Genomic DNA, 53,082 nt, shown 5'->3' with positions numbered 1-53,082 from the left:
GGGTTGCATGAACGCCACCGCCCTCCCCGCTTCCCTGACGGACGTGCGCACTGCGAAAGACGCACGCGCCGACACGCTGTTCCGGCTGACCCTGACCGGCGCCGGCCTGTTCGTCCTGTTCTCCCTGATCGCCGCTGCCGTCTCGATGTTGTGGGGCGGCCGTGAAGCCCTGCAGACCTTCGGCCTCGGCTTCTTCACCAGCACCAACTGGAACGTCGGCACGCGCGAGTTCGGTGCGCTGGTGCCGATCTTCGGCACGCTGGTCAGCGCCGGCATCGCCATGCTGATCGCCGTGCCGGTGAGCTTCGGCATCGCGGTGTTCCTGACCGAAGTCGCGCCGGCCTGGATGCGCGGTCCGGTCGGCATGGCCATTGAACTGCTGGCCGGCATCCCCTCGATCATCTACGGCATGTGGGGCCTGTTCGTGCTGGCGCCGCAGCTGAGCGAACACGTCTATCCGTGGATCAACGACAACCTCGGCCAGCTGCCGCTGGTCGGCGTGCTGCTGTCGGGCCCGCCGCTGGGCATTGGCATGATGACCGCCGGCCTGGTGCTGGCCATCATGGTGATCCCCTTCATCTCGTCGGTGATGCGCGAGGTCTTCCTGACCGTGCCGGGCCGCCTTAAGGAATCCGCGTACGCGCTGGGCTCGACCAGGTGGGAAGTGGTCTGGGACATCGTGCTGCCCTACACCCGCTCCGCGGTGATCGGCGGCGTGTTCCTCGGCCTGGGCCGCGCGCTCGGCGAAACGATGGCGGTGACCTTCGTTATCGGCAACGCCTACGCGATCAGCCTGGCGCTGCTGGAACCTGGCACCTCGATCGCCGCGACCATCGCCAATGAATTCGCCGAAGCCACCGACCCGCTGCACAAGGGCTCGCTGCTGCTGCTCGGCTTCACCCTGTTCGTGCTGACCTTCATCGTGCTGGCGATCGCCCGCCTGATGCTGCGCCAGCTCGCCAAGCGGGAGGGCAACTGATGTCCGCTTCGCTCTACACCTGGCGCAAGGTCAAGAATGTCGCCGCGCTCTCGCTGTCCATCGCCGCCGCCGCGTTCGGCCTGATGTGGCTGGTCTGGATCCTGTGGACCACGATCACCAAGGGCATGGGCAGCCTGAACCTGGACCTGTTCACCCAGATGACGCCGCCGCCTAACGAACCCGGCGGCCTGGCCAACGCGCTGTTCGGCAGCGTGGTGATCAGCCTGCTGGCGATCCTGCTGGGCACGCCGATCGGCATCGCCGCCGGCACCTACCTGGCCGAATACGCCAACAAGCACTGGCTGGGCGAAACCGTCCGTTTCGTCAACGACATCCTGCTGTCGGCGCCGTCCATCGTGCTGGGCCTCTTCATCTACACCGTGATGGTGGCGCAGATGGGCCACTACTCCGCCTGGGCTGGTGCGGTGGCGCTGGCATTCATCGCACTGCCGGTGATCGTGCGCACCACCGACGAGATGCTGCGGCTGGTGCCGCAGCAGATGCGCGAAGCCGCGCTGTCGCTCGGCGTGCCGCAGTGGAAGGTCACCACCCAGGTGCTGATGCGCTCGGCGTTGCCGGGCATCGTCACCGGCATCCTGCTCGCCCTGGCGCGCATCAGCGGCGAAACCGCTCCGCTGCTGTTTACCGCGTTCAACAACCAGTTCTGGAGCACGGACCTCAACCAGTCCATGGCCAACCTGCCCATGGTGATCTTCCAGTACGCGATGAGCCCCTACGACTCGTGGAACTCGCTGGCCTGGGCCGGCGCCTTCCTCGTCACCGGCATGGTGCTGGTGCTCAGCCTGATCGCGCGAACCATCCTTCTTCGAAACAAGGTGACCCATGAATGACGCCGCCCGCATTGCCGTGGTGACGCCGCAGCGCCACGACGACCTCGCCGCGCCGGCCAGCGTGAAGCTGGCGGCCAAGGGCCTGGACTTCTATTACGGCGACTTCCACGCGCTGAAGAACATCAACCTGGAGATCCCGGAAAAGCGCGTCACCGCGCTGATCGGTCCCTCCGGCTGCGGCAAGTCCACCCTGCTGCGCGTGTTCAACCGCATCTATTCGCTGTACCCCAAGCTGCATGCCAAGGGCGAGGTACTGCTGGATGGCGAGAACATCCTCGACACCAGGTACCCGATGAACCGTCTGCGCAGCAAGGTGGGCATGGTGTTCCAGAAGCCGGTGCCGTTCCCGATGACCATCTTCGAGAACGTCGCCTACGGCATCCGCCACCACGAACGCCTGAACAAGGCCGACATGGACGTGCGCGTCGAGCAGGCGCTGCGCCAGGCGGCGCTGTGGGACGAAGCCAAGGACAAGCTGAAGCAGAGCGCGCTGGGTTTGTCTGGCGGCCAGCAGCAGCGCCTGTGCATCGCGCGTGCGGTGGCGCTGCGCCCGGACGTGATCCTGCTGGACGAGCCGACCTCGGCGCTGGACCCCATCTCGACCAGCAAGATCGAGCAACTGATCGAGGAACTGAAGCACCAGTACACCATCGCCATCGTCACCCACAACATGCAGCAGGCGGCGCGCGTGTCGGACTACACCGCCTTCATGTACCTGGGCGAGCTGGTGGAGCACGACGCCACGTCGACGATCTTCTCCAACCCCGGCAAGCAGCAGACCGAAGACTACATCACCGGCAGGTTCGGCTGATGCCGGAACCCGTGATTCGTGATTGGGGATTGGTGATTCGCCAAAGCGAGCACCCCAGCATGAAACGGCACCGGTTCATCCCATCGCGAATCACCCATCACGAATCACCAATGACGGCGTCCCCATGAACACCCAACCCAACGACCATATCGTGAAGAGCTACGACGAAGAACAGCGCCGCATCGTGGCCGAGATCGTGCGCATGGGCGAAACCGCGGTCGCGCAGCTGGAAGCCGCGCTGGACGTGGTCGAGCGCCGCGACGACAAGGCCGCCCAGCGCATCATCGCCAACGACGAGGCCATCGATGCCATCGAGCACCAGGTCAGCCACGACGTGATGCACCTGGCGCTGCGTGGCCCGATGGCGCGCGACCTGCGCGAGATCCTCGCCGGCCTGCGCATCCCGGCCGACATCGAGCGCATCGGCGACTACGCGGCCAACGTGGCCAAGCGGTCCATCGCCCTCAACGTGTCGCCGCCGATGCCGCAGATCACCGGCCTGCGCGCGCTCGGCAAGCTGGCGGCCCGCCAGGTGCGCGACGTGCTGGCTGCCTACCAGAACGGCGACGCCGAACAGGCGGTGCAGGTCCGCGCGCGCGATGCCGAGCTGGACGCACACTACACCGCACTGTTCCGCGAGCTGCTGACCTACATGATGGAAGACCCGCGCAACATCACGCCGTGCACGCACCTGCTGTTCATGGCGAAGAACCTGGAGCGCATCGGCGACCACGCCACCAACATCGCCGAGAACGTCTGGTTCCTGGTGCACGGCGAGCAGCCGCTGCCCCCGCGCGACAAGCGCGACGAGACCAGCACCACCGGCGCGGTCTGAGCCGGGCCGGGCCGACCCGTTCCGCACCGCAACACCACCTGCGCCCCGCTCCCATGCGGGGCGCAGGCGTTTCAGGCCCTGCATACGGCCGGCTAACGGACTGCGTCTACACTGTCGCCACTTCCCGTGCGGCCCCCGTCGCACCTCATTGGAGAGCATGACGATGTCCAAGACGAACAAGCCCGCCGCTGTCGCCATCGCCCTGGTCGGCGGCCTTGCCCTGACCGGTTCCGCCTTCGCCATGGAACCGCTGGCGCAGGGCTACCTGCTGGCCGCGCAGGACGCCGCCAAGACGGCCGAAGGCAAATGCGGCGAAGGCAAGTGCGGCATGGCGAAGATCGACACCGACAAGGACGGCAAGGTCTCGCAGGCCGAGTTCACCGCCGCGCACCCGGACAAGGCGGCGAAGTTCGCCGAGATCGACACCAACAAGGATGGCTTCATCGACGCCGCCGAGCACAAGGCCCATGCCGGCACCAAGGGTGCCGAGGGCAAGTGCGGTGAAGGCAAGTGTGGCGAGGGCAAGTGCGGCGGCGACAAGAAGACCGGCGACAAGTAAGCCCTGATCGGTCGACGCGGATCCTGGCGCACCGCCGGGATCCGCGCACACCCCGCGCATGAGCCATCCCCTCTCCACCCACACTGCTGGCCTCGGCCTGCGTCGCGCACTGCTGGGCGAACTGCTGGATGCGCCGGCCGGCGCGTTCGATTTTCTCGAGTGCGCGCCGGACAACTGGATCGGCGTGGGTGGCCGCTACGGCGAAGCACTGCAGGTGCTGTCCGCCCGCCATCCGGTCACCTGCCACGGCCTGTCGCTCTCGCTGGGCGGCATGACGCCGCTGGACGACACCTTCCTAGCACGCACGCGGCGCTTCCTCGACCAGCATGGCGTGTCGCTGTACAGCGAACACCTGAGCTACTGCAGCGACGACGGCCATCTGTACGACCTGATGCCGATCCCGTTTACCGAGGAGGCGGTCCGCCACGTCGCCGCGCATATCCGCCAGGCGCAGGATGCGCTGGGCCGCCGCATCGCCGTGGAGAACGTCTCCTACTACGCCGCGCCCTACCAGGCGATGGCGGAAGCCGACTTCATCGCCGCGGTGCTGGGCGAAGCCGACTGCGACCTGCTGCTCGACGTCAACAACGTGTTCGTCAACGCCATCAACCATGGCTACGACGCGCGCGATTTCCTGGCGCGCATGCCGTCTGCGCGGATCGCGTCGTACCACATCGCCGGCCATTACGACGAAGCCGACGACCTGAAGGTCGACACGCACGGCGCGCCGGTGAAGGACGACGTATGGTCGCTGCTGGCGGCGGCCTATGCCACCCATGGCGTGCGCCCTACCCTGCTGGAACGCGATTTCAATTTCCCGCCACTGGCGGAGCTGTGCGCGGAACTGCAGCGCGTCCGCGACCTGCAGGCGATGCATGCGAACGGCACGACCGCCCAGGCCACGCATGGCTGACACGCTGCACGACCAGCAGTTCGCGCTGTCGCGCCACCTGCGGGATCCGTCGTCGCAACCCCCGCCGCCCGGCATCGAGGACCGGCGACTGGCGGTCTACCGCGATCTGTTCTTCAACAACATCGAAGGCCTTCTGGCCGGCAACTTCCCGGTGATCCGCAAGACGCTGGGCGACGATGCGTGGCGTGCGCTCGTGCGCCGCTTCTACGCCGACCACCGCAGCCAGACACCACTGTTCCCGGAGATCGCGCGCGAGTTCATCCGTTACCTGGAATCGCGCGAAGACGATGGGCTTCCTCCCTGGCTGCGCGAACTCGCACACTACGAGTGGGTCGAGCTGGCCCTGCAGATCGCCGACGACGCAGTCCCGGCGCATGTGCCCGATGGCGACCTCCTTGCGGGTGAGCCCGTCGTGTCGCCCTTCGCCTGGGCATTGGCCTACCAGTGGCCCGTGCATCGCATCGGTCCGGCGTTCCAGCCCGACGCGCCGCCGGTCGAGCCGACCCTGCTGCTCGTCCGGCGCGACGCCGGCCACCAGATCCGCTTCGCCGCCATCTCGCCGCTGGTGTACCGCCTGATCGAGCTGCTCGGCGAAGGTGGCCGCAGTGGTAGTGATACGTTGCGGAAGCTCGCGGTGGAAGCAGGCGTCGACGACGTGCCCGCCTTCGTCGAACAGGGCGCGACAATGCTGTCGCGCATGCGCGAGGAAGGCACGCTGCTGGGGACCGTGCCCAGCCGCTGCCCCCCTGTAGGAGCGACGTAAGTCGCGACCGGAAGCCATGTGCGACCTGGGACGTTGCGAACGAGCGCCGGAGAACACTGTCTGCTTTCACCCCCGACACCAATCCTCCAGCTTTTCTCGGGACGTCGGGTTTGCGGTCGCGACTTACGTCGCTCCTACAGAAGGCCTGGCCGGCGTTGTGCTTCCAGCCGAGGAAGCACCGGCTGCCTCTGCTACGCTTTCCCCCATGGAAAACACCGCCGAACCCGCCCGCATCACCCCCATGGCCCAGCGCTTCCGCGGCTACCTGCCCGTGGTGGTGGACGTGGAGACCGGCGGCTTCGACTGGAACCGGCATGCGCTGCTGGAACTGGCCGCGGTACCGCTGGACCTGGACGAGAACGGCCTGCTGGTCTGCGGCACCACGTCGAGCGTGCACCTGCATCCTGCGCCAGGCACCGAGATCGACCCGAAGTCGCTGGAAGTCACCGGGATCGACCTCGACCACCCGTTCCGGTTCGCCAAGCACGAGAAGGACGCGCTGGACCACGTGTTCGCGCCGGTGCGCTCCGCGGTGAAGAAGCACGGCTGCCAGCGCGCGATCCTGGTCGGCCACAACGCGCACTTCGACCTCAACTTCCTCAACGCCGCCGTCGCGCGCGTGGCGCACAAGCGCAACCCGTTCCACCCCTTCAGCGTGTTCGACACGGTGACGCTGGCCGGCGTCGCCTACGGACAGACCGTGCTCGCCCGCGCCGTGCAGGCGGCCGGCTTCGACTGGAATGCCGAGGACGCGCATTCCGCCGTGTACGACGCGGAGCAGACCGCGCGCCTGTTCTGCAAGATCGTGAACGCGTGGCCGAAGCCGCTGGGCTGATCGCGCGACGCTACGCCTCGCCGCTGGCCGCCGTCGTCACCGGCGCGCGCGAGGTCATCGCCGCACCGGCGGATGCCACGATGATCGACGCGATCGCCAGCCACTGCAGCATCGACAGGCGCTCGTGCAGGAACAGCAGGCCGCACAGCGCGGCGATGGCAGGTTCCAGGCTCATCAGCATGCCGAAGGTGCGGGTGGGCATCTTCGTCAGCGCCACCATCTCCAGACTGTAGGGAATCGCGGTGGACAGCAGCGCGACCGCCAACGCAACGGGCAGTAATGCAGGCGCCAGCAGCGCGGTGCCGGCGTGCGCGACGCCGAACGGCACCGCCACCGCGGCGGCGATGCAGCTGCCGATGGCGACCGTCTGCGGACCATGCACGTTGCCCGCCTTCTGGCCGAACACGATGTACATCGCCCAGCAGGCGCCGGCACCCAGCGCGTAGGCCGCACCGACGAGGTCCAGCGGCTGGCTGCCCTGCTCCGGTACCAGCAGCACCAGTCCGATCACGGCCAGCACGACCCAGCCCACGTCGCGCAGATGACGCGAACCCAGCAGCGCCACCGCCAGCGGTCCGGTGAATTCGAGCGCGACCGCAATGCCGAGCGGCACCGTTTCCAACGACTTGTAGAACAGCAGGTTCATCAGCCCGAGCGAGGCGCCGTAGAACAGCAGCAGCGGCCACTGCTCGCGGGTGACGCGCGCGCGCCACGGGCGGAACACGGCCACCAGGATCACGGTCGCCAGCGCAAGCCGCAGCGCGGTGGCGCCGGTGGCGCCCACGGCCGGGAACAGGCTCTTCGCCATCGACGCGCCGGCCTGGATGGACAGCATGGCGACGAGCAGCAACGCGATCGGCTGCCAGTGGATGGTGGGATGGGAGTTGGAGGACGACATGACGACACGACCTGCGGACACCGGGAGCGGAGCGCCGCGCTTGAAGAGGGATTCGATTGCGCACTATATTGCGCAGACCGAAGCTTACAGGATGCGCAATATAGTGCGCAACCCTCGCCCATGAGTGTGCTGGAACACGTCGCCGAGAATATCCGTCGCCTGCGGGCCGACGCGGGCCTCAGCCAGCAGGCGCTGTCGGTCGCCGCGGACGTGTCCCGCCGCATGCTCGTCGGGATCGAATCCGGCGACGCCAATGTCAGCCTCAACACCCTGGACCGCATCGCCGAAGCGCTGAAGGTGACGTTCGCCGACTTGGTGAAGCCGCCCAGCGCGCCCGGCCTGGACCGCATCGAAGCATTGGCCTGGAGCGGCCGCACGGCAGGATCGCAGGGCGTACTGCTCGCAACGGCGCCGGCCTCGCACGACGTGGAGCTGTGGGCGTGGACGCTGATGCCCGGCGACCGCTACACGTCGGCAGCCGATCCGGCCGGCTGGCACGAGATGTTCTTCGTCATCGAAGGCCGTCTGGTGATCGAACTGCCGGACCGCGAGCACGTCGTCGTGGCCGGCGACTTCTTCGTGTTCCCCAGCGACCGCGACTACGCCTATCGCAACGACGGCGACGCGCCGCTGCGCTTCATCCGCAACGTCGTGCACTGATCCCGGAGGATCACTCTGTCGGCGGTGCGATGCCGTGCTGCTTCAGGATCCGGCGCACGCGATCCAGCGGGATCGCCTCGACGGTCTCGCCATTGCCGCTGACCGTGGTCGCCATGAAGATCGAGTTGTAGATCGCCTCTTCCACCGCCTCCACGCTGGCCTGGAACACCGCGCTCATCTGTTCGTTGGCAAGTTCCGACGTCTCCAGCCGCGGCGCATCGAAGGCACGCCGCACCGAGTCCGCGGTGGAGAACGCGAGGATGTAGTCGCCGCTGCCGTTCGACGCCGAACTGCCGGTGCGGCCCAGCCCCATCATCGCGCGCGAGGCGACACGGCGCAGGTTGCGGTCGCTCAACGGCGCATCGGTGGCGATGACGATGATGATCGAGCCATCGCCGCGGTCGTCCGCCGACCCGCGCTGCGCACCGGCCTGCATGGCGACGGCCTTCTGGAAGGCGTAGCGGTCCAGTTCGCGACCGACCGGCGCACCCGAGACCTGCAGCACGCCGCCGAAATTGCTCTGCACCAGCACGCCGACGGTCCAGCCGCCCAGCGACGCGGGCAGCGTGCGGGAGGACGTGCCGATGCCGCCCTTCCAGCCGAACGCCACCGTGCCGGTGCCGGCGCCGACGCTGCCTTCCTGCACGGCGCCGCCAGTGGAGGTATCCAGCGCGCGGCGCACGGCGTCGGCGGTGACCGGGCGCGCACGGATATCGTTGAGTCCGCCATCGTTGGTCTCGCCGACCACCACGTTGAGCGAGCGCACCTGCTGCATGTCCGGCTTGGCCAGCATCCAGTCCGCCATCGCATCGGCGGCCTTCCACACGCACAGCGTGCAGGTCAGCAGGATCGGCGTTTCCAGTTCGCCCAGTTCGTTGACCTGGGTACTGCCGACGAACTTGCCGAAGCCGTTGCCGACATGCACCGCCGCCGGCACGCGCGAGCGATAAACGTTGCCGGCATGCGGCAGGATCGCGGTGACGCCGGTGCGGACGGTGTCGCCCTCCTTCAGCGTCACCTGGCCGACGCGCACGCCGGGGACGTCGGTGATGGCATTGTGCGTGCCGGGCGCGAAGATGCCCGGGGCGACGCCGAGGTCGCGCGCGCGGACGCGCGTTTCGTCCTTCGCGGTCGCGGAGAACGAACACGCCACCAGCGACAGCGCGACCAGGTGGCGAAAGATGCCGCCGCGTTCCTTGCTCATGTCTTCTCCTTGTTTACTGGCGCTGGCGGACGGCCTCGAACAGCGTGATGCCGGCTGCGACCGAGACGTTGAGGCTTTCGATGTCGCCGGGCATGGGGATCTTCACCAGCCCGTCGCAGTGCTCGCGGGTCAGGCGGCGCAGGCCATCGGCTTCGCCACCCAGTGCCAGCGCCACGTTGCCGCGCAGGTCGGTCGCGTACAGCGATGCGGTGGCTTCTCCGGCCAGGCCATAGATCCACACGCCCAACTGCTGCAGGTCGCGCAGGCAGCGCGACAGGTTGGTGACCTGCACCACCGGGATGCGGTCGGCGGCACCGGCCGAGGTCTTGCGCACGGTGGCGTTGACGCCCACCGACTTGTCCTTGGGGATGATCACCGCGGTGACGCCGGCCGCCGCCGCGCTGCGCAGGCAGGCGCCGAGGTTGTGCGGGTCCTGCACGCCGTCCAGCACCAGCAGCAACGCCTTGCCGTCGGCGGCTTCGACCAGGCCATGCAATTCGTTCTCGTCCCAGGTCGGCGCAGCGGCGTAGCGCGCGGCCACGCCCTGGTGGCGCAGCGCGCCGGCCACGCCGTCCAGCGCCTGGCCGGTGACGCGGCGCACGTCGATGCCCTTGCGGCGCGCATTCTCTTCGATCTCGGTCAGGCGCGCATTCTTGCTGCCGCCCTCGACCAGGATCTCGCGCACGTTGTCGGCGTCGTTCTCGACGGCCGAGGCGACCGCGTTGACGCCGACGATCCACTGGTTCTGCTTGCTCATGCGCTGTACGGCCGCGTAGGAAAGGCCGGCATTATCGCACCGACCGCCGGCTCAGCGCGGCGGCCACGCGGTCGTGTCGTGGTCCGGATGCTGGAACGAGACCACCCCGGCCAGGAACGCCGCAGCGGCCTCGTCTTCCTCGGTCCGCCGCTGCGGCAGTGCGGACAGGCCGTCCACATAGGGCAGCTTGCCCTCCACGCCGTACTGCACCCACGGCGCCAGCCCGGCCGGATCGTCGAAAGCCCCTGCCGCCAGCGCCACGCCATCGGGCGCCTCGTAGGTCAGCGGTGTGCCGCAGTCGGCGCAGAAGCCACGTTGCACGACGTTCGACGACCGGAAGCGCTTCGGTTCGCCTCGCGTCCATTCCAGCACCGCGCCGCGCGTGGACACCAGCGGGGCGTAGTAAGCGCCGAAGGCTTTCTGGCACATGCGGCAATGGCAGATCGATGCGTCCTTCAGCTCACCCGTGACGCGGAAGCGGACCGCGCCGCATTGGCAGCCGCCGCTGTGGATGTCGAGGGACATAGTCGCTCCGCATCAGGCAAGGGAAAACACGGCAATCCATGCCGTCATCCCGGCGCACGCCGGGATCCATCCTGATTCTGCACGTGCCTTGAATCATCCGGACAAAAGCAACATCAAGATGGGTCCCAGCGTGCGCTGGGACGACGGCGTGGTTGTTCAATACTTCTTCTTCGTCCGCTTGGCCGGCTGGCCGCGCGGCGGGGGCGGCGGCACCCCCGTATCGGTCTTGTCCTCGACCAGGCGAAAGTCGATCTTGCGCTCCTCCAGACTTGCCTTCAGCACGATGATGCGCACGCGGTCGCCCAGGCGGTACGACAGGCCGCGGCGCTCACCCGCCAGCGTCTTGCGTACCGGGTCGAAGTGGTAATAGTCGTGCGGCAACTGGGTCACGTGGACCAGGCCGTTGACCTTGGACTGGTCCAGCTCGACGAACAGGCCGAAGCTGGTCACGCCGCTGATGACGCCGTCGAACTGGCCACCGACATGCTTTTCCATCCACGCGGCGCGGAAGCGCTCGTCGACTTCGCGCTCGGCCTCGTCGGCGCGGCGCTCGCGTTCGGAGCACTGCAGCGCCAGCGCGGCCATGTCGCGCGGCGAGTACTGGAACGCATCCGGATTCTTCCTGCTCAACCCGTGCTTGATCGCACGGTGCACCAGCAGGTCGGGATAGCGCCGGATCGGCGAGGTGAAGTGCGCGTACGCCTCCAGTGCCAGACCGAAGTGGCCGACGTTCTCGGGCGCATACACGGCCAGGCTCTGGCTGCGCAACAGCACCGACTCCAGCAGCGCCGCATCGGGACGCTCGCGCACCTTCTTCAGCAGGTTGGTGAAGTCCTTGGGCTGCACCTTCCCCCACGACGGCATGGAGAGCTTGAACTCCTTCAGGAATTCCAGCAGGTCCATGTACTTGGTTTCCGGCGGCTTGTCGTGGATGCGGTACGGCGCCGGAATGTGCGCGGCGAGCAGGTACTTCGCTGCCTGGACATTCGCGGCGATCATGCACTCCTCGATCAGCTTGTGTGCGTCGTTGCGTACCAGCATGCCGGCCTGCGTGACCTCACCGCGGTTGTCGAGGACGAAGCGCACCTCGGAACTCTCGAACTCGATGGCGCCACGCTGGGTGCGCGCCTTGGCCAGCACGTGATAGAGCTGATACAGGCGCTCGACGTGCGGCAGCACGGGCGCGATCTGCGCACGGACCTCCTCGTCGTTTTCGCCGACCGCCTTCCACACCTGCGTGTAGGTCAGGCGCGCATGCGAATTCATCACCGCTTCGTAGAACTTCGATTGCGTCACTTCGCCGTCGCGGTTGACCTGCATGTCGCAGACGAAGGTCATGCGGTCGACGTTCGGATTCAGCGAGCAGATGCCGTTGGACAGCGTCTCCGGCAGCATCGGCACCACGTAGCCGGGGAAGTAGACCGAGGTCGCCCGCTTCTGCGCCTCGTCGTCCAGCGGCGTGCCGGGACGGACGTAATGCGACACGTCGGCGATCGCGACGACCAGGCGGAAACCGTCGCGCGTCGGCTCGCAGTAGACCGCATCGTCGAAGTCCTTCGCGTCCTCGCCGTCGATGGTCACCAGCGGCGTGGAGCGCAGGTCGACGCGGTCGCCGATCATCGCGGGCTCGACCACGAGCGGCACCGCGGTGGCTTCGTCCAGCACCTCCTGCGGGAACTCGTGCGGCAGGTTGTGGCCGTGGATGGCAGCCTCGACCACCAGCGACGGCGTGAGACTGTCGCCGAGCACGGCGATGACCTTGCCGATGGGCGGACGGCGCGCGTCGGGCGCCTGGGTCAGTTCGACCACGACGAGCTGACCGTCGCGCGCGCCGCCGGTGGCGTCCTGCGGTATCTGCACATTGCGCTGGATGCGCTTGTCGTCCGGTGCCACGTAGGCGATGCCGACCTCGAAGCCGAAGCGTCCGATCAGGCGGGTGACGCCGCGCTCCAGCACGCGCGCGATGCTGCCTTCGCGACGGCCGCGGCGGTCGATGCCGGTGACGTTGGCCAGCGCGCGGTCGCCGTGCATGACCTTGCGCATTTCATACGGCGGCAGGAACAGGTCGTCGCCACCGCCCGTGTCCGGCCGCAGGAAGCCGAAGCCGTCGGGATTGGCGATCACCGTGCCGGCGATCAATGCGGTGTGCTGGACCGGGGCGAACCCGCCGCGGCGGTTCTGCACCAGTTGCCCGTCGCGCACCATCGCGCCCAGCCGCTTGGACAGCGCGTCGAAGCGGTCGGGCGCCTCCAGCCCCAGCGGGCCTGCGATTTCCTCGGCCGTCTGCGGACCGTCCGCCGCCTCGAGGAACCCCAGGATGGCCTCGCGGCTGGCGATGGGCTGTTCGTAGCGCTGGGCCTCGCGCTGCGCGTGCGGATCGACGAATCCGCCGGCCGCGCGTGGCGTGTGTCCGGTGGCCGGTCGCCGGGAGGGCGCGTTGCCCGCCGACGGACGGGACGGCGTGCGCGCAGCGACGTCAGGCATCCACGGTGGCAGGCTCTTCTTGGCCGGCTTGCCGGACTTGCCGGCGGTGCGCGAGGCGGCGGTGCCGCCTGGCTTGCTTCCTTTCCCGGCGGGCGTCTTGCCGCCGCTTTTCGTTGGTTTCTTGGTCATGACGGGATGGTACACCTCGCCTGAACAACCTCATGCGAACGAACCGTTGACATTCCCCCGCCCGATCCTCAAAATGCGCGCCTCGCTTACCTGCCCAGGTGGCGGAATTGGTAGACGCACTAGTTTCAGGTACTAGCGGGTAAAACCGTGGAGGTTCGAGTCCTCTCCTGGGCACCACGCATAACGAAGACCCTCGCGAAAGCGGGGGTTTTTCGTTTCCGGCGTCGCACGGATGCCGGATCACGCGTCCTCACGCCGGCCCGCGCTAGGCTGGCGGCACAAGCACCACGATTTGTCGCCAGGGGGCGTGCATGGAGTTCCAGCAGATCCTGTTCCTCGCCATCCTGGCGATCACCTTGGGTCTGTTCGTCAGCGAGAAGCTGCGTGTCGACCTGGTCGCCCTGCTGGCCCTGCTGGCGCTGTCCCTGACCGGGATTCTCAACCCGAAGGAAGCGCTCTCGGGCTTCGCCAGCGAGCCGGCGATCATCGTAGCCGCGGTGTTCGTGCTGTCCGCCGGCCTGTCGGCGACCGGCATCACCGAACGCATCGGCGCGGGCATCGGCCGCGCGGCCGGTGGCAGCGAGTGGCGCACGATCGCCGTGGTGATGCCCGCGACCGCGGCGCTCGCGGCGTTCTCGCACCACGTCATGGTCACCGCGATGATGCTGCCGATCCTGATGCGCATCGCGCGCGAGCAGAAGCTGGCCGCCTCCCGCCTGCTGATGCCGATGTCGCTGGCCGCGTCGCTGGGTACCACGCTGACGCTGTTCAGCGCGCCGGCCTTCCTGCTGTCGAACGACCTGATCAAGCGTGCCGGCCTGCCGGCGCTCGACATCTTCGCCATCACGCCCATCGGCATCGCGCTGGTGCTGCTCGGCACCGTCTACATGCTGCTGGGGCGCTGGCTGGTGCCCAAGCGCGAGGGCGAGTCGCCGCAGGGAGACTACCTGAAGCTGGACCGCTACTACACCGAGCTGCTGGTGGAAGAGGATTCGCCGTGGATCGGCAAACCGCGCGGCGATTTCGCGAAAACCTTCGACGACCGGCTGCAGGTGGTGGACTGGCTGCGCCACGGCATGCGCCGCCGCAACCAGCGTTCGGACAGCGTGTTGGCCGCCGGTGACGTACTGCTGGTACGCGCGTCGCCCGACGAGATCGCCTCGATCCGCGACGAACCCGGCCTGGCGTTGCACGCGGTGGCCAAGTACGGCGAGAAACGCGAGGAAGGCAAGAGCGAGGCGCTGGGCGAGGAACAGCTGGTGCAGGCCGTCGTCGCGCCGCATTCCGAGTTCATCGGACGCAGCGTGGCCGACATCGATTTCCTGCGGAACCTCGGCGTGGTCGTCGTGGGCCTGTGGCGGCGCGAAGGCTGGTTGCACGGTGAACTGTCGGAGATGGTGCTGCAGGAAGGCGACCTGCTGGTGCTGTGGGGCCAGCAGCAGAACTTCGAGCCGTTGGCCGCCCATCACGGCTTCCTGATGCTGGTGCCGTTCGGCGGGCAGAAGAAGCCGCGCCGTCGCGCGCCGGTCGCGCTCGCGATCATGGTGGCGGCGGTAGCGGCCGCCGCGACCGAAACGCTGGCGCCGCATATCGCCTTCCTGGCCGGCGCGGTGGCGATGGTGCTGACCCGCTGCGTCGACATCGAACGGGCCTACCAGGAGATCGACGTCCGCATCTTCGTGATGATCGGCGGCGTGATTCCGCTGGGCATCGCGATGGAGAAGACCGGCACCGCGGCCGTGGTCGCCGACCTCCTGCTGAACCACGCAGCGCACTGGTCGCCGCTGGTGCTGCTGCTGGTGATGTTCGGCACCGCAGCCCTGCTGACGCAGATCCTGTCCGACGCCGCCACGACCGTGCTGCTCGCCCCGATTGCGCTGGCGCTGGCCAACGGCCTGGACCTGAACCCGGTGCCGTTCGTGGTCTGTACCGCGATGGGCGCGGTGGCCTCGTTCCTGACCCCGATCGGCCACCACGGCAACCTGCTGATCCTCAACCCGGGGCGCTACACCTTCGGCGACTTCCTGCGCGTGGGCATCCCGCTGACGGCGGCCATCGCCCTCACCACCGCCTGGCTGGCACGCTGGCTGTGGCTGGACGGTCCGCTGTGGCCGGGTATCGGCGGCTGAGACGGGGCGGCGGGTAGAATGGCCGGGTTTTCCGACCCGCAGACCGCACGCCCGCAATGACCGAAACGATCCGCCCGACCTTCCACGGTTTCGAACAGATCCCGCTGCGCGAATACGCCGAGCGCGCCTACCTCGACTATTCGATGTACGTGGTGCTGGACCGCGCCCTGCCCTTCATCGGCGACGGCCTGAAGCCGGTGCAGCGGCGCATCGTGTACTCGATGAGCGAGCTGGGCCTGAGCGCCGGTGCCAAGCCGAAGAAGTCCGCCCGCACCGTCGGCGACGTCATCGGCAAGTACCACCCGCACGGCGACAGCGCCTGCTACGAAGCGCTCGTGCTGATGGCGCAGCCGTTCTCGTACCGCTATCCGCTGATCGAGGGCCAGGGCAACTTCGGTTCACCGGACGACCCGAAGTCGTTCGCCGCGATGCGCTATACCGAGTCCAAGCTCACCCCCATCGCCGAAGTGCTGCTGGGCGAACTCGGCCAGGGCACGGTCGACTGGACGCCGAACTTCGATGGCACACTGGAGGAGCCGACCTGGCTGCCGGCACGCCTGCCGCACCTGCTGCTCAACGGCACCACCGGCATCGCCGTCGGCATGGCGACCGACGTGCCGCCGCACAACCTCAACGAGATCGTCAGCGCCTGCATCCGCCTGATCGACGATCCGGACGCGACCGTCGCCGACCTGTGCGAACACGTGCGCGGCCCCGACTATCCGACCAGGGCGGAGATCATCACCGCCGCCTCCGACCTGCGCGCGATGTACGAGAACGGCACCGGCAGCGTCCGCGCGCGCGCGGTCTGGCGCAAGGACAACGCCAACATCGTCATCGACGCCCTGCCCTACCAGGTATCGCCGTCGAAGGTGATCGAGCAGATCGCCGCGCAGATGCGCGCCAAGAAGCTGCCGTGGCTGGAGGACATCCGCGACGAGTCCGACCACGCCAATCCGGTGCGCGTCGTGTTGATCCCGCGCTCCAACCGCGTGGACGCCGAACAGCTGATGGGCCACCTGTTCGCCACCACCGACCTGGAAAAGAGCTACCGGGTCAACCTCAACATCATCGGGCTGGACGGGCGTCCGCAGGTCAAGAACCTGAAGATGTTCCTGACCGAGTGGCTGGCGTTCCGCAGCGACACCGTCACCCGCCGCCTCAAGCACCGGCTGGACAAGGTCGAGCGTCGCCTGCACCTGTTGGAAGGCTTGCTGGTCGCGTTCCTCAACCTGGATGAAGTCATCCGCATCATCCGCACCGAGGACGAGCCGAAGGCCGCGCTGATCGCGCGCTTCGGGTTGAGCGAGGAACAGGCGGACTACATCCTCGAGACCAAGCTGAAACAGCTCGCCCGCCTGGAGGAAATGAAGATCCGCGGCGAGCAGGACGAGCTGCGGGCCGAGCGCGAGAAGATCGCCGGCATCCTCGAGTCGAAGGCCAAGCTGAAGAAGCTGATCAAGGACGAACTGACCGCCGACGCGAAGAAGTTCGGCGACGCCCGCCTGTCGCCGCTGGTGCAACGCGACGCCGCGCAGGCACTGGACGAGACCGAACTGGTCGCCAGTGAGCCGATGACGGTGGTGCTGTCGGAGAAGGGCTGGATCCGCGCGGCGAAGGGCCATGACGTGGATGCGTCCACGCTGTCGTACCGCGATGGCGACGGCCTGCTCGGCGCGGTGCGCTCGCGCAGCACCCAGCAGGTCGCGTTCCTCGATTCGGAAGGCCGCAGCTATTCCACCGCCGTGCACACGCTGCCGTCCGCGCGCGGCAACGGCGAGCCGCTGACCGGACGCTTCTCGCCGGCCGCGGGCGCCTCGTTCCAGGCGCTGGCCACCGGCGACAACGACGCCCGCTTCGTGCTGGCGTCGTCGCATGGCTATGGCTTCGTCACCCGCTTCGAAAATCTGACCGGCCGGCAGAAGGCCGGCAAGGCGATGCTCAACCTGACCGTGGGCGCTAACGTGCTGCAGCCCGCGCAGGTGCCGAATACCGGGACCGACCGCATCGTCGCCGTCACCAGTGCCGGCCACCTGCTCGCCTTCCCGGTCAGCGAACTGCCGGAACTGGACAAGGGCAAAGGCAACAAGATCATCGAGATCCCGAAGGCCAAGCTGGGCACCGAGCGCGTGGTCGCGATCGCCGCGGTGTCGCCGGGCGCGACGCTGCTGGTCAAGAGCGGGCAGCGCACGATGAGCCTGTCGTTCAAGGACCTGGACGAATATGTGGGTGCGCGGGCGACGCGGGGTGGGTTGTTGCCCAGAGGTTGGCAGAAAGTCGATGGACTGGATGTCCAGTAGTTCATCAGCCGGGCGCGCTGCGGCGCGTTCGTCATCGCCACGGCCTGCTTTCCAGGGGGCGCGGCAGAAGGTCGATGGGCTGGATGTTCAGTAATTCACCTAACGGACGCGCTGCGGCGCGTTCGTCATCGCCACGGTCTGCTTTTCAGGGGGCGCGGCAGAAGGTGGACGGACTGGACGTCCAGTAGTTCGCCGCACGGGCGCGCTGCGGCGCACGCGTGACAGCATCGCCGTTGTAGGAGGGGCTTCAGCCCCGACGCTTCACGCCTCAAGGCGGTCGGGGCTGAAGCCCCTCCTGCAGCGGGCCGGCAAGTTCGCTTCCCTGTATCTACCGCGAGGGCTGCACGATGGACGCCGATTTCTGGTTGCAGAAGTGGCAGGAAGGCCAGATCGGCTTCCACCGCCACGACGTGATGCCGCTGTTGCAGAAGCACTGGCCGTCGCTGCAGCTGCCGGAGGGTTCGCGCGTGCTGGTGCCGCTGTGCGGCAAGTCGCTGGACATGCATTGGCTGGCGGCGCAGGGACACGACGTGCTGGGCGTGGAGCTGTCGCCGTTGGCGGTGACCCAGTTCTTCGAAGAGGCGGGGTTGGAACCGGTCCGGACGACCAGTCACTACGGCGAGCACTTCAGCGCCGGCCCCATCGAGATCATTCTCGGTGACGCATTCGGATTGGATCCCGCGCTGCTGGCGGACGTCGCCGGCGTTTACGACCGCGCGGCGCTGATCGCCTTGCCGCCGGAGCTGCGCCTGCGTTACCGCGATACGGTCTACGCCGCGCTGCCGGCCGGCTGCCAGGGGCTGCTGATCACCGTCGAGTATCCGCAGGAAGAGAAGGCCGGGCCGCCGTTCTCGGTGACGCAATCGGAAGTGGAAGCGCTGTTCGCGGCGCCGTGGCGGCACACGCTGCTGGAGCGGCGCGACATCCTCGACCAGGAGCCGCGCTTCCGCGAGGAAGGGCTGAGCGCGCTGGAGACGGCGGTCTACCGCCTCCGCCGTTCGTAGAGCGGAGCTCGCTCCGCTGCTTTTCATCCGAGCGGCATCGCTATCGCGCAAAGCCGAGCAAGCTCGGCTCTACGGGGAACGGTCACTCGGCGGCGGGTTCGCCGTCGAGCTTGGAGGTCAGGTACAGCTCGATGCCCAGGCGCTTGATCAGGCCCAGTTGCTGTTCCAGCCAGTGCGCGTGGTCTTCCTCGGTGTCCTTGAGCTGGGTCAGCAGGATCTCGCGGCTGACATAGTCGCCATGCTGCTCGCACAGCGCCACGCCCTTGGCCAGGTGCGCACGCACGGCGTACTCGACCTCGAGGTCGCGCTGCAGCATCTCTTCCACCGTCTTGCCGGGCACGAACGGTTCCGGACGCATGTCCGGGTCGCCCTCCAGGAACAGGATGCGGCGCAGCAGCGCGTCCGCGTGCTCGGTCTCTTCCTGCATCTCGTGGTCGAGGCGATGGAACAGGGCCTTCAGCCCCTGGTCCTCGTAGCGGCGCGAATGGATGAAGTACTGATCGCGCGCGGCCAGTTCGCCGCGCAGCAGGAAGTTGAGGTAATCGACGACGTCGGGGTGGCCTTTCATGGGGGCGGCTCCGGGGGCGAGGCGCGCATGATGCCCCATCCTTCCGGACGATGACCGAATCGGAATCAGTCTCGTTCGTCGCTGCGGCGCGGCAGTGCCGGTCGTGGCTTCCGTGGAATAATCCGGCCACCCCGCCCTGCCATTCCCCGCAAGGACTCCGCAATGCTGAAGTGGACCCGGCGCATCGCGCTGCTGTTGTTGGCCCTGGTGGTCGTGGCGTTGCTGGTGGCGTGGTGGTCGATGCGGAGCAGCCTGGCCCGCCTCGATGGCGAACAGGCGCTGCCCGGGCTGTCGGCACCCGTCTCCCTCCAGCGCGATGCCCTGGGCGTGGTGACCATCGACGCCGCCAGTGAAACCGACGCCATGCGCGCGCTCGGTTTCGTGCATGCGCAGGAGCGCTACTTCGAAATGGACCTGATGCGGCGCAGTTCCGCCGGCGAGCTGTCCGGCCTGTTCGGCCCGATTGCGGTGGACATGGACAAGGGACGCCGCATGCACCGCATGCGCGCACGCGTCGATGCATCGCTGGAGGGCTTCGCCGGCGACCGCATGCCGCAGCTGCAGGCCTATGCGGACGGCGTCAACGATGGCCTGGGGGCATTGAAGTCCCGCCCCTGGCCGTACCTGCTGCTGCGCCAGTCGCCGCGCAAGTGGGAAGTGGCCGACTCGGCGCTGGCCGGCTATGCCATGTACTTCGATCTGCAGGACGCGGACAACGTGCGCGAGCTCGGCCTGTGGAAGATCCGTCGCCAGGTGCCGCCCGCACTGTATGCGCTGCTGGCCCACGACGGCACCGAGTGGGATGCGCCGCTGCAGGGCGAGCCGCGCGGCAATGCGCCCCTGCCGACCGCCGACCAGGTCGACCTGCGTACGCTGCCGATGCCGGAAGCCGGCACGCACCAGCGCCTCGCCGACAAGGGCACGCCCGGCAGCAACAACTGGGCCGTGGCCGGCGCACTGACGGCCGACGGCCGCGCCATCGTCGCCGACGACATGCACCTGGGGCTGCGCGCGCCGAACATCTGGTTCCGCGTGCGCCTGCGCTATCCGGATCCGCGCGCGCCAGGCGGCAAGGTCGATGTCTCCGGCTTCAGCCTGCCCGGCCTGCCGGCGGTCATCGTGGGCAGCAACGGGCACGTGGCGTGGGGCTTCACCAACAGCTACGCGGACACCGCGGACTGGTACCCGGTGAAACCCTGCGGGGAGGACGATGCGGCGGAGACCTGCGACGCGGTCGAACACCATGCCGAAACGATCGAGGTTGCTGGTGGCGAGCCGGTGACGCTGGACGTGCCGGAAACGCGCTACGGGCCGATCCTCCATGCCGCGAAGGACAAGCAGCCGGCGCTGGCCTTGCGCTGGGTCGCGCACCAGCCAGGCGCGCTGAACTTCGGGCTGGCGGACTTTGCTGCGGCCGGCGACCTGTCGGCCGCGCTGTCGGTGGCGCAACGCACCGCGACGCCAGCGCAGAACCTGGTGATCGCCGACCACAACGGCCGCATCGCCTGGCGTATCCTCGGCCCGCTACCGTCGCGCGCGGCGTCGTGCCCGCATACGCTGGAACTCGCACCGGCAGCGCCCGCGAACGACGTGGCGCCGCAGCCGCCCGGCAGTTGCCGGCCCTGGGTCATTTCCAGCCAGCTCTCGCCGGTACTCACCTCGCAGACCAGCCACCGCCTGTGGACGGCGAACGCGCGCGTGCTGGATGGCGCTGCGCTCGACCGCGTGGGCGACGGCGGCTACGCGCTGGGTGCACGTGCAAAGCAGATCCGCGACGGCCTGCTGGCGAAGGAGCGATTCACCGAGCAGGACCTGCTGGCGATCCAGCTCGACGACCGCGCCTTGTTTCTCGAGCGCTGGTGGCAGCTGCTGCAGGACGAAGCGAAGCGGATGCCGGCGGATTCGTCGGTGAAGACGCTCGCCGATGCCGGCAGGACCTGGGAAGGCGTCGCCAGCGTCGATTCGGTGAGCTACCGGCTGGTGCGCGCCTGGCGCCTGGCGGTGCATGCGCGTATCGCCGACGGCCTGACCGCGCCCGCGCAGGCCGCGCTGGGCGACGACTTCGTCATGCCCGACCTGCCGCAGCTGGAAGGCGCGGTGTGGCCGCTGCTGGAACAGCGCCCGCCGCACCTGCTGTCGCGCCGCTACACGACGTGGGATGCGCTGCTGGAAGACGCCGCCAAGGAAGTGCGCGACGATCTCGCCGGACAAGGTCCGCTCGCACAACGTCGCTGGGGCGAGCGCAATACCGCGAAGATCTGCCACCCGCTGGCCAACGCCCTGCCTGCCTTCCTCAAGCCGACGCTGTGCATGCCGGGCGAACCGCTCGCCGGCGACGGCGCCATGCCGCGCGTGCAGGGTCCGGCGTTCGGTGCGTCGGAACGCATGGTGGTCTCACCGGGTCACGAAGCCGACGGCATCATCCACATGCCGGGTGGCCAGAGCGGCCACCCGATGTCGCCGTTCTGGGGCGCTGGTCACGATGACTGGGTGCATGGCCGGCCGACGCCGTTCCTGCCTGGCGATGCACGACACACGCTGACGCTGAGGCCCTGACGTATTCCCGTTTCCCCGTGCGGGGAAAAGCAAAATGCCTGCAGCGCCGCTTCATGCAAGCTGGACACCGCCCGGCCCAACGTAGCGCCCGACGCCGCCCTTCTCCCCATCGCCCGCGATGGGGAGAAGGTGCCGAAGGCGGATGAGGGGCGCTCTTGCCTCTCCCGCTTCGGCGCCGTCCGCACAAACTGGCTTCGCTCGCCCCTCATCCGGCCTGTCGGCCACCTTCTCCCCGCATGCGGGGAGAAGGGAGAGGGCTACAGCGCCGCGTTGTGTACGCCTGACACGGCGCGACCGGACGGATCGGCCATCTTCGCGAAACTCGCATCCCAGGCGATGGCCGCCGGCGACGAACAGGCGATCGACTTGCCACCCGGCACCGTCTCCGCGCAGGCCTGGCCCGGATAGTGCTGCTCGAACAGCGTGCGGTAGAGGTACGCCTCCTTCGTCTGTGGCGGGTTGACCGGGAAGCGCTTGTCGGCGGCCGCGAGTTCGCGGTCGCTGACCTGCGCTTCGGCATGCGCCTTCAGCCCGTCGATCCAGCCGTAGCCGACGCCATCGCTGAACTGCTCCTTCTGCCGCCACAGGATCGATTCCGGCAGGTAGCCGTCGAACGCCTCGCGCAACACGCCCTTCTCCATGCGCTGCGCACCGGCGCTGCCCTTGTCGATCATCTTGTGCAGGGCATCCATCTTCATCGCCACGTCGAGGAACTCGACATCGAGGAACGGCACACGCGGCTCCACGCCCCACGCCATCATCGACTTGTTCGCGCGCAGGCAGTCGTAGTTGTGCAGCGCATCCAGCTTGCGTACCAGTTCCTCATGGAACTCGCGCGCGTTGGGCGCCTTGTGGAAGTACAGGTAGCCGCCGAAGATCTCGTCGCTGCCTTCGCCGGACAGCACCATCTTCACGCCCATCGCCTTGATGCGGCGCGCCAGCAGGTACATCGGCGTGGACGCGCGGATGGTGGTGACGTCGTAGGTCTCGATGTGGCGGATCACCTCGGGAATGGCATCGAGCCCTTCCTGGAAGGTGTACGTGAAACCATGGTGCACCGTGCCCAATGCCTTGGCCGCGACTTCGGCCGCCGCCAGGTCGGGCGAGCCTTCCAGGCCGATGGCGAACGAATGCAGGCGCGGCCACCAGGCTTCGGTCGTGTCGTTGTCCTCGATGCGGTGACGCGCGTAGCGCGCCGCAACCGCCGCGACCAACGACGAATCCAGTCCACCGGACAGGAGTACGCCGTAAGGCACGTCGGTCATCAGCTGGCGGTGCACCGCGCGTTCGAACGCCTCGCGTAGTTCGTCCTTCGCCAGTTGCACGCCTTCCACCGCCGCATAGTCGCGCCACGCCGTGTCGTAGTACTTCCGTAGGGCGGGCCTTGGCCCGCCATCCTCAGCATCCGTCGAGAACTCGTAATAGTGCCCGGGCGGGAACTGGGCCACGTCCGCACAGATCGGCGCCAGCGCCTTCATCTCCGACGCCACGCAGAGGCGGCCCTCGCGATCATGGCCCCAGTACAACGGACACACGCCGATGGGATCGCGCGCGATCAGCGCACGTCCCTTCGCCTTGTCCCACAGCGCGAACGCGAAGATGCCGTTGAGGCGGTTGAGGAAGGAAGCAGGTTCATCCTCGCGATACAGCGCGTTGATGACCTCGCAGTCCGAGCCGGTCTGGAAGGCGTAGTCCTGCGCCAGTTCCGCCTTCAGCTCGCGGTGGTTGTAGATCTCGCCGTTGACAGCCAGCACCAGTTCGCCGTCGGCCGAACGCAGCGGCTGCGAGCCGCCGGCCGGATCGACGATGGCCAGGCGCTCGTGCACCAGGATGGCGCCGTCGTCGTGGTACACGCCGCTCCAGTCGGGACCACGATGGCGTTGCTTCTGCGAAAGTTCCAGCGACTGCCGTCGCAGCGCCTGGACGTCGTCACCGGGCTGCAGCCCGAAGATGCCGAAGATGGAACACATGGAAACACTCCTGGTGGGGTTCGATGGCGGGCGCCCGGAACGAAAAAACCCGCATCTCGCGATGCGGGTTTCTGGTATCCGGCAGGTCTTTCGTTGCCTAGTCGCAGAGCCGCATCGCCCGCGTCCGATTGTTCGGGCGCAGGTTATTGCGGTTGTTGTTGATGGCGTTGCGGCTGGGCATGGCGCGAACGTAACCGCTCAGGCCAGGGCTTGGCAAGTCCTGCAAAAGTTGCGTCTGCAACCACCCTCTCCATTCCAGGAGCGCCCATGGGCGCGATGCTCTTCAGGAAAGAATCGCAAAAGCGTCGCGCCCATGGGGCGCTCCTACAGCGCCGGGCGAACCGTCAGCATCAAACGCTCGATCAGCTTCTGATAAAGACCCGGCAATGCTTCCAGATCGGCCATGCGGATGTTCTCGTCCACCTTGTGGATGCTGGCGTTGACCGGCCCTACCTCGATGCACTCCGCACCCAACGGTGCGATGAAGCGCGCATCGGACGTACCGCCGGCCGTACTCTCCTCCGGCGGCAGGCCGGCGAACTCGCCCAGCACCGCGCGCGCGGTGGCGCGCAGGTGGCCTTCCGGCGTGTAGAACGGCTCGCCGCCACGCAGCCACTGGATGCTGTACTCCAGCCCATGCTTGCGGAAGATGCCTTCGATCTCCCGCTCCAGCCGTTCAGCCGTCCAGCTCGGATTGAAGCGCAGGTTGAACACCACCTGCAGTTCACCCGGGATGACGTTGCTGGCACCGGTGCCGGCGTTGATGTTGGAGATCTGCAGGCTGGTCGGCGGGAAGGTTTCGTAACCGTCGTCCCACTGACGCGCGGCCAGTTCGTCCAGCGCGGGCAATGCCTTGTGGATGGGATTGAGCGCCTTGTGCGGATAGGCCACGTGGCCCTGCACGCCGTGTACCTGCAAGGTGCCGGTCAGCGTGCCGCGGCGACCTACGCGCAACAAGTCGCCCAGCGCTTCCTTCGAGGACGGCTCGCCGGTGATGCACCAGTCGATCCGCTGGCCTCGCTCACGGAACAGCTCGGCGACTTTCTTGACGCCATCGTGCGCGGGCCCTTCCTCGTCGGAGGTCACCAGCAGCGCGACCGTGCCCGGATGGTCGGGATGCGCATCGACAAAACGTTCCAGCGCGATCGTGCACGCGGCCACGCTGCACTTCATGTCGGCGGTACCGCGCCCGTAAAGCACGCCATCGCGCACCGTCGGCACGAAGGGATCGCTGGTCCAGGCGGACAGCGGACCCGGCGGCACCACGTCGGTGTGGCCGAGCAACACCAGCACCGGCGATCCCGTTCCGTGCGTCGCCCACAGATTGTCGGTGTCGCCAAAGCGCAGGTGTTCGCACTGGAAACCCCACTGTGCCAGCCGCGTGGCCAGCACCTGCTGGCAGCCCGCGTCGTCCGGCGTCACCGAATGACGGCGGATCAGCTCGCTGGAAAGCTCGACGACATCGCTCACGACCCGGCTCCGAACTGCTTCTTGAAGCCATTGTCGCTGAAGCCCTGTGAAAAGCCCGCCACGCCTCCGATGACGACAGGACGGCGGATCAGCTGCGGATACTCCTTCAGCAGCAGCTTCCATTCCGCATCGGAACCGGGCGTCTTCCGGTTCTCGGGCAACTGCCGCCACGTCGTCGACGACTTGTTGATCAGCGCGTCCCAGCCACCCGCCTTCTCCGCCCAGTCCTTCATCGTCTCGGGCGATTGCCGGTGGTCGCGGTAGTCGATGAATTCATACGCGACACCGAAGCGGTCCAGCCACTTGGTCGCCTTCTTGCAGGTGTCGCAGTTCTTCAAGCCATACAGCGTGGTCGTCATGATGCTCCAGAGATTTGTAGGAGCGCGCCATGCGCGCGATGCTTTTCCGACGTGAGCCGGACATGCCGCAGGAGCATCGCGCGCATGGCGCGCTCCTACAAGACGTACGGACTCGACCCGCCGCTCAATCCGCCAGACCGCGCAGCAGCTCATTGACGCTGGTCTTGCTGCGCGTCTTCTCGTCGACCTGCTTGACGATCACCGCGCAGTACAGCGAATGCGACCCGTCGGCGGCCGGCAGCGAACCCGACACGACCACGCTTCCCGGCGGCACATAGCCGTAGGTGATTTCCTTCGTCGCGCGGTTGTAGATGCGCGTGGATTGGCCGATGAACACCCCCATGCCGATCACGCTGTGGTGGCCGATCACCACGCCCTCGACGACTTCCGAACGCGCGCCGATGAAGCAGTGGTCCTCGATGATCGTCGGGCTGGCCTGCAGCGGTTCCAGCACGCCACCGATGCCGGCGCCGCCGGACAGGTGGCAGTGCTTGCCGATCTGCGCGCACGAACCCACGGTCGCCCAGGTGTCGACCATCGTGCCCTCGCCCACGTAGGCGCCGATGTTGACGAAGCTCGGCATCAGTACGACATCCTTGCCGAAGTACGTGCCGCGGCGCGCGATCGCGCCCGGGACGACGCGCACGCCGAGCTTGCGGAAGTCGTTCTCGTCGAACGCACCGAAGCGTGCCTCGACCTTGTCCCAGAATGGCGCGGGATAGGCTTCGACAAGTTCCATCTCGTTGACGCGGAAGTACAGCAGCACCGCTTTCTTCAGCCATTCGTTGACCTTCCAGCCGCCCTTGCCGTCCGGCTCGGCCACGCGCAGCTTGCCGGCTTCAAGACCTTCGATGGCCAGTTCGACGGCGGCACGGGTGGACCCCTCGATCTCGGCCGGCGTCAGCTCGGCGCGGCGCTCGAAGGCGCTTTCGATGGTGGACTTCAGTTCTTCGGTCTTGCTGGCTTTGCGGGTCATCAAAGGGTCTGCCGGATGCGTGTCAGGGGGACGTCTCGAGGCCGGCGCGAAGCGCATCGCGCAACGCGTCCTGCAAGGACGTATCGGTGAGGGGCTGGTCGTGCTCGTCGGTAATCTGGAAGACGTCTTCCGCGCGCTCGCCGAAGGTCGCGATGCGGGCGTCGTGCACGCGCAGGCCTTGCCGGCGCAGCACCTGGGCCACGTCCGACAGCAGGCCGGGGCGGTCGGGCGCGACCAGGCCAAGGACGGTGCGGCGACCGTCGGGCGTGGTGCCGAATTCGATGCGCGGCGCGAACCTGAAATGCTTCAGCTGCCGCGGCATCGCGCGGCGCGACGTGCGCACGCTGTCGAGCGGACGCGACAGCGCGGCACCCAGGGTGCCTTCGATCTCGTCCGGGTCTCGCGTAGCGTAGGTGTCGGCCGGCAGCAACTCGAACGTATCGAAGACAGCGCCCTGTGGCCCCACCAGCACGCGCGCCTGGTGGATCGCGAAGCCCATGCGGTCGAGGGTGGCGAGGATGGCGGCGAACAGGCCATCGCGGTCGGGCGAATGGACGAACACCTCGATCGCATCGGCATCGTCGGCGATGCGGCGCGCGCGTACGCGCGTCTCGCCCGCATTCGCGCCTCGGATGGCATGCGCCTGCCAGGCGAGCTGTTCGGGCCGGAAACGCAGGAAGCTCTCTTCCGGCATGGTGGTGAACAGCGCATCCGCCTGGTCCGCCGACAAGCCCTGCACTTCCAGCATGGCGCGCACGCCGCCGCGCGCTTCGTCCAGCCGCTCGTCCACGGCCACCGGGTTTTCCAGACCCTCGCGCAGCACGCGGCGCGCAGCGAAGTACAGGTCCGCGAGCAGGCGGTCCTTCCACGCGTTCCACAACTTGGGGCTGGTGCCGGCGATGTCCGCGCAGGTCAGCAGGTACAGGTAGTCGAGGCGCTCACGATCCCCCACCAGCGTGGCGAACCGGTGGATGACGTCGGGGTCGGCGATGTCCTGCTTCTGCGCCGTCACCGACATGCGCAGGTGCTGCTCCACCAACCAGGCGACCAGCGCGGTGTCGCCGTCGCTGAGCGCATGCGCCGCGCAGAACTCGCGCGCATCCACCGCGCCCAGTTCCGAATGGTCGCCGCCGCGGCCCTTGGCGATATCGTGGAACAGGCCCGCCAGCAGCAGCAGTTCCGGCTTGCGCAGGCGCGGCCAGACTTCGTGCGCGATGGAGAAGCGCTCGTCGGCACGACCGGCGGCGAAGGCAGCGATATTCCGCAGCACCATCAGCGTGTGCTGGTCGACGGTATAGACATGGAACAGGTCGAACTGCATGCGCCCGGACACGCGGGCGAAGGCAGGTATCCACTGCCCCAGCACGCCGAGGCGGGCCATGCGGGTAAGCGTCTCCACCGCACGCGGGCCGCGCAGCAGTGCCATGAAGGCGTCGCGCTGGGCGCGCGTGGCATCGGGATAGGCGGCGAGCTTCGGCAGCGATTCCGCCAGCGCGCGTGCGGTGCGCGAATGCAGGCCGCGAATCTGCGGATGGGCGGCCCACGCGGCGAACAAGGCGAAGACCTGCCCCACATCGTTCGCCGGCCAGCCGCCCTGGCGCGCAGCCAGGTAACCGCGACGCAGCGCGAACTGTTCGTCGAGGGGCTCGGGCAGGGCTTCGCCGTCGAACTGTTCCTCGAACCGCTGCAGAAGCCGATCGCTGATCCGCCGCACGATAGCGGCGCTGCGGTAGAAGCCCTGCATCATCTTCTCGACACCGAGGCTTTCGGCGTCGTCGGCGAACCCCAGCCGCTGCGCGAGCGTCTTCTGGTAATCGAACCGCAGCCGTTCCTCGGGCCTCCCCGCGACGCGATGCAGGCCGTAACGCAGGCGTCCCAGCGCGCGGCGTTCGCGCGCCAGTGCGACGGCTTCGTCCGGACCCAGGTGGCCCAGTCCCACCAGCGCTTCCAGATCGCGCACGCCGAAGGTGCGCAGCGCCATCCAGCCCAGCGTGTGTAGGTCGCGAAGACCGCCTGGGCCGTCCTTGATGTTGGGCTCCAGGTTGTCGGAGGTATCACCGAACCGCGCGTGGCGGATGCGCAACTCCTCGCGCTTGGCGACGAAAAAGTCGCGTGCGGGCCAGACGCGTGCCGGACCGATGGCATCGATCAGCAGGGCTTCGTCGACCGGCTCGCCGACGATCAGCCGCTCCTCGATCAGCGCCGTGAGCACGCTCTGGTCGGCCGCCGCCGCGGCCGTGCACTGCGCCGCCGAGCGCACACTGTGGCTGATCGGCAGGCCGGCGTCCCACAGCAAGGCGAACAGGCGCGCCACGGCATCGTGGTGGGTCTGCTGCACGTCGGCCGGCGCCAGCACCAGCACGTCGACGTCGGAATGCGGAAACAGTTCGCCACGCCCGTAGCCGCCGACCGCGAACAGCGCCATCGGCGCATCCGCGGGGATGCAGCGCAGCCATGCGTCCTTCAGCAGATGGTCGACCGCCCGCGCGCGCAGCGCGAGGATGCGGTCCATGCCGTCGTCCTGGTCGAAGCGCTTGTCCAGGCGCGCGTCGGTATGACCCAGCGACACCCGCGCCGCCGCCGACCAGGCCGCATCATCGGCGGCGTCCGGGCCGATGTCCGGAAGCCGCGTCGCCTGTCCGTTCGCGGCCGAAGGGGTGCTCACAAGTCGTTGTCGTCGCCCGGCACGCGGGTCAGGATCTCCACGCCGTCCTCGGTCACCGCCACGGTGTGTTCCCACTGCGCCGACAGCTTGCGGTCCTTGGTCACCACGGTCCAGCCATCGGGCAGCACACGGGTATGACGCGCGCCTTCGTTGATCATCGGCTCGATGGTGAAGGTCATGCCCGGCTTCAGCACCACGCCCTCGCCGGGACGCCCGTAGTGCAGCACCTGCGGCTCGTCGTGGTAGACCTTGCCGATGCCGTGCCCGCAGTACTCGCGCACCACGCTGAAGCGCTCGGCTTCGGCGTACTGCTGGATCGCGTGCCCCACGTCGCCCAGGGTGGCGCCCGGCTTCACCGCGCGGATGCCGCGGAACATGGCCTCCCGCGTCACGTCCACGAGCCGCTTGGCCATCACCGACGGCGTGCCAACCATGTACATGCGACTGGTGTCGCCGTGCCAGCCATCCTTGATGACGGTGACGTCGATGTTGAGGATGTCGCCGTCCTTCAGGACCTTCCCCTCATTGGGGATGCCGTGGCAGATGACGTTGTTGACCGAGGTGCAGACGGTGGCCGGGAAACCCTTGTAGCCCACGTTGGCCGGGATCGCCTGTTGCACGTTGACGATGTGGTCGTGGCAGATGCGGTCCAGTTCGGCGGTGGTGACGCCCGGCTTCACGTGCGGGGCGACCACCTGCAGCACCTCGGCGGCGAGCCGGCCGGCGATGCGCATCTGGGCGAGGTCTTCGGGGGTCTTGAGCTGGATGGCCATTGGCCGATTATCCCCCATTTGGCGCGGCATCTGAACGCCCCGGGGCGGCGTCACCCTTGCCGGCCCACCCCGCGGTTTGCGACCACCGGCCCTGTCCGGCTATACTCCCGCGGCTTCGTGCCCGGCCTGCCCGGACCGAGACCGCCCACGTCGGGCGACACCGACGAATCCACACCTGCTGCCACAGCCCGTGCCGGGGTGCCCTTCGCTGGAGGGTTCGGTCACGGACGCCGCAGGGAGGCCCAACCCCGGAACCCCGCCTTCACCGGCGCCGTCCTCCATTGAACCGGACGGTGGGTTCCCCTTCGATGGAGTCACTGCAATGCCCCAAGTCACCATGCGCCAGATGCTGGAAGCCGGCGTCCATTTCGGCCACCAGACCCGCTACTGGAACCCCAAGATGGCGCCGTACATCTTCGGTGCCCGCGGCAAGATCCACATCATCAACCTCGAGAAGACCGTTCCGCTGTTCAACGACGCGATGAACTTCATCTCGGGCGTCGCGCAGAAGCGCGGCACCATCCTGTTCCTGGGCACCAAGCGCAGCGCGCGCGAGGCGGTGAAGGAAGAGGCCGAGCGTTGCGGCATGCCGTTCATGACCCAGCGCTGGCTGGGCGGCACGCTGACCAACTTCGCCACCGTGAAGAAGTCGGTCGCCCGCCTGAAGGAACTGGAAGCCGCCGAAACCGACGGCACGTTCGAGAAGCTGGTCAAGCACGAAGTGCTGGGCCTGCGCCGCGAGCGCGAGAAGCTGCTGGCCTCGCTGGGCGGCATCAAGGAAATGAACCGCCTGCCGGACGCCCTGTTCGTCATCGACATCGGCCATGAAGACATCGCCATCAAGGAAGCCAAGAAGCTCGGCATCCCGGTGATCGCGGTGGTCGACTCGAACTACGACCCGGCCCTGGTCGACTACGCCATCCCCGGCAACGACGACGCCATCCGCGCCGTGCAGCTGTACGCACGTGCCGCCGCCGACGCCGTGCTGGAAGGCAAGGCCGCCCAGCCGAACGCCGCCACCGTGCGCGAGGAAGAGTTCGCCGAAGGCGGCGACGACAAGGGTGCCCGTCGTGCCCCGGCCAAGAAGGCCGCCGGCAAGAAGTCCGACGAAGCCGCTGCCGAGTAATCCGGCTGCAACGCCGCCGCGCCATGCTGCGCGGCGGTCCATATTGTTCCTTCTCCCCTCGGGAGAAGGGCCTGCCCCCGCGAAGGCGGGGGTGCCCGAAGGGCGGATGAGGGTACGGGAAGCACGCCGGCGTTCAAGACGTCGCACTCCTCCGGACCCTCACCCCAACCCCTCTCCCGACGGGAGAGGGGCTTTGCCAATCCAAACAGAGGTAATCCCGTGGAAATCACCGCTTCCCTGGTCAAGGAACTGCGCGAGCGCACCGGCGCCGGCATGATGGAGTGCAAGAAGGCGCTCACCGAGAACAACGCCGACATCGACGCCGCGGCCGAGTGGCTGCGCAAGTCGGGTCTGGCCAAGGCCGACAAGAAAGCCGACCGCGTCACCGCCGAAGGCCGCGTGGCCGTGGCCCAGGACGGCGGCAAGGCCGTGCTGGTCGAGATCAACTCCGAGACCGACTTCGTCGCCAAGGACGCCAACTTCATCGCCTTCACCGACGCCATCGCGCAGGCCGCGCTGACCTCCGGCGCCGCCGATGTCGAAGCGCTGAAGAGCGCCAAGCTGGCCTCGGGCGAGACCGTCGAGGAAGCCCGCGCCGCCGCCATCGCCAAGCTGGGCGAGAACATGCAGATCCGTCGCCTGGTCGCCATCGACAGCGCCAACAACGTCGCGGCCTACGTGCACGGCGGCAAGATCGGCGTGCTGGTCGAGGTCAAGGGCGGCGACGCCGAACTGGCCCGCGGCCTGGCGATGCACATCGCCGCGATGAACCCCCCGCACAACAAGGCCGCCGACGTGCCGGCCGAGTTCGTGGCGAAGGAGAAGGAAATCGAGCTGGCCAAGATGTCGGACAAGGACAAGGCCAAGCCGGCCGACATCCTGGAGAAGATCATCTCCGGCAAGATCAACAAGATCGTCAACGAAGTGACCCTGTACGGCCAGCCGTACGTGCTGGACAGCGACAAGTCGGTCGAACAGGTGGTCAAGGCCGCCGGTGCCGACGTGGTCGGCTTCCAGCGCCTGGTGGTCGGCGAAGGCATCGAGAAGGTGGTGGAAGACTACGCCGCCGAAGTGATGAAGCAGGCCGGCCTGGCGTAAGCCGAGCCGCCTCCGCTTCACCGGAAAAAGCCGCGGGAAACCGCGGCTTTTTCTTTGCCTGCGACGCGCGCGGCCTGCGTCGTCGCGTCGCACGACCGCTCGTCGCCCGCACCTAAAGTTCGCCGTTCCTGCGCCGACATTGTTTACAAAGCTGACATTCGGTCACGCTTTGCTGGCATGCTGCCCGCCACTTTCCTTCAGCGTAGTGCGCACCCGGATGCGTCCCGAACTCGAATCCCAGCTCTCGAACTGCCGCAACCTGCCGAGCCCGCCGGGCGTGGCGCTGCGCATCATCGAGCTTGCCCAGGATCCCGAGGTGGTGATGGCGACGGCAGCCGATGCGATCGGCCTGGATGCCGCCCTGAGTGCGCGCATGCTGCGCATCGCCAACTCCCCGCTCTACGCCAGCCGTCGCCGCGTGGAGAACCTGTCGCAGGCGCTGACGGTGCTGGGCCTCAACGCGACGCTGACGCTGGCCCTGGGCTTCTCGCTGACACGCTGCGGCACCGGCACCCATCCGGTGGCGCAGGAGCGCGTCTGGCGCCGCAGCGTCATCGCCGCCCTCGCCTGCCGGCTGCTGGGCCAGCATGCCGGCCTGCGCAAGGCCGAGGAACTGATGCTGGCAGGCCTGCTGCAGGACATCGGCGTGCTCGCGTTGCTGGAAGTGCTGGGCGACGACTACGCGCAACTCGTCGAGCGCGCCGACGACAACGCGGCCCTGCTGGCCGCCGAGCGCGACCTGCTGGGCTGCGACCATGCCGCCGTCGGCGGCTGGCTGGCGCGGCAATGGAACCTGCCGGCCCTGCTGCGCGAAGCAATCATGGAGAGCGAGACGCCCGTCTCCGACACCACCTTCAACGCCTGCGTCGCGGTGTCGGGCCACGTGGCCGACATCTGGATCGCCGGCACCGACGAAGCGCGCACCGAGGAAGCGCACCGGCACGCCGCGCTGCAGGCCGCGACGCGACTCGGCCTGGACTATGCGGCCTTCCTCGCCCTGATCGAGGACATGCTCGCGGCCCTGCCCGAGGTCTGCACGATGTTCGACGTGCCGCCCGCGCCGCCCGCCCGCATCCAGGCATTGCTGGACCAGGCGCGCGAACTGCTGGTGGTGCGCAACCTGCGCGAGATCCAGGAAGCCGCACGCGCGCGCAAGGAAGCCGACGAGCACGAAGACCGCGCACGCCGCCTGGCCGAGGAAGTCCGTCGCGATCCGCTGACCGGCGCCTACAACCGCAGCCAGCTGGAGGAAGTACTCGAGAAGGAATTCGATGCCGCCACGCGCCATGGCTGGCCGCTGTCGATCGCCTTCATCGACCTGGACGACTTCAAGCAGGTCAACGACCGCTGGGGCCACCTGGTCGGCGACGAGGTGCTGCGCAACTTCGCCAAGTCGCTGATGCGGCACGTGCGTAGCAGCGACATCGTCGCCCGCTACGGCGGCGAAGAGTTCCTGGTGGTGCTGCCCGGCATCAACGAGGAGGCCGCCGCGCACGTGGTGCGGCGCATCCTGTCCGAAGTGGCCGGCGCCGCCATGGCCCACGTCAACGGCCAGCCACTGCACATCACCTTCTCCGCCGGCCTCGCCACGCAGGGCGCGCTGGAGCAGTTCCGCCACGTCGACGACCTGCTGCGTGCCGCCGACGAGGCGCTGTACGGCGCCAAGCGCGAAGGACGCAACCGCGTGTCAGTGGGCGTCGTCAGCCCCTGAGTTCCTCACCCAGCGCTATTCCGGGACACCCGTCGCTCACGCGACGCATCATTCGTACCCGAGGCGCTCGCGCAACGGCGCAAGGTACCGCTCGTAGGCGCGCCATTTCGGTGTCTCCTGCACGCGGATGCGATCGCGCACCTGCACGGCACTGGCCGTCACGATGCCACGCGTCCGCGACTGCATGCCCAACATCTGTGGCTCGAACGCGATGCCAACAAAGTTGCAGACCCGACGCACCACCTGCTCTGGCTCACGTGTGAGCTGCGCGTAGTCCACGTCCAGTATCCGACCCGGGTAACGGGCATGCCAGTGGGCCATCAGCCTGCGGTAGTAACCGTAGAAATCCGCCAGCTCGAACTGGTCGTAACTGTAGGGATTTGCATCGGAGAAGATCTCGCGCAAATTGGAGAAACACGTCTCCATCGGGTCGCGCACCATATGCACTATCTTCGCCTGCGGCAATGCCTCGCATATGAAACCGACATTGAGAAAGTTGGAGGGGAGCTTGTCGGTGAAATGCCGCTCACCGCAGAGCCGCCATGCCACGCCCTCCAAGTAGCGTTCGCCGGCCGCACTGAAGTCAACGGTCGTCGCGCGGGCAATGATCTCCGGGTCGGTCACGCCGGCACAGTGATGATCGGTCGCATAACGCATCGCGCTGGTGAAGTCGTAGAGTTCACCCAGGCCGCGCACATCGGAATGTCCGTCAAGCAACTGCTCGATGAGCGTGGTGCCGGAACGATGCATGCCGACGATGAATACGGGCGTGGCATGCAGATCGGGCTGCGGTCGCATTGGCATCGGATGCGGTGCAAAACGCAACAGTCGCTCGAACACCTCCCTCGACCGCGCAGCGTCGTAGCGTAGCGACGATCGCTTGCTGGCACACGCTTCCTGCAATGCATGCCACGCTTCCTCATGACGACCGAGGTCGTCCAGCTCCTTGTGCAGGGCGAAAGCCAGCAAGGCGCGATCCTGCGCGCTACGTTGCGGCACCAGAAGCTGCGCTCGGATCTGCGCGAGGTGATTCTCGCTGGCGGTCTGCTTGCGGACCTGGGACTGCAGCCAGTATGCCTGCGCAATCTGCGGGGCACGCGTGAGCGTTCGGGAAATATCCTCCCCAGCCTCGGCGAACCGCCCCAGAAACATCAACACGTGCGCCCGGGACAACAGCGTCGGCGGGTACTCAGGATCCGCACGCCGGGCCTCGTCCAGGAATGCGATCGCCTTCTGTGGAAGTCCGGCATAGGTGAGCTGCGCGGCGATGGCAATCAGCGAAGGGATCGGGATGCGCGACATGGGCAGCATCCTTTCGACGCACGCCAGCATGGCGGGAACTTCGTTGAAGGTGCGCAACCGCGACAGCAATTCCTTCAGAATTTCAGTGCGCTGCGTCTTTAGCTGGCTGGCCTGCACTGCGTAGCCATGCGCGGACCGATAACGTCCTGCGAGCGACGCCATGTACGACAGCTGCAACAGGATGTCAGGATCACCGGGCGATAGCTCAAGCGCCAGAAGGTAACACTCGGCCGCCTGCTCGAAGTCCTTTGCAACGGCATGGACCTGCGCTCGCTCAGTCAGCGCCGCCACACGATCTGACGTCGACTCAGGCGCCATTTTCCGTCCTTCGCGCTTCCAGCATCACGCGCAGGGGCTCCAACTGCAGCGCGTATCGCCTCCATGCGCCGACGCCACGGTCGTGGATGGGTGAACGTACCTGCGAACTGCTGGCCGTGGATACCGGCGACGCATTGGCCGTGATGTCAAGCAATCCCTTCGCGGGCGCCAAACCGCAGAATGCAAGCAGCTCGTGCAAAGTTTCGTCGCCAACCCGCACCAGCGCCTCGTAATCCACGATATGCACGGATCCGTTCGCACTTGCCTGCCAGTGTGCCATCAGTTGCACGAACCCGCGGTGATGCGCGGCCAAGTCCTCGAAGGCGTAACTGTAGGGATATGCGCCACCTTCGAACAACTCCTTCAGATTGGAAAAGCAGGCATCCATCGGGTCGCGTCGAACGCAAATGATGCGCGCCTGCGGAAGGGCACGCAGTATCAGTCCGACGTTGAAGAAGTTCTTCGGATTCTTGTCGATGAAGCAGTGATGGCCGGCAATCCTCGGCGCCAGGCGCTCCAGATAGCGCTCACCGACCAATGCCGGATCCGCGGCCAGGAGTTTGGTCCACTGGGACACCCGCAGCCCACCCTTGTAGAAATGGTTGGAAACTTCACTGATGGCGGCATCGAAGTCGTTGCGCTCGCCCAGTGAAACGACCTCTGCATGATTGCCAAGCACACGATCCAGCAGCGTCGTACCGGTGCGTGGCATGCCAACGATGAAGATCGGCACCGGCCCTCCCGATACTGCGGATGCCGTAGGCGACTTCTTCCAGGGACTCGAATGCAGCAGCCTCTCGAAGCCCCTCGCCTCCTCCTCCCGGTCATGTCGCAGCGTGCGGCGAACCGCGGCAGCGCCTTCCTGCAACGCTTGCCAGGCAGCCTCCGTCTGATCCGCCGCATCGAGTTCCTTGAAGAGGGCGTAGCACAGCTGGGCACTCTCCGCAGACCCCTCCGCATGGTGCCGCCGTGCCGCTTCGAGTCTGGGCACGCGGCTTCCCGCCGGCCTGGAAGCCTGATGAAAGGCCAGCGTTCGATGCACGTACGCATTGTGCGGATCCAGCCGCAGTGCGTACTCGTAGTACTCGACGGCCTCGTCCAACATGCCCAGTGACCTGAGCACGTTGGCGCGGGTGTAGCAGAGCAAGGGGCTGGGCTTCACACGGGTGCCAACATGAGTCAGGAACTCGAGCGCCAGTTCATGCTGATCGACCAGCCACAGATGCTGCGCAAGTACAGCGGACTGCTGCAGGACGTCGCGCCTGATCCAGTCCATGGACCGGATCAGGCGGACGATCTCCCCGTCTTCGGCAAAGGCAAGCAGTCGAAGGCTGACGAAACCTATGCTTTTCGCGTCTTGTGTCTCCACGCACACATGGCTGGCCTGCAGCGCCCGGTCACGTGCCTCGACGTATCGGTCGGCGATCTGCGCCAGCCGTGAAAGGCGCAGGTTCGGCGCCACCAGCTTGGGCTCTATCGCCAGCATCGCCTCGTAGCCTGCGCGGGCGGCTGGAAGGTCCTTTGCTGCTTCGTGGTGACTCGCTTCGTTCCAGTGACGCTGCAACGCTTCGCTCATGGTCGCCATTGAAGTGGGATTGGTTCAAGCATAGCCGCAAGGAGATCCTCGCACCCATGGGCTTCAAGAAAAAGGCCGCCCGAAGGCGGCCGAGCAGCGAGCAGTGATTGGTCTTGTTCTTCGTTCAGACGCGGGATCAGAAGTCGTACTGGACCATGAAGCGGACCGAACGTGGCGCCTGATAGGAGCGAGGAAGCAGATAGGTGCTCAGGGGATTGCCCGTCGCAGAGTCTTCCGCCACTTCGCTCACGGCCGTGACCTTCTGCGAGTTGAACACGTTGAACACGTCCACCTTGAATTGCAGACCCTCTGCGAACGAGGGCCGGAAGGCGATGTTCAAGTCCAGGCTGGTGGTCGTCGGCAAGCGCCCCGCGGTCCCACGTGGCACAGCCCTCACGGTCGAATCGATCGAAGCACCGGACTCCGAGTTGCTGCAACGCATGAAGCCAGAGCCGTAAGGGTGCGGGGAGTAGTTGCTCACTACACCGACGGGCTCCAGGGGGTTGGTATCCAGAACGCCCAGACAGTTGATCGGCCGCCCCGTCTGGACGATCAGGTTCGCGCCCAGTGACCATTCGTCATTGAAGTCGTAGTTGCCGAACACTTTCAACGCGTGGCGGCGGTCATTGGGCAAGTAGCCGTAGGTGTCGACCGTCAGTTCGCGATAGTCGAAATCCTGCGTGGTATTGGTGTCGCCCTGACCGATGTCGGACTTCACGCCGCCCTCGGTGTTGCCCTTGTTGTATCCCAGCGTATACGACGCCTGGAAGAAGAACTTGTCCCAGCTCCCGTCCAGGAACAGTTCCAGCGCCTTGTACGACCGCTTGGCGGGCGGACTCAGGCGATCGCCTTCCACGGTGTAGGTGGTGTAGATGCCGTCGCCATTCAGGTCGGTAACCAGCACTGCATCTTCGCCGGGATTGAACAGACGGCAGTACGGGAACCCCGGGTTTGGAACTGTGTAGTCGAGTCCATCGGCATCTGCCAGATCGGTGATGGCCGTGTAATCGCAGTTGTCGTCGATGGCGGCTTTCAACTTGCGGTAGATGGCGCGCGCACCGAAGTTGAGGTGGTCGGTCATCGTGGTCTGGAAGCCGAGGATGAACTCGTCCTGGTACATCGGGTCCAGATTCTTGCTGGCAATCGTGTTGGGATCATGCGCGCTGCCGTCCTCGCCGTTGATCAAGCCAAGCGGATTGAGGGGCCCGATCAGGATCGGCGCACCTGTGACGGGATCGACGCCGGAAAAGCGATTGTTGTTGCTGCGCTGGTAGATCGAGGCGCTGGAGCCACGAACGGCAACGCTAGGCGTAAGTGGCAAAGCGTAGCGGCCCGCATTGCCGTAGATCTTCAGCGACGAGTCGCCATTGACGTCCCAGGAGAAGCCCAGACGCGGCCCGAACTGGTTGTCGATCTTGACGAAGGCGCGGCCATCGGCGCCGAGGTTCTCGAAGGTGTCCCAGCGTGCGCCGAGATAGGCCAGGAAGTTGTCGGTGATCTTCCACGTATCTTCGAGGTAGTAGGCGCGCTGTTTGACTTCGATCGTGGTGCCACGAGCTGTGGTCTGGCGACGCACGACATCGAACTCGTCGCCTGTGTTCGGCCGCCCATCAGGGCCGTTGTTGGTCGAATAGCGCCACAGCCAGCCGCCCACATTGGCTTCGCCCGCCACGGATTCGTAGTTGTCCACGTCCACGCCAAAGCGCAACTGGTGCGGCCCGAGGATCCACTCCGCATCGATGCGGTACTGGTCGCGGGTGTCCTTGTTGTTCGACGCCTGGAGCAATGCACCGTCGGTAAGATGGCACAGGCTGCCGTAGGCCCCGGTAATGTCCTTGCGATAGCCCGGCCGCACATCAATGATCGCGGGGCAGCCCCCCAACGCGGTGGTGCCGGTAATGCTCGTCGTATAGGCGGTCGTGATATCGCCGTTGTAGCTGACGATCGAGCCGTCCGGGTTCTTGAGGTGTTGCGAGCGCTTGAATTCGCCGTGGCCGTACAGCGCGGTCAGAGTGAAAGCGTCAGTGAGATAACCGGTGTACTTCAGGACATAGTTGTTGCCACCCTGCTCATCGAACACCGTGCCAACATAGTTGGTGCGATCCACTTCACCTGGCGTGTTGTTGTAGACCCGTGTCTCGCTCTCCTGCTTGTCGGAGAACGCCGTCAGCTCGAGCTTGTTGCTGTCGTTGATGTTCCAGTCGAACTTGGCCAACCAGGTCGGATTCTTGATCGAACCGTTGCGGTTGGTTACCGCATCCATGTTGCCCCAGGCGTCCGTGTCGGTCTTTCCGTAGGACAGCAGGCCATAGGCGAACAACTTGTCCTTGATTAACGCGCCGCCTGCCCAGACGGCACCAATCAGCTCATCTTGCGTGTCCTTGCTGTTGTTCTCGGCCACATCGCCAAAGTCACCCGGCACCAGCGGATTCGAGAACTTGTAGTCTTCCACGTCCGAACGCAGGGATTTCGGCGACCAGAACACATTGGCGCCTGCCTTGAACTCGTTGGTACCACGCTTGGTGATCTGGTTGACCACGCCACCAAGCGAGCGACCGAACTCGGCGCCATAACCACCCGTCTTGATCTGCTGCTCCGCGATTGCCTCGAAAGGCACCTTGGAGAAGTTCAGGCTACGGAACGAGTTGGTGATGTTGAAGCCGTTGATGTAGTACTGGTTCTCGGCAACGGATGAACCACCGAACGAAGCAAGGTTGCCGAAGGCGCCGTCACCACGCACGGTGCCCGGGGCGAGCAGCGCCACCGAGGTCGTGTCGCGCGGCACAGGGATCCGCGCGAGCTGCTCGGAAGTCAGGATGGTGGTGGACTCGACCGAAGAGACGTCGATCGGGTTGACGAGCTGGGAACCGGTGACCGTGACCGTGCCCAGCGTGGTGGCACCGCTACCCGTGCCTTCCGCAGCAAAGTTGACAGCCGTACCGGTACCGACGTTGACCGCGACTTCGCGCGTCGTCGTCGTACCGTCGGCGCGCTGCAGCGTCACACGATACGTACCGGGCGAGAGAGCTGATACGCGGTAGCTACCGTCGGCGCCGATCGCGATTTCACGGCTGAAACCGGTCGCCGGATTCTGGACCAGGACCTTCTCGCCCGCCGAGGCCTGGCCGAAGACCGCGCCGGAGGTGTTGGATTGGGCATAGATCGAAGAGTTGAAGCAGACGCCGAGCGCCACCGTAAGGGCGCTGCGCTTGAGTGTTCGATTGAACGTTCGCTTGGACACGATGCGACTCCCTGCTGCAGGTTGATTCACATGAGCGTCCGGACGGGCCCGCCCTCTCCGAGAATGTGCGGCACGCCCCTTCAGGCCAGCCACGGTCCTTAATAGCAGGTTAATCAAATGTTGGAATTAGGTTACGCAACACTCAATTATTATTGCCAACTTGATCACAAAACTCCGTGTAGTTTTGCCCCCCCTCAGGGTCAATTCTTGGATGTTCAGAAACGTAATAGCGGTAACAGAATGTACCAACAGGTAGCTCAGACACACCGATGCAGAGTCGCTAGGGGCGACGAGGTCGCTACTCCGGGCGCTGCGCTTGTGTGACGCACGTGGCCACACCCCCGCGCACGAGAAGCTCAGTACGGCGGCAGCGCGTGCCGGAGACTGGGCGTGGGCGGTGCAGGTGGTCTCCAACAGTGCAATCGCATCCTCGAAGCTCGTCCCACGAACCTGCGAGCAACCTGGGGACAGAGAAAAGCCCGGCGCCTATTGCCTCGGTTGGTACACGACTTCCTCGTAGGGCTGCACGACCACCCAGCCCTCACCCGCGAACCGCAGCTGGATGCTTTCCCCGGACCCGCGTCCCAGCAGCGTGCCGAACGAGATGTCGGTGATGATTTCCGGCGTCAGGCCGCCCGACCAGGCGACCGTCGCGTTGGGATCGGTGAACACCGGCCCGGTCTGTGCGTTCACCGGCAGTGTCAGCGGCTCGTAGTGCGAGGTGATGGCCACGATGCCGTGGCCACTCAGGCGCACGTTGAACAGCCCGCCCGACAGCATGCCGGCGACCTTGCGCATCATCGTGATGCGGCTTTCGATGCCCGATTCGACCGCCAGCACGTCGTTGCCGTTGACGAAGATGGATTCGCCGGCCAGCCGCAGCAGGGTGATCCGCTTGCCGGCGTCGGCCAGGTAGACGCGTCCCTGGCCCTCGATTTTCATCAGCTGCATGCCCTCGCCGCTGACCGCCTTCTTCAGCAGGTTGCCGAGTCCCTGCTCCAGCACGCCCTGGCGGGTGAACTTCACCGCGCCCTTGCGCGCGACCATGGCGCCGGCCTTGGCCCAGACCAGGCCGTTCAAGCGCACTTCGAGCAGATGGGGACTTTCCAGTTCGAACGCTTCGGGGCTGGCGTCCTTCTCGCGGGACGAGGCGATGAATTCCTGCAGGGTGCGCACGCTCATGGCCGTTCCTTGATGGCTGGCGAAGGGAGGCGACATCATAGTCGCCCCGTCCGCAGGCAACGCCCATGCCCCGCATCGTTCCCGTACCGCATACCCCGGATGAGGCCAGCCGTGCGCCGGTCGCCGCCGAACGCCTCGTCACGGGTCAGCCGCAACAGGCCGTCGGCAATGCCTATTCGACGCAGGACGACCGGTTCCACTGCGGCGTCTGGGAAGGTGGCGTGGGCGCCTGGCGCGTGCAGTACACCGAGCACGAGTTCTGCCACCTGCTCAGCGGTCGCGTGCGCCTGCGCGGCGACGACGGCAGCGAGGTCCTGCTGGGGGCGGGCCAGAGTTTCGTCGTGCCGGCGGGTTTCACCGGCCTGTGGGAAGTGCTCGAGACGGCCCGCAAGCTCTACGCGATCTACGAACCCGGCGACTGAGGCAGGCGCACTCGGCTAGAATTGCGCCGTTTGCCCCCACGCCGAGACCTCCCATGCCCGCACCGCTCATGTATCGCCGCATCCTGCTCAAACTGTCCGGCGAGGCGCTGATGGGGGCGGAGGACTACGGCATCGACCCGGCCGTCATCACCCGCATCGCCCGCGAGATCATCGAGGCGCGCGACGCTGGGGCCGAAGTGGGCCTGGTGATCGGCGGCGGCAACATCTTCCGCGGCGCCGGCCTGGCCGCGGGAGGCATGGACCGCGTGACCGGCGACCAGATGGGCATGCTGGCCACGGTCATCAACGCGCTGGCCATGCAGGATGCGCTGGAGAAGCTCGGCGCCAAGTGCCGCGTCATGAGCGCGATCAAGATCAACGACGTGTGCGAGGACTACATCCGTCGCCGCGCGATCCGCCACCTGGAAAAGGGCCGCATCGCGATCTTCGCGGCCGGTACCGGCAACCCGTTCTTCACCACCGACTCCGGTGCCGCCCTGCGCGCGATCGAGATCGGCGCGGACCTGCTGCTGAAGGCGACCAAGGTGGACGGCGTCTACGACAAGGACCCCAGCAAGCACGCCGACGCCGTGCGTTACGACCAGCTGACCTACGACGACGTGATCGCCCGCGACCTGCAGGTGATGGACACGGCCGCCTTCGCCCTGTGCCGCGACAGCGACGTGCCGCTGCGCATCTACGACCTGTCGGTTCCGGGCAATCTGATGCGAATCCTGCGTGGCGAGCATGTCGGTACGCTGGTGAAGGGCCGCAACTGAGTCTTCCGGGCGACTGGCGAGGCGCTCGCTGTAATAGTGTCCGGCCAACCCCGCCGGCACCCTAGCCCGCCATGGGACACGGACACCATCACGGACACGGGGCGCACGCCCATCCACAGGCATCGGCCACGCGCACGTTCGCGTGGGTCACGCTGATCAACCTCGCCTACACCGCCGTCGAGGCGGGTTATGGCTTCCACACCAATTCGCTGGCGCTGCTCTCGGACGCGCTGCACAACCTGGGCGACGTACTCGGGTTGGCGCTGGCCTGGGGCGCCGCCGCCCTCGCCGGCCGCCGGCCGCGCGGACGGCATACCTACGGGTGGCGCCGCGCGACCCTGCTGTCCCCGCTGGCCAATGCCGTCCTGCTGGTGGTGTTCTCCGGTGCGCTGGGCTGGGAGGCGTTCCGACGCTTCAGCGCGCCGCCCGAAATTCCAGCAACGCCTGTCATCGTGGTCGCCTCGCTGGGCATCCTGGTCAACCTGGGGGCCGCCTGGCTCGTGAAGGACGGCCATGCGCACGACCTCAACAAGCGCGGCGCCTTCCTTCACCTGATGGCCGATGCCGCCGTTTCGCTGGCCGCCGTGCTCGCCGGTGTCGGCATGGCGACGCTGGGCTGGGCCTGGCTGGATCCGGCCACCGCGCTGCTGATCGCCGTGGTGGTCGCCATCGGGTCCTGGGGCCTGTTGCGGGCCAGTTTCGACGCCGCGATGGACGCGGTTCCCGGCCATGTGGACGCCGAAGAGGTCCGCGCCTTCCTGCAGGAACAGCCCGGTGTATCGGCCGTGCACCACCTGCACATCTGGTCGCTCGGCGCCAACGAGATCGCGTTGACCGCACATCTGGTGCGAGCGCGCGACGATGACCACGACGCCTTCATCGATGCCACCGTGCACGCGCTGGACGACCGTTTCGGCATCAACCATGCCACCCTGCAGATCGAACGCGGCGCCGGCTGCGGCCACGACCTGCATGATGCGGCACCGCATCATTCGCACTGAACGGCCCGCCAGCGGTCGGCAACGGCCCCGAATCGCCCTATAATCCGTCGTTTACAGGCTTTGCAACGGAAAGGGCGATGCTCAACGACATCAAGAAAGACGCGCAGGCGCGCATGACCAAGAGCATCGAGGCGCTCCGTCACACGCTGGTGAAGGTCCGCACCGGCCGTGCGTCGACCGCCCTGGTCGAGCACCTGAAGGTCAACTACTACGGGTCCGACATGCCGCTGAGCCAGGTCGCGACGGTCACGATTTCCGACTCCCGCTCGCTGACGATCACGCCATGGGAAAAGCAGATGGTCGGCGCGGTCGAGAAGGCCATCCTGGCCTCCGACCTGGGCCTGACCCCGAATACCGCCGGCACCACCATCCGCCTGAACCTGCCCGCCCTCACCGAGGAGCGCCGCAAGGAGCTGTCCAAGGTGGTCCATGGCGAAGGCGAGGACACCAAGGTCGCGATCCGCAACATCCGACGCGACGCCAACCAGCAGATCAAGGACCTGCTGAAGGACAAGCAGATCACGGAAGACGAAGAGCGCAAGACCGAAGACGAGATCCAGAAGCTCACCGACAAGTCCATCAAGGACGTCGACGATGTCGTCAAGGCCAAGGAACAGGAACTGATGGCGGTCTGAGGACTGCCATGTCCCCTGCCGTCCCCGCGTCCGTGCCCCGCCACCTGGCCGTCATCATGGACGGCAACGGGCGCTGGGCGGAACGCCGCCGCCGTCCGCGCGTGATCGGCCACCGTGCCGGCGCGCGCGCGGTCAACGTCTGCATCGATTTCTGCCTGGAGCGCGGCATCGGCGCGCTGACCCTGTTCGCGTTCTCCAGCGAAAACTGGGGCCGGCCCGAAGAGGAAGTCGGCGCGCTGATGAAGCTGTTCCTCAACGCGCTGGACCGCGAGGTCGACGAACTGCACCGTCGCCAGGTGCGCGTGCGCTTCATCGGCGACCGTGCCCGCTTCTCGTCCGACATCCGTGGCCGGATGGACGCCGCCGAAGCCCTGACCCGCGACAACGGGCGCCTGCACCTCGTCATTGCGGCCAGCTATGGCGGGCGCCAGGACATCGCGCACGCCGCACGCGCGTTGGCGGCCGACGTCGCGGCCGGTCGCCTGCGGCCGGAGGACATCGACGAGGCCGCGCTCGGCGCGCATGTCGCCCTGGCCGACCTGCCGCCGCCCGACCTTTTCATCCGCACCGGCGGCGACCACCGCATCAGCAACTTCCTGCTGTGGCAGCTGGCCTACACCGAACTCTGGTTCACCGACGTGCTGTGGCCCGACCTGGACGCGGCCCTGCTGCAGCGCGCGCTGGACGACTTCGCGCAGCGCGAGCGCCGCTTCGGACTGACCAGTGCCCAGGTCGCCACCGGCGCCATCGAGGATTCGACCGCATGAGCGCGACCCGTACCCGTGTCATCGCCGCGCTGGTGATGGCGCCCTTCGCCATCGGCGCGATCCTGCTGCTGCCCACCTCCTGGCTGGCCATGCTGGCCGCGCTGGTGTTCCTGGTCGGCCTGTGGGAATGGTTCAAGCTCGCCGAGATCGACGACACCCTGCAGCGCACCGTGCTGCTGACCGCCAACCTGCTGGTGATGGTGGCGCTGGTGTGGGCCTCGCGCGGCTCAGGCGATGCGACCGACCTGGTGCCGCTGCGCCTGATGGCGCTGGTGGGTGTGGTCTGGTGGCTGCTGGCGCTGCTGTGGCTGCGCTTCTTCACCTTCGCCTCCGACCACGAGACCTGGGCCCGTGTGTTCAAGCTGGCTGCCGGCACGCTCGCCGTGGTCCCGGCCTGGTGCGCGCTGGGACTGATCCACTCGTCGCAACCGAACGGCCACATCTGGCTGTTCGTCGCCCTGGCCATCGTGTGGGCGGCCGACAGCGGTGCGTATTTCGCGGGTCGCCATTTCGGTGGCCGCTGGTTCAACGGCCGCAAGCTGGCGCCGCGGATCAGCCCGAACAAGACGCTGGAAGGCCTGCTGGGCGGCCTGGCCGCCGGCATGCTGGTGGCCGCGGCCGGCGCACTGATCGCGGGCGCCGGCGTCGGCCAGCTGGCCGGAGTGCTGGTCGTGGCGATCTTCACCGTGCTGTTCTCGGTCGTGGGCGACCTGTTCGAAAGCCTGCTCAAGCGGCACGTCGGCGCCAAGGACTCGGGCGACCTGATCCCGGGCCACGGCGGCGTGCTGGACCGCATCGACGGCGTGCTGGCTGCCCTGCCCATCTTCGTGCTGGGCAAGGAAGTCTTCGGATTCTGAGCATGAGCACGCTTGCCCCCCGCAACGTGGCGGTCCTGGGCGCGACGGGCTCGATCGGCGCGTCGGCGCTGGATGTCATCGCGCGCCATCCGGATCGCTACCGCGCCAGCGTGCTGGCGGCTGGCTGCAACGTGGAGGCGCTGCTCACGCTGTGCATCGCGCATCGGCCCGACCACGCCGTGATCGCCGACGACACCCTGTACGCGCGCCTGCGCGACGGACTGTCCGACGCCGGCCTCGCCACTCAGCCGCACGCCGGCATGGAAGCGCTCGATACGCTGGTCGCGGCCCCCGACTGCGACGTTGTGGTGGCCGCCATCGTCGGTGCGGCCGGGCTGTCCTCGACGCTGGCCGCCGCGCGCGCCGGCAAGCGCCTGCTGCTGGCCAACAAGGAGTCGCTGGTGCTGGCCGGCGAGCTGGTGACCGAAGCGGCCGATGCCGCGGGCGCCGAGATCATCCCCATCGACAGCGAGCACAACGCCATCTTCCAGTGCCTGCGTTCACGGCAGGCTCAGGCCGAAGTCAAGCGCATCGTACTGACCGCGTCGGGTGGCCCGTTCCGAGGCCGCAGCCGGGCCGACCTGGCACAGGTCACGCGCGAACAGGCCGTGGCGCACCCCAAGTGGTCGATGGGGCCGAAGATCTCGGTCGACTCGGCCACGCTGATGAACAAGGGCCTTGAACTGATCGAAGCCCACCACCTGTTCGGCGTCGGCCGCGAACGGCTGGACGTGCTGGTGCATCCGCAGAGCCTGGTGCATTCGCTGGTGGAATTCGTCGACGGTTCGACGCTGGCGCAGCTGGGCCTGCCCGACATGCGCACCTCGCTCGCGGTCGGCCTGGGCTGGCCCGCGCGGATCGACTCCGGCGTGGGCGGGCTCGACCTGCTGAAGCATCCACGACTGGAATTCGAAGCCCCGGATACCGAGGCCTTCCCCTGCCTGCGGTTGGCCTGGGACGCCATGGCGGCGGGCGGCACCGCGCCGGCGGTGCTCAATGCTGCGAACGAAGTCGCAGTTTCAGCCTTTCTTCAGGGCCGGATCGGTTTCCTATCCATCCCCGCGCTGGTCGAGGACGCCCTCGCTGCGCTGCCTGCGGCGCCCGCGGATTCGCTGGAGGTCCTGCTGGCGGCGGATGCGCAGGCCCGCCAACTGACCGAACGCAACCTCGCAGGCCACCTCTCCCCATGAGCGCCGACATCCGATGAGTGAAGTGCTGGGCTCAATCTGGTGGATGATCGTGGCGCTGGGCGTGCTGGTCACCTTCCATGAATTCGGCCACTACTGGGTGGCGCGCCGCTGCGGCGTCAAGGTACTGCGCTTTTCGGTGGGTTTCGGCAAGCCACTTTGGTCGCGTCGCGACCGCCATGGCACCGAATTCGCGGTCGCCGCGATTCCGCTGGGCGGCTACGTGAAGATGCTGGATGAGGCCGAGGGCGATGTCCCCGCGGCGCAGCTCGACCAGGCCTTCAACCGCAAGTCGGTCTGGCAGCGCATCGCCGTGGTGGCTGCCGGCCCGGTGGCGAACATCCTGTTGTGCGTGATCCTGCTGTGGGCGATGTTCGTCATCGGCAAGCAGGACTACTCCGCCACGCTGGGCAGCGTATCGGGCATCGCGGCGGACGCCGGCTTCCAGCGCGGCGACCGCATCGTCCGCGTCGGCGACCGCACGATCGATACGTGGACCGACGCATCCATCGTCCTGACCAAAGCCGCCATCGACGGCGACAACCTGCCGGTGGAGGTCGAAACCGCCACCGGCACCACGCTGACGCGCACCCTGCCGTTGTCCCGGCTGCCAGCCGGCTTCGACCAGGAAAACGCCATCGGCCTGATGGGCCTGACCTGGCAGCACTGGGTTACGCCGGCCGTCATCGGCAAGGTTGCCCCTGGTTCCGTCGCCGACGGCGTCCTGAAAGCCCACGACATCGTGACGGCCGTGGACGGCCAGCCGGTGCACGGTTTCGATGACATCGCCCGTCAGGTCGACGCCCTGGGCAAGCGCGGCGGCGCGGCCATGATCGAGGTGGACCGGGCCGGCGAGCGACTGGCATTCGAACTGGCGCCGCGCTGGACGAAGCATCCCGATGCCGCCAAAGGGCACTACTGGGCGCTCGGCCTGGCGCCGCCGGAAGAGCGGCAGATGCCCGCGTACGACGCTCGCCTGCACTTCGGCCCGCTGGCGGCGGTTCCGGCGGCACTGCGCGAGACCGGCAAGCTGACCTCGGACTCGCTGGGCATGATCCGTCGCATGCTGACCGGCGACGCCTCGCTGAAGAACGTCTCGGGGCCCATCACCATCGCCCAGGTCGCCAATGTCTCGGCCCAGCGCGGGCCGGACTGGTTCCTCTGGTTCCTCGCGGCCATGTCCCTGAGCCTGGCCATCATCAACCTGCTGCCCATCCCTGTCTTGGACGGCGGGCACCTGCTGTATTACCTTATTGAATTGGTCAAGGGCAGCCCCTTGAGCGAGCGCCACATGGTGGCCGGACAATACGTGGGCCTGGCGGCACTGGCGGGCCTGATGGGACTGGCGTTCTACAACGACATCCTGCGTCTGATGACGCGTCTGGTGACCTGATGCCCCTGAACTTCCACGGGCCGGCCCGCTCCAAGGTGGCCGCCCCTCCCCTTGCTGCACCCCGGACCGCCGCCCCGCAGTCCACTCCTGCCCAGCAGGAACCACCCCAACCGGATGTAATGATGACGCGACTGCCTTCCCGCCGCCTGCTTGCCCTCGCCCTGGCTTCGGCCATCGCCATGCCGGCACTGGCCCAGACGACGGAACCCGCTGCCGCGCCCGTAGCGGCCGAACCGCTCAGCACCGCATCGTTCACCGCGACCGACATCCGCATCGACGGCCTGCAGCGCATCTCGACCGGTACCGCACTGACCTACCTGCCGATCGAGCGCGGCGACGTCGTCACGCCCTCCAACGTGGGCGAGTCCATCCGCGCGCTCTACAAGACCGGCTTCTTCGAGGACGTCAGGCTCGACCGGCAGGGCGATATCCTCGTGGTCACCGTCACCGAGCGTCCGGCCATCAACAAGCTGACGCTGACCGGCAACAAGGACATCAAGACCGAGGACCTGACCTCCGGCCTGAAGGACATCGGCCTGGCCGAGGGCGAAACCTTCGACCGCCTCAGCCTGGACCGCGTGACGCAGGAACTGGTCCGCCAGTACAACAACCGCGGCAAGTACAACGTCGAGATCACGCCGACCGTCAGTCCGCTGGATCGCAACCGCGTGGACGTCACCATCGCGGTCAAGGAAGGCAAGGCGGCCAAGATCAAGCACGTGAATGTCGTCGGTGCCGAGAAGTTCGCCACCGAGGACCTGCTGGAGAACTGGGAGTCGAAGGAGTCCAGCTGGCTGTCGTGGTACCGCCGCGACGACCAGTACTCGAAGGAAAAGCTGTCCGGCGACATGGAACGCCTGAATTCCTGGTACCTGGACCGCGGCTACGTCGACTTCAACATCGATTCCACGCAGGTGTCGATCAGTCCCGACAAGCGCGACATGTTCATCACCGCCGGCATCACCGAAGGCGAGCAGTACAAGATCTCCGACGTGAAGGTCACCGGCGACACGGTGCTGCCGAAGGAAGAGATCGAACGGCTGGTGATCGTGAAGCCAGAGCAGACGTTCTCGCGCATCCTGCTGGAAATGACCGCGGACTCCATCACCGCCACGCTGGGCAACATCGGCCACGCGTTCGCGCAGGTCAATCCTATCCCGACCGTCGACCGCGAGAACCGCACCGTCGCGATCAACCTGCAGGTGGTGCCGGGGCCGCGCGTCAACGTGCGCCGCATCGTGTTCAAGGGCAACACGCGCACCTCCGACGAGGTGCTGCGCCGTGAAATGCGCCAGTTCGAAGGCAGCTGGTTCTCGCAGGTCGCGGTGGACCGGTCGCGCGTGCGCCTGCGCCGCCTCGGCTATTTCGAGACGGTCGACGTGGAGACCAACCCGGTTCCCGGGACGAACGACCAGGTCGACGTGGTCTTCAACGTGAAGGAGACGACGTCGGGCAGCTTCGTGTTCGGCCTGGGCTATTCGCAGCTGTCCGGCCTGACCACGTCGATCCAGCTGTCGCAGAACAACTTCCTCGGCGGCGGCAACCGCGTGTCGGTCGAAGCGCAGCGCAGCGACTACCTGCAGCGCTACTCGTTCTCCTACACCAATCCCTTCTTCACCGACGAAGGCATGTCGCTGGGCTACAACCTGTGGTGGCGCGAGTTCGACTACTCGGACTTCAACACCGCGCAGTATTCGACCACCAGCGCCGCGGCACAGGGCATCCTGGGCCTGCCGATCACCGAGAACGACACCGTCTCGCTGCTGTTCGGCGTGGACAGCAACGAGATCCTGACCTTCGGCGGCTCCACGCCGCGGTCGATCATCGATTACATCGACGCCGTGGGCCAGCGCACGTTCCATGCGTGGCGCACCGAACTCGGCTGGGCACGCGACACCCGCAACGACTACTTCATGCCTACCGGCGGCACCTACCAGCGCGTGTCGGCGGAGGTCGCGTTGCCCGGTTCCACCGTGCAGTACTACAAGCTCAACTACGAGTTCTCCAAGTACTGGTCGCTCAGCCCCTCGTTCGTGCTGAACACCCGCGCCGAAGTCGGCTACGGCGACAGCTACGGCTCCGACATCTACCGTTACATCTGCCGTGCGACCGGCTCTGACCCGCAGATACCCGGCCAGGCGCCCACCACGCCCTCGGCCGACGGCACCTGCGCGGACGGCGGCACGCTGGACAGGACCCTGGTCGCCACCGGCCTTCCATTCTTCGAGAATTTCTACGCCGGCGGCACGCGCTCGGTGCGCGGTTTCCGCGACAACACGCTGGGTCCGCGTTCGGAGGTCATTTCCGGCTATCGCGGCCAGCCGCTGGGCGGTTCGCTGAAGACCACGGGCTCGGTGGAGCTGATCTTCCCGAAACTGTTCGATTCCAACGCCGCGCGCGTGTCGGCGTTCTTCGACTTCGGCAACGTGTTCGACGGCGTGGACAACTTCGACGCCGGCCAGCTGCGCGCCTCCACCGGCGTGGCCCTGCTGTGGCGCGCGCCGGTCGGCCCGATCTCGATCAGCTACGCCTTCCCGATCAAGAAGGAAGACGGCGACGAACTGGAGCGCCTGCAGTTCACCTTCGGCGGCGCGTTCTGACGGCGGCGCCACGCGATCCGCAGACGACGAAGGGGGGCGCAAGCCCCCCTTCTGCTGTCCACCATACGCCCCCGTGGAAGCGGTTCTGGGGCGGCAGGGGCTAAACTACGCGGCCTATGACCCCTCCTTCCTTCACCTCCGGCGAGCTGGCCGACCGTTTCGGCCTGGAGCTGCGCGGCGATGCCGGCCTGCGCATCGACGGCGTGGCCACGCTCGCCCGGGCCGAGGCGGGACAACTCGCCTTCCTGGCCAACAGCCGCTACCGCGCGCAGCTGGCCGACAGCCGCGCCAGCCTGGTCGTGCTGCGCGCCGATGACGCCGGCGACGCGACCGGTACGTTGCTGGTCGCGAAGGATCCGTATACCGCGTTCGCCAAGATGGCGGCCCTGTTCGAACAGAAGCCGGTCCGCGAACCCGGCGTCCATCCGAGCGCCGTCGTTGATCCGAGCGCGCGCATCGCGCCCGGCGCGCACGTGGGGCCCTTCGTCGTGGTGGGCGCACGCAGCATCGTCGGCGAGGGCAGCGTGATCGGCCCGGGCAGCGTGATCGGCGACGATTGCGTCATCGGCGAGGGCTGCGAGCTGGTCGCCCGCGTCACCCTGGTCACACGCGTGCGCCTGGGCCAGCGCGTGCTGATCCATCCGGGTGCCGTGATCGGTGCCGACGGCTTCGGCCTGGCGATGGACAGCGGGCACTGGATCAAGGTGCCGCAGCTCGGCGGTGTGGTGGTCGGCGACGACTGCGAGATCGGCGCCAACACCACCATCGACCGTGGCGCGCTGGACGACACGGTGCTGGAGGAAGACGTCCGCCTCGACAACCAGATCCAGATCGGCCACAACGTCCGCATCGGCGCGCACACCGCGATGGCCGGCTGCAGCGCCGCGGCCGGCAGCGCGCGCATCGGCCGCTACTGCCTGATCGGCGGCGCGGCCGGCGTGCTGGGGCATCTGGAGATCTGCGACCGCGTGGTGGTCACCGCCATGTCGCTGGTGACCAGTTCGATCACCGAGCCCGGCGAGTACTCCAGCGGCACACCGCTCACCGACAACCGTACCTGGCGCAAGAACGCCGCCCGCTTCAAGCAACTGGACGCCTTGGCACGACGCGTGCTGGCGGCCGACAAGGAAACCTGATGACCCTGGACCTGCAACTGCCAGTCGACGCGGCCACCATCCGCAAGCTGCTGCCGCACCGCTATCCGTTCCTGCTGGTGGACCGCGTGGTGGAGTTCGAGAAGGACAAGCGCGTGCTGGCCTACAAGAACATCACCCAGAACGAGCCGTTCTTCACCGGCCATTTCCCGGACCGCCCGATCATGCCCGGCGTGCTGATCATCGAGGCGCTGGCGCAGGCCGGCGGCCTGCTGACGCAGCTGTCGCACCAGGGCGATACCGCGGGCCGCATGTTCTACATGGTGAAGGTCGAGAACGCGCGTTTCACCCGCATGGTGGTGCCCGGCGACCGCCTGGACCTCGACGTCACCCTGAAGCGGCTGATCCGCAACATGGCCTTCTACACCGGCGTCGCCTCGGTCAATGGCGAACAGGTCGCCTGCGCCGACGTGCTGTGCGCCGAGGACACCCGCTGAGATGAGCGCCCCCACCGCCATCCATCCCAGTGCCGTCGTCGATCCCGGCGCGAAGCTTGGTGAAGGCGTGCGTGTCGGTCCGTTCGCCTACATCGGCCCGGAGGTCGAGATCGACGACGGCACGGTGGTCGGTCCGCACTGCACCGTCACCGGTCCCACCCGCATCGGCCGCGACAACCACTTCGTCGGCCACGCCGCGATCGGCGGCGATCCGCAGGACAAGAAGTTCAAGGGCGAGCGCGTGGAACTCGTCATCGGCGACCGCAACCAGGTGCGCGAGTTCGTCACGATCAACCGCGGCACCGTCACCGGCAGCGGCATCA

General features: G+C 67.0%; 43 protein-coding genes, 1 tRNA gene and 1 pseudogene (1 of these 45 running past the window's edge). 29 read left to right on the top strand and 16 right to left on the bottom strand.

From position 1 onward, the window contains the following. The first annotated feature begins 7 nt into the window (after positions 1-7). From pstC to rnt, 8 genes are all read left to right on the top strand, one after another. A complete protein-coding gene (gene pstC / locus CSC78_RS09320) occupies positions 8-979 on the top strand; it encodes a phosphate ABC transporter permease subunit PstC (protein ID WP_162337643.1) in 972 nt (323 codons plus the stop codon). Beyond that, complete coding sequence (gene pstA / locus CSC78_RS09315) at positions 979-1,830, top strand: phosphate ABC transporter permease PstA (RefSeq protein ID WP_162337641.1); 852 nt, start codon at positions 979-981, stop codon at positions 1,828-1,830. The genes pstC and pstA overlap by 1 nt, the downstream gene beginning before the upstream one ends. Beyond that, positions 1,823-2,641, top strand: a complete 819-nt coding sequence (gene pstB / locus CSC78_RS09310; protein ID WP_162337640.1) for a phosphate ABC transporter ATP-binding protein PstB — start codon at positions 1,823-1,825, stop codon at positions 2,639-2,641. The genes pstA and pstB overlap by 8 nt, the downstream gene beginning before the upstream one ends. 124 nt (positions 2,642-2,765) lie before the next feature. Then, positions 2,766-3,476 carry a phosphate signaling complex protein PhoU gene (phoU, locus tag CSC78_RS09305; protein WP_162337639.1) on the top strand — a complete coding sequence of 237 codons (711 nt, stop codon included), beginning with the start codon at positions 2,766-2,768 and terminating at the stop codon, positions 3,474-3,476. 163 nt (positions 3,477-3,639) lie between these two features. Beyond that, on the top strand, positions 3,640-4,035 hold the full coding sequence (locus CSC78_RS09300) for an HvfA family oxazolone/thioamide-modified RiPP metallophore (RefSeq protein WP_162337638.1): 396 nt from the start codon (positions 3,640-3,642) through the stop codon (positions 4,033-4,035). 58 nt (positions 4,036-4,093) lie between these two features. Continuing rightward, the gene (locus CSC78_RS09295) at positions 4,094-4,948 is read left to right on the top strand and encodes an HvfB family MNIO-type RiPP peptide maturase (RefSeq protein ID WP_162337637.1); all 855 of its coding nucleotides are present in this window, start codon (positions 4,094-4,096) and stop codon (positions 4,946-4,948) included. Then, positions 4,941-5,711: an HvfC family RiPP maturation protein gene (locus CSC78_RS09290; RefSeq protein ID WP_162337636.1), complete on the top strand. Its 771-nt coding sequence runs from the start codon at positions 4,941-4,943 to the stop codon at positions 5,709-5,711. Before CSC78_RS09295 ends, CSC78_RS09290 begins: the two co-directional genes overlap by 8 nt. 205 nt (positions 5,712-5,916) lie before the next feature. Next, positions 5,917-6,546: a ribonuclease T gene (gene rnt / locus CSC78_RS09285; RefSeq protein WP_162337635.1), complete on the top strand. Its 630-nt coding sequence runs from the start codon at positions 5,917-5,919 to the stop codon at positions 6,544-6,546. A 10-nt stretch (positions 6,547-6,556) separates the two neighbouring features. Here rnt and rhtA read toward each other — a convergent pair whose 3' ends face one another. Then, positions 6,557-7,444, bottom strand: a complete 888-nt coding sequence (rhtA, locus tag CSC78_RS09280; RefSeq protein WP_162337634.1) for a threonine/homoserine exporter RhtA — start codon at positions 7,442-7,444, stop codon at positions 6,557-6,559. Positions 7,445-7,564: 120 nt separating this feature from the next. Between rhtA and CSC78_RS09275 the strand changes: the two genes are divergently transcribed. After that, a complete protein-coding gene (locus tag CSC78_RS09275; RefSeq protein WP_162337633.1) occupies positions 7,565-8,104 on the top strand; it encodes a helix-turn-helix domain-containing protein in 540 nt (179 codons plus the stop codon). A 10-nt stretch (positions 8,105-8,114) separates the two neighbouring features. Here CSC78_RS09275 and CSC78_RS09270 read toward each other — a convergent pair whose 3' ends face one another. From CSC78_RS09270 to rnr, 4 genes are all read right to left on the bottom strand, one after another. Beyond that, positions 8,115-9,308: a DmpA family aminopeptidase gene (locus CSC78_RS09270; protein WP_162337632.1), complete on the bottom strand. Its 1,194-nt coding sequence runs from the start codon at positions 9,306-9,308 to the stop codon at positions 8,115-8,117. A gap of 13 nt (positions 9,309-9,321) precedes the next feature. Further along, positions 9,322-10,065: a 23S rRNA (guanosine(2251)-2'-O)-methyltransferase RlmB gene (gene rlmB / locus CSC78_RS09265; RefSeq protein WP_162337631.1), complete on the bottom strand. Its 744-nt coding sequence runs from the start codon at positions 10,063-10,065 to the stop codon at positions 9,322-9,324. Between the two features lie 51 nt (positions 10,066-10,116). Next, positions 10,117-10,590 (bottom strand): GFA family protein, encoded by a 474-nt coding sequence (locus CSC78_RS09260; protein WP_162337630.1) that lies wholly within the window; start codon positions 10,588-10,590, stop codon positions 10,117-10,119. A gap of 156 nt (positions 10,591-10,746) precedes the next feature. After that, a complete protein-coding gene (rnr, locus tag CSC78_RS09255; RefSeq protein WP_162337629.1) occupies positions 10,747-13,203 on the bottom strand; it encodes a ribonuclease R in 2,457 nt (818 codons plus the stop codon). Between the two features lie 92 nt (positions 13,204-13,295). On the opposite strand from rnr, the gene CSC78_RS09250 reads away from it, so the two are divergent. The 4 genes from CSC78_RS09250 (at position 13,296) to CSC78_RS09235 (ending at position 18,636) form a co-directional block, all read left to right on the top strand. Beyond that, positions 13,296-13,380: transfer RNA gene (locus tag CSC78_RS09250), tRNA-Leu, on the top strand. 134 nt (positions 13,381-13,514) lie between these two features. Beyond that, the gene (locus tag CSC78_RS09245) at positions 13,515-15,332 is read left to right on the top strand and encodes an SLC13 family permease (protein WP_162337628.1); all 1,818 of its coding nucleotides are present in this window, start codon (positions 13,515-13,517) and stop codon (positions 15,330-15,332) included. A gap of 56 nt (positions 15,333-15,388) precedes the next feature. Next, positions 15,389-17,632 carry a DNA topoisomerase IV subunit A gene (gene parC / locus CSC78_RS09240; protein WP_162337627.1) on the top strand — a complete coding sequence of 748 codons (2,244 nt, stop codon included), beginning with the start codon at positions 15,389-15,391 and terminating at the stop codon, positions 17,630-17,632. 347 nt (positions 17,633-17,979) lie between these two features. After that, positions 17,980-18,636 carry a thiopurine S-methyltransferase gene (locus CSC78_RS09235; RefSeq protein WP_162337626.1) on the top strand — a complete coding sequence of 219 codons (657 nt, stop codon included), beginning with the start codon at positions 17,980-17,982 and terminating at the stop codon, positions 18,634-18,636. Between the two features lie 82 nt (positions 18,637-18,718). Here CSC78_RS09235 and bfr read toward each other — a convergent pair whose 3' ends face one another. Then, the gene (bfr, locus tag CSC78_RS09230; protein WP_162337625.1) at positions 18,719-19,204 is read right to left on the bottom strand and encodes a bacterioferritin; all 486 of its coding nucleotides are present in this window, start codon (positions 19,202-19,204) and stop codon (positions 18,719-18,721) included. Between the two features lie 162 nt (positions 19,205-19,366). Between bfr and CSC78_RS09225 the strand changes: the two genes are divergently transcribed. Beyond that, entirely contained in the window at positions 19,367-21,760 is a 2,394-nt protein-coding gene (locus CSC78_RS09225; RefSeq protein ID WP_162337624.1) for a penicillin acylase family protein, read from the top strand. A gap of 257 nt (positions 21,761-22,017) precedes the next feature. On the opposite strand, the gene asnB is transcribed toward CSC78_RS09225, so the two are convergent. From asnB to map, 6 genes and pseudogenes are all read right to left on the bottom strand, one after another. Continuing rightward, entirely contained in the window at positions 22,018-23,730 is a 1,713-nt protein-coding gene (asnB, locus tag CSC78_RS09220; protein ID WP_162337623.1) for an asparagine synthase B, read from the bottom strand. Between the two features lie 324 nt (positions 23,731-24,054). Continuing rightward, the gene (gene dapE, locus CSC78_RS09215) at positions 24,055-25,200 is read right to left on the bottom strand and encodes a succinyl-diaminopimelate desuccinylase (protein ID WP_162337622.1); all 1,146 of its coding nucleotides are present in this window, start codon (positions 25,198-25,200) and stop codon (positions 24,055-24,057) included. Continuing rightward, positions 25,197-25,559, bottom strand: a complete 363-nt coding sequence (locus CSC78_RS09210; protein WP_162337621.1) for a Spx/MgsR family RNA polymerase-binding regulatory protein — start codon at positions 25,557-25,559, stop codon at positions 25,197-25,199. Before CSC78_RS09210 ends, dapE begins: the two co-directional genes overlap by 4 nt. A gap of 124 nt (positions 25,560-25,683) precedes the next feature. Beyond that, positions 25,684-26,511: pseudogene (gene dapD, locus CSC78_RS09205) on the bottom strand (2,3,4,5-tetrahydropyridine-2,6-dicarboxylate N-succinyltransferase); the annotation flags it as partial. 46 nt (positions 26,512-26,557) lie between these two features. Then, positions 26,558-29,200 carry a [protein-PII] uridylyltransferase gene (gene glnD, locus CSC78_RS09200; RefSeq protein WP_162337619.1) on the bottom strand — a complete coding sequence of 881 codons (2,643 nt, stop codon included), beginning with the start codon at positions 29,198-29,200 and terminating at the stop codon, positions 26,558-26,560. Next, on the bottom strand, positions 29,197-29,973 hold the full coding sequence (gene map, locus CSC78_RS09195) for a type I methionyl aminopeptidase (RefSeq protein ID WP_162337618.1): 777 nt from the start codon (positions 29,971-29,973) through the stop codon (positions 29,197-29,199). Before map ends, glnD begins: the two co-directional genes overlap by 4 nt. A 322-nt stretch (positions 29,974-30,295) precedes the next feature. Between map and rpsB the strand changes: the two genes are divergently transcribed. From rpsB to CSC78_RS09180, 3 genes are all read left to right on the top strand, one after another. Beyond that, positions 30,296-31,099 carry a 30S ribosomal protein S2 gene (gene rpsB, locus CSC78_RS09190; RefSeq protein ID WP_162337617.1) on the top strand — a complete coding sequence of 268 codons (804 nt, stop codon included), beginning with the start codon at positions 30,296-30,298 and terminating at the stop codon, positions 31,097-31,099. A 219-nt stretch (positions 31,100-31,318) separates the two neighbouring features. Further along, on the top strand, positions 31,319-32,197 hold the full coding sequence (tsf, locus tag CSC78_RS09185; RefSeq protein WP_142123817.1) for a translation elongation factor Ts: 879 nt from the start codon (positions 31,319-31,321) through the stop codon (positions 32,195-32,197). A gap of 217 nt (positions 32,198-32,414) precedes the next feature. Further along, entirely contained in the window at positions 32,415-33,908 is a 1,494-nt protein-coding gene (locus CSC78_RS09180) for a GGDEF domain-containing protein (protein ID WP_162337616.1), read from the top strand. 48 nt (positions 33,909-33,956) lie between these two features. On the opposite strand, the gene CSC78_RS09175 is transcribed toward CSC78_RS09180, so the two are convergent. The 4 genes from CSC78_RS09175 to CSC78_RS09160 all read right to left on the bottom strand — a co-directional run bounded on the left by CSC78_RS09175 (position 33,957) and on the right by CSC78_RS09160 (position 41,527). Next, positions 33,957-35,528, bottom strand: coding sequence for a tetratricopeptide repeat-containing sulfotransferase family protein (locus CSC78_RS09175; protein WP_162337615.1), 1,572 nt, complete (start codon positions 35,526-35,528; stop codon positions 33,957-33,959). After that, positions 35,518-37,104, bottom strand: coding sequence for a tetratricopeptide repeat-containing sulfotransferase family protein (locus CSC78_RS09170; protein ID WP_162337614.1), 1,587 nt, complete (start codon positions 37,102-37,104; stop codon positions 35,518-35,520). The genes CSC78_RS09175 and CSC78_RS09170 overlap by 11 nt, the downstream gene beginning before the upstream one ends. A gap of 136 nt (positions 37,105-37,240) precedes the next feature. Then, positions 37,241-40,345: a TonB-dependent receptor gene (locus CSC78_RS09165; protein ID WP_162337613.1), complete on the bottom strand. Its 3,105-nt coding sequence runs from the start codon at positions 40,343-40,345 to the stop codon at positions 37,241-37,243. Positions 40,346-40,831: 486 nt separating this feature from the next. Continuing rightward, complete coding sequence (locus CSC78_RS09160; protein ID WP_162337612.1) at positions 40,832-41,527, bottom strand: AIM24 family protein; 696 nt, start codon at positions 41,525-41,527, stop codon at positions 40,832-40,834. Between the two features lie 65 nt (positions 41,528-41,592). Between CSC78_RS09160 and CSC78_RS09155 the strand changes: the two genes are divergently transcribed. From CSC78_RS09155 to lpxA, 12 genes are all read left to right on the top strand, one after another. Continuing rightward, a complete protein-coding gene (locus tag CSC78_RS09155; protein ID WP_162337611.1) occupies positions 41,593-41,949 on the top strand; it encodes a cupin domain-containing protein in 357 nt (118 codons plus the stop codon). A gap of 53 nt (positions 41,950-42,002) precedes the next feature. Next, a complete protein-coding gene (gene pyrH / locus CSC78_RS09150; RefSeq protein WP_162337610.1) occupies positions 42,003-42,728 on the top strand; it encodes a UMP kinase in 726 nt (241 codons plus the stop codon). Between the two features lie 71 nt (positions 42,729-42,799). Continuing rightward, positions 42,800-43,729 carry a cation diffusion facilitator family transporter gene (locus CSC78_RS09145; RefSeq protein ID WP_162337609.1) on the top strand — a complete coding sequence of 310 codons (930 nt, stop codon included), beginning with the start codon at positions 42,800-42,802 and terminating at the stop codon, positions 43,727-43,729. Positions 43,730-43,806: 77 nt separating this feature from the next. After that, entirely contained in the window at positions 43,807-44,364 is a 558-nt protein-coding gene (frr, locus tag CSC78_RS09140) for a ribosome recycling factor (protein ID WP_162337608.1), read from the top strand. An 8-nt stretch (positions 44,365-44,372) separates the two neighbouring features. Next, complete coding sequence (uppS, locus tag CSC78_RS09135) at positions 44,373-45,131, top strand: polyprenyl diphosphate synthase (RefSeq protein WP_162337607.1); 759 nt, start codon at positions 44,373-44,375, stop codon at positions 45,129-45,131. Continuing rightward, on the top strand, positions 45,128-45,988 hold the full coding sequence (locus CSC78_RS09130) for a phosphatidate cytidylyltransferase (protein WP_162337606.1): 861 nt from the start codon (positions 45,128-45,130) through the stop codon (positions 45,986-45,988). Before uppS ends, CSC78_RS09130 begins: the two co-directional genes overlap by 4 nt. A 2-nt stretch (positions 45,989-45,990) precedes the next feature. Continuing rightward, complete coding sequence (locus CSC78_RS09125) at positions 45,991-47,178, top strand: 1-deoxy-D-xylulose-5-phosphate reductoisomerase (protein ID WP_162337605.1); 1,188 nt, start codon at positions 45,991-45,993, stop codon at positions 47,176-47,178. A gap of 13 nt (positions 47,179-47,191) precedes the next feature. Beyond that, positions 47,192-48,568 (top strand): RIP metalloprotease RseP, encoded by a 1,377-nt coding sequence (rseP, locus tag CSC78_RS09120; RefSeq protein ID WP_162337604.1) that lies wholly within the window; start codon positions 47,192-47,194, stop codon positions 48,566-48,568. 122 nt (positions 48,569-48,690) lie between these two features. Beyond that, entirely contained in the window at positions 48,691-51,168 is a 2,478-nt protein-coding gene (gene bamA / locus CSC78_RS09115; protein ID WP_162337603.1) for an outer membrane protein assembly factor BamA, read from the top strand. Positions 51,169-51,284: 116 nt separating this feature from the next. Next, positions 51,285-52,304, top strand: a complete 1,020-nt coding sequence (gene lpxD, locus CSC78_RS09110; RefSeq protein WP_162337602.1) for a UDP-3-O-(3-hydroxymyristoyl)glucosamine N-acyltransferase — start codon at positions 51,285-51,287, stop codon at positions 52,302-52,304. After that, positions 52,304-52,759, top strand: coding sequence for a 3-hydroxyacyl-ACP dehydratase FabZ (fabZ, locus tag CSC78_RS09105; RefSeq protein WP_055935832.1), 456 nt, complete (start codon positions 52,304-52,306; stop codon positions 52,757-52,759). The genes lpxD and fabZ overlap by 1 nt, the downstream gene beginning before the upstream one ends. Position 52,760: 1 nt before the next feature. After that, positions 52,761-53,082, top strand: the start of a protein-coding gene (gene lpxA / locus CSC78_RS09100; RefSeq protein ID WP_162337601.1) for an acyl-ACP--UDP-N-acetylglucosamine O-acyltransferase. 467 nt of this gene lie beyond the right edge of the window; the window shows 322 of its 789 coding nt (coding positions 1-322); its start codon is at positions 52,761-52,763; its stop codon lies off the right edge, out of view.

The sequence above is a fragment of the Pseudoxanthomonas japonensis genome (assembly GCF_010093445.1).
Classification (GTDB): Bacteria; Pseudomonadota; Gammaproteobacteria; order Xanthomonadales; family Xanthomonadaceae; genus Pseudoxanthomonas_A; species Pseudoxanthomonas_A japonensis.
Note: the sequence above shows the minus strand (reverse complement) of the source record. Positions and strands in the feature narration are given on the sequence as shown.

What these genes read in the sequence shown, in the direction of transcription:
- pstC (WP_162337643.1), top strand. Translation starts at nt 8, where the DNA reads ATGAACGCCACCGCCCTCCCCGCTTCCCTGACGGACGTGCGCACTGCG.
- pstA (WP_162337641.1), top strand. Translation starts at nt 979, where the DNA reads ATGTCCGCTTCGCTCTACACCTGGCGCAAGGTCAAGAATGTCGCCGCG.
- pstB (WP_162337640.1), top strand. Translation starts at nt 1,823, where the DNA reads ATGAATGACGCCGCCCGCATTGCCGTGGTGACGCCGCAGCGCCACGAC.
- phoU (WP_162337639.1), top strand. Translation starts at nt 2,766, where the DNA reads ATGAACACCCAACCCAACGACCATATCGTGAAGAGCTACGACGAAGAA.
- CSC78_RS09300 (WP_162337638.1), top strand. Translation starts at nt 3,640, where the DNA reads ATGTCCAAGACGAACAAGCCCGCCGCTGTCGCCATCGCCCTGGTCGGC.
- CSC78_RS09295 (WP_162337637.1), top strand. Translation starts at nt 4,094, where the DNA reads ATGAGCCATCCCCTCTCCACCCACACTGCTGGCCTCGGCCTGCGTCGC.
- CSC78_RS09290 (WP_162337636.1), top strand. Translation starts at nt 4,941, where the DNA reads ATGGCTGACACGCTGCACGACCAGCAGTTCGCGCTGTCGCGCCACCTG.
- rnt (WP_162337635.1), top strand. Translation starts at nt 5,917, where the DNA reads ATGGAAAACACCGCCGAACCCGCCCGCATCACCCCCATGGCCCAGCGC.
- rhtA (WP_162337634.1), bottom strand. Translation starts at nt 7,444, where the DNA reads ATGTCGTCCTCCAACTCCCATCCCACCATCCACTGGCAGCCGATCGCG.
- CSC78_RS09275 (WP_162337633.1), top strand. Translation starts at nt 7,565, where the DNA reads ATGAGTGTGCTGGAACACGTCGCCGAGAATATCCGTCGCCTGCGGGCC.
- CSC78_RS09270 (WP_162337632.1), bottom strand. Translation starts at nt 9,308, where the DNA reads ATGAGCAAGGAACGCGGCGGCATCTTTCGCCACCTGGTCGCGCTGTCG.
- rlmB (WP_162337631.1), bottom strand. Translation starts at nt 10,065, where the DNA reads ATGAGCAAGCAGAACCAGTGGATCGTCGGCGTCAACGCGGTCGCCTCG.
- CSC78_RS09260 (WP_162337630.1), bottom strand. Translation starts at nt 10,590, where the DNA reads ATGTCCCTCGACATCCACAGCGGCGGCTGCCAATGCGGCGCGGTCCGC.
- rnr (WP_162337629.1), bottom strand. Translation starts at nt 13,203, where the DNA reads ATGACCAAGAAACCAACGAAAAGCGGCGGCAAGACGCCCGCCGGGAAA.
- CSC78_RS09245 (WP_162337628.1), top strand. Translation starts at nt 13,515, where the DNA reads ATGGAGTTCCAGCAGATCCTGTTCCTCGCCATCCTGGCGATCACCTTG.
- parC (WP_162337627.1), top strand. Translation starts at nt 15,389, where the DNA reads ATGACCGAAACGATCCGCCCGACCTTCCACGGTTTCGAACAGATCCCG.
- CSC78_RS09235 (WP_162337626.1), top strand. Translation starts at nt 17,980, where the DNA reads ATGGACGCCGATTTCTGGTTGCAGAAGTGGCAGGAAGGCCAGATCGGC.
- bfr (WP_162337625.1), bottom strand. Translation starts at nt 19,204, where the DNA reads ATGAAAGGCCACCCCGACGTCGTCGATTACCTCAACTTCCTGCTGCGC.
- CSC78_RS09225 (WP_162337624.1), top strand. Translation starts at nt 19,367, where the DNA reads ATGCTGAAGTGGACCCGGCGCATCGCGCTGCTGTTGTTGGCCCTGGTG.
- asnB (WP_162337623.1), bottom strand. Translation starts at nt 23,730, where the DNA reads ATGTGTTCCATCTTCGGCATCTTCGGGCTGCAGCCCGGTGACGACGTC.
- CSC78_RS09210 (WP_162337621.1), bottom strand. Translation starts at nt 25,559, where the DNA reads ATGACGACCACGCTGTATGGCTTGAAGAACTGCGACACCTGCAAGAAG.
- map (WP_162337618.1), bottom strand. Translation starts at nt 29,973, where the DNA reads ATGGCCATCCAGCTCAAGACCCCCGAAGACCTCGCCCAGATGCGCATC.
- rpsB (WP_162337617.1), top strand. Translation starts at nt 30,296, where the DNA reads ATGCCCCAAGTCACCATGCGCCAGATGCTGGAAGCCGGCGTCCATTTC.
- CSC78_RS09180 (WP_162337616.1), top strand. Translation starts at nt 32,415, where the DNA reads ATGCGTCCCGAACTCGAATCCCAGCTCTCGAACTGCCGCAACCTGCCG.
- CSC78_RS09175 (WP_162337615.1), bottom strand. Translation starts at nt 35,528, where the DNA reads ATGGCGCCTGAGTCGACGTCAGATCGTGTGGCGGCGCTGACTGAGCGA.
- CSC78_RS09170 (WP_162337614.1), bottom strand. Translation starts at nt 37,104, where the DNA reads ATGAGCGAAGCGTTGCAGCGTCACTGGAACGAAGCGAGTCACCACGAA.
- CSC78_RS09160 (WP_162337612.1), bottom strand. Translation starts at nt 41,527, where the DNA reads ATGAGCGTGCGCACCCTGCAGGAATTCATCGCCTCGTCCCGCGAGAAG.
- CSC78_RS09155 (WP_162337611.1), top strand. Translation starts at nt 41,593, where the DNA reads ATGCCCCGCATCGTTCCCGTACCGCATACCCCGGATGAGGCCAGCCGT.
- pyrH (WP_162337610.1), top strand. Translation starts at nt 42,003, where the DNA reads ATGCCCGCACCGCTCATGTATCGCCGCATCCTGCTCAAACTGTCCGGC.
- CSC78_RS09145 (WP_162337609.1), top strand. Translation starts at nt 42,800, where the DNA reads ATGGGACACGGACACCATCACGGACACGGGGCGCACGCCCATCCACAG.
- frr (WP_162337608.1), top strand. Translation starts at nt 43,807, where the DNA reads ATGCTCAACGACATCAAGAAAGACGCGCAGGCGCGCATGACCAAGAGC.
- uppS (WP_162337607.1), top strand. Translation starts at nt 44,373, where the DNA reads ATGTCCCCTGCCGTCCCCGCGTCCGTGCCCCGCCACCTGGCCGTCATC.
- CSC78_RS09130 (WP_162337606.1), top strand. Translation starts at nt 45,128, where the DNA reads ATGAGCGCGACCCGTACCCGTGTCATCGCCGCGCTGGTGATGGCGCCC.
- CSC78_RS09125 (WP_162337605.1), top strand. Translation starts at nt 45,991, where the DNA reads ATGAGCACGCTTGCCCCCCGCAACGTGGCGGTCCTGGGCGCGACGGGC.
- rseP (WP_162337604.1), top strand. Translation starts at nt 47,192, where the DNA reads ATGAGTGAAGTGCTGGGCTCAATCTGGTGGATGATCGTGGCGCTGGGC.
- bamA (WP_162337603.1), top strand. Translation starts at nt 48,691, where the DNA reads ATGACGCGACTGCCTTCCCGCCGCCTGCTTGCCCTCGCCCTGGCTTCG.
- lpxD (WP_162337602.1), top strand. Translation starts at nt 51,285, where the DNA reads ATGACCCCTCCTTCCTTCACCTCCGGCGAGCTGGCCGACCGTTTCGGC.
- fabZ (WP_055935832.1), top strand. Translation starts at nt 52,304, where the DNA reads ATGACCCTGGACCTGCAACTGCCAGTCGACGCGGCCACCATCCGCAAG.